Annotated in this window: 49 protein-coding genes (2 of these 49 running past the window's edge); 25 read left to right on the forward strand and 24 right to left on the reverse strand. The window is 67.2% G+C overall.

Going from position 1 to position 57,364, the window contains the following annotated elements; genetic code table 11:
- From BMX93_RS04295 to BMX93_RS04335, 9 genes are all read right to left on the reverse strand, one after another.
- Window positions 1-509, reverse strand: the 5' portion of a protein-coding gene (locus BMX93_RS04295; protein ID WP_024463540.1) for a hypothetical protein. It extends 169 nt beyond the left edge of the window; only the first 509 of its 678 coding nucleotides appear in the window; its start codon is at window positions 507-509; the stop codon falls past the left edge of the window.
- 33 nt (window positions 510-542) lie between these two features.
- Entirely contained in the window at window positions 543-1,523 is a 981-nt protein-coding gene (locus BMX93_RS04300) for a ParB N-terminal domain-containing protein (protein WP_024463541.1), read from the reverse strand.
- Window positions 1,523-2,377, reverse strand: coding sequence for a hypothetical protein (locus BMX93_RS04305; protein ID WP_024463542.1), 855 nt, complete (start codon window positions 2,375-2,377; stop codon window positions 1,523-1,525). Before BMX93_RS04305 ends, BMX93_RS04300 begins: the two co-directional genes overlap by 1 nt.
- Before the next feature lie 84 nt (window positions 2,378-2,461).
- Window positions 2,462-2,923, reverse strand: coding sequence for a hypothetical protein (locus tag BMX93_RS04310; RefSeq protein WP_143052808.1), 462 nt, complete (start codon window positions 2,921-2,923; stop codon window positions 2,462-2,464).
- Between the two features lie 17 nt (window positions 2,924-2,940).
- Window positions 2,941-3,744, reverse strand: coding sequence for a DUF2637 domain-containing protein (locus tag BMX93_RS04315; protein WP_024463544.1), 804 nt, complete (start codon window positions 3,742-3,744; stop codon window positions 2,941-2,943).
- Entirely contained in the window at window positions 3,741-4,649 is a 909-nt protein-coding gene (locus BMX93_RS04320; RefSeq protein WP_024463545.1) for a bifunctional DNA primase/polymerase, read from the reverse strand. The genes BMX93_RS04315 and BMX93_RS04320 overlap by 4 nt, the downstream gene beginning before the upstream one ends.
- Window positions 4,649-5,740, reverse strand: a complete 1,092-nt coding sequence (locus tag BMX93_RS13060; RefSeq protein WP_218139215.1) for an ArdC-like ssDNA-binding domain-containing protein — start codon at window positions 5,738-5,740, stop codon at window positions 4,649-4,651. The genes BMX93_RS04320 and BMX93_RS13060 overlap by 1 nt, the downstream gene beginning before the upstream one ends.
- Before the next feature lie 242 nt (window positions 5,741-5,982).
- Window positions 5,983-6,906, reverse strand: a complete 924-nt coding sequence (locus BMX93_RS04330; protein WP_081672699.1) for a helix-turn-helix transcriptional regulator — start codon at window positions 6,904-6,906, stop codon at window positions 5,983-5,985.
- A 115-nt stretch (window positions 6,907-7,021) separates the two neighbouring features.
- Window positions 7,022-9,067, reverse strand: coding sequence for a heavy metal translocating P-type ATPase (locus BMX93_RS04335; protein ID WP_024463548.1), 2,046 nt, complete (start codon window positions 9,065-9,067; stop codon window positions 7,022-7,024).
- Window positions 9,068-9,141: 74 nt separating this feature from the next.
- Between BMX93_RS04335 and BMX93_RS04340 the strand changes: the two genes are divergently transcribed.
- A complete protein-coding gene (locus BMX93_RS04340) occupies window positions 9,142-9,480 on the forward strand; it encodes an ArsR/SmtB family transcription factor (protein ID WP_226839147.1) in 339 nt (112 codons plus the stop codon).
- A 64-nt stretch (window positions 9,481-9,544) separates the two neighbouring features.
- On the opposite strand, the gene BMX93_RS12845 is transcribed toward BMX93_RS04340, so the two are convergent.
- Complete coding sequence (locus BMX93_RS12845) at window positions 9,545-9,838, reverse strand: hypothetical protein (protein WP_024463550.1); 294 nt, start codon at window positions 9,836-9,838, stop codon at window positions 9,545-9,547.
- A gap of 165 nt (window positions 9,839-10,003) precedes the next feature.
- Here BMX93_RS12845 and BMX93_RS12850 point away from each other — a divergent pair, with 165 nt between their 5' ends.
- Entirely contained in the window at window positions 10,004-10,168 is a 165-nt protein-coding gene (locus BMX93_RS12850; RefSeq protein ID WP_156100208.1) for a hypothetical protein, read from the forward strand.
- Between the two features lie 68 nt (window positions 10,169-10,236).
- Here BMX93_RS12850 and BMX93_RS04350 read toward each other — a convergent pair whose 3' ends face one another.
- From BMX93_RS04350 to BMX93_RS04365, 4 genes are all read right to left on the reverse strand, one after another.
- The gene (locus BMX93_RS04350; protein ID WP_024463551.1) at window positions 10,237-11,229 is read right to left on the reverse strand and encodes a tyrosine-type recombinase/integrase; all 993 of its coding nucleotides are present in this window, start codon (window positions 11,227-11,229) and stop codon (window positions 10,237-10,239) included.
- Entirely contained in the window at window positions 11,222-12,151 is a 930-nt protein-coding gene (locus tag BMX93_RS04355; RefSeq protein ID WP_024463552.1) for a tyrosine-type recombinase/integrase, read from the reverse strand. The genes BMX93_RS04350 and BMX93_RS04355 overlap by 8 nt, the downstream gene beginning before the upstream one ends.
- Window positions 12,148-13,086 carry a tyrosine-type recombinase/integrase gene (locus tag BMX93_RS04360; RefSeq protein ID WP_024463553.1) on the reverse strand — a complete coding sequence of 313 codons (939 nt, stop codon included), beginning with the start codon at window positions 13,084-13,086 and terminating at the stop codon, window positions 12,148-12,150. Before BMX93_RS04360 ends, BMX93_RS04355 begins: the two co-directional genes overlap by 4 nt.
- A 138-nt stretch (window positions 13,087-13,224) precedes the next feature.
- Window positions 13,225-13,785 carry a DNA cytosine methyltransferase gene (locus tag BMX93_RS04365; RefSeq protein ID WP_024463554.1) on the reverse strand — a complete coding sequence of 187 codons (561 nt, stop codon included), beginning with the start codon at window positions 13,783-13,785 and terminating at the stop codon, window positions 13,225-13,227.
- A 309-nt stretch (window positions 13,786-14,094) separates the two neighbouring features.
- On the opposite strand from BMX93_RS04365, the gene mobF reads away from it, so the two are divergent.
- Entirely contained in the window at window positions 14,095-17,661 is a 3,567-nt protein-coding gene (mobF, locus tag BMX93_RS04370; protein ID WP_024463555.1) for a MobF family relaxase, read from the forward strand.
- Window positions 17,662-18,226: 565 nt separating this feature from the next.
- Here mobF and BMX93_RS13230 read toward each other — a convergent pair.
- The 3 genes from BMX93_RS13230 to BMX93_RS04385 are packed head-to-tail and all read right to left on the reverse strand — an operon-like array spanning window position 18,227 to window position 19,897.
- Window positions 18,227-18,853, reverse strand: coding sequence for an ArsR/SmtB family transcription factor (locus BMX93_RS13230; protein ID WP_233419515.1), 627 nt, complete (start codon window positions 18,851-18,853; stop codon window positions 18,227-18,229).
- On the reverse strand, window positions 18,762-19,037 hold the full coding sequence (locus BMX93_RS13400; protein ID WP_081672702.1) for a TFIIB-type zinc ribbon-containing protein: 276 nt from the start codon (window positions 19,035-19,037) through the stop codon (window positions 18,762-18,764). Before BMX93_RS13400 ends, BMX93_RS13230 begins: the two co-directional genes overlap by 92 nt.
- A complete protein-coding gene (locus BMX93_RS04385; protein ID WP_024463557.1) occupies window positions 19,034-19,897 on the reverse strand; it encodes a DNA-processing protein DprA in 864 nt (287 codons plus the stop codon). Before BMX93_RS04385 ends, BMX93_RS13400 begins: the two co-directional genes overlap by 4 nt.
- A gap of 203 nt (window positions 19,898-20,100) precedes the next feature.
- On the opposite strand from BMX93_RS04385, the gene BMX93_RS04390 reads away from it, so the two are divergent.
- Together BMX93_RS04390 and BMX93_RS13525 are read left to right on the forward strand one after the other, a co-directional pair.
- The gene (locus BMX93_RS04390) at window positions 20,101-20,436 is read left to right on the forward strand and encodes a hypothetical protein (protein WP_024463558.1); all 336 of its coding nucleotides are present in this window, start codon (window positions 20,101-20,103) and stop codon (window positions 20,434-20,436) included.
- Between the two features lie 36 nt (window positions 20,437-20,472).
- A complete protein-coding gene (locus BMX93_RS13525; protein ID WP_033502967.1) occupies window positions 20,473-20,862 on the forward strand; it encodes a recombinase family protein in 390 nt (129 codons plus the stop codon).
- A 189-nt stretch (window positions 20,863-21,051) separates the two neighbouring features.
- On the opposite strand, the gene BMX93_RS13530 is transcribed toward BMX93_RS13525, so the two are convergent.
- Window positions 21,052-21,591 (reverse strand): helix-turn-helix domain-containing protein, encoded by a 540-nt coding sequence (locus BMX93_RS13530; RefSeq protein WP_091968411.1) that lies wholly within the window; start codon window positions 21,589-21,591, stop codon window positions 21,052-21,054.
- A 1,057-nt stretch (window positions 21,592-22,648) separates the two neighbouring features.
- Between BMX93_RS13530 and BMX93_RS04405 the strand changes: the two genes are divergently transcribed.
- The 10 genes from BMX93_RS04405 to secA all read left to right on the forward strand — a co-directional run bounded on the left by BMX93_RS04405 (window position 22,649) and on the right by secA (window position 35,226).
- On the forward strand, window positions 22,649-22,987 hold the full coding sequence (locus tag BMX93_RS04405; RefSeq protein ID WP_091968413.1) for a hypothetical protein: 339 nt from the start codon (window positions 22,649-22,651) through the stop codon (window positions 22,985-22,987).
- An 88-nt stretch (window positions 22,988-23,075) separates the two neighbouring features.
- The gene (locus BMX93_RS04410; protein WP_091968415.1) at window positions 23,076-23,642 is read left to right on the forward strand and encodes a YqgE/AlgH family protein; all 567 of its coding nucleotides are present in this window, start codon (window positions 23,076-23,078) and stop codon (window positions 23,640-23,642) included.
- 129 nt (window positions 23,643-23,771) lie between these two features.
- Complete coding sequence (mtrA, locus tag BMX93_RS04415; RefSeq protein WP_091968417.1) at window positions 23,772-24,491, forward strand: MtrAB system response regulator MtrA; 720 nt, start codon at window positions 23,772-23,774, stop codon at window positions 24,489-24,491.
- A 1-nt stretch (window position 24,492) separates the two neighbouring features.
- Window positions 24,493-26,070, forward strand: a complete 1,578-nt coding sequence (mtrB, locus tag BMX93_RS04420; RefSeq protein WP_091968475.1) for an MtrAB system histidine kinase MtrB — start codon at window positions 24,493-24,495, stop codon at window positions 26,068-26,070.
- A complete protein-coding gene (locus BMX93_RS04425) occupies window positions 26,067-27,812 on the forward strand; it encodes an LpqB family beta-propeller domain-containing protein (protein ID WP_091968418.1) in 1,746 nt (581 codons plus the stop codon). Before mtrB ends, BMX93_RS04425 begins: the two co-directional genes overlap by 4 nt.
- 33 nt (window positions 27,813-27,845) lie before the next feature.
- Window positions 27,846-28,616, forward strand: a complete 771-nt coding sequence (locus BMX93_RS04430) for a ComF family protein (protein WP_091968420.1) — start codon at window positions 27,846-27,848, stop codon at window positions 28,614-28,616.
- A gap of 189 nt (window positions 28,617-28,805) precedes the next feature.
- Window positions 28,806-29,408, forward strand: a complete 603-nt coding sequence (gene hpf, locus BMX93_RS04435) for a ribosome hibernation-promoting factor, HPF/YfiA family (RefSeq protein WP_091968421.1) — start codon at window positions 28,806-28,808, stop codon at window positions 29,406-29,408.
- A gap of 61 nt (window positions 29,409-29,469) precedes the next feature.
- Window positions 29,470-30,699, forward strand: coding sequence for a winged helix-turn-helix domain-containing protein (locus BMX93_RS04440; RefSeq protein ID WP_091968423.1), 1,230 nt, complete (start codon window positions 29,470-29,472; stop codon window positions 30,697-30,699).
- Window positions 30,700-31,174: 475 nt separating this feature from the next.
- Window positions 31,175-32,047, forward strand: a complete 873-nt coding sequence (locus tag BMX93_RS04445; protein ID WP_091968425.1) for an SDR family oxidoreductase — start codon at window positions 31,175-31,177, stop codon at window positions 32,045-32,047.
- 293 nt (window positions 32,048-32,340) lie between these two features.
- Window positions 32,341-35,226, forward strand: a complete 2,886-nt coding sequence (gene secA / locus BMX93_RS04450; RefSeq protein WP_483878447.1) for a preprotein translocase subunit SecA — start codon at window positions 32,341-32,343, stop codon at window positions 35,224-35,226.
- 35 nt (window positions 35,227-35,261) lie between these two features.
- On the opposite strand, the gene BMX93_RS04455 is transcribed toward secA, so the two are convergent.
- Entirely contained in the window at window positions 35,262-35,786 is a 525-nt protein-coding gene (locus tag BMX93_RS04455; RefSeq protein ID WP_091968427.1) for an Rv3235 family protein, read from the reverse strand.
- Window positions 35,787-35,946: 160 nt separating this feature from the next.
- Here BMX93_RS04455 and BMX93_RS04460 point away from each other — a divergent pair, with 160 nt between their 5' ends.
- Window positions 35,947-36,441 (forward strand): DUF6912 family protein, encoded by a 495-nt coding sequence (locus tag BMX93_RS04460; protein ID WP_091968429.1) that lies wholly within the window; start codon window positions 35,947-35,949, stop codon window positions 36,439-36,441.
- A gap of 1 nt (window position 36,442) precedes the next feature.
- On the forward strand, window positions 36,443-36,622 hold the full coding sequence (locus BMX93_RS04465; RefSeq protein WP_091968431.1) for a hypothetical protein: 180 nt from the start codon (window positions 36,443-36,445) through the stop codon (window positions 36,620-36,622).
- A gap of 25 nt (window positions 36,623-36,647) precedes the next feature.
- On the opposite strand, the gene BMX93_RS12860 is transcribed toward BMX93_RS04465, so the two are convergent.
- Window positions 36,648-37,121, reverse strand: coding sequence for a DUF2505 domain-containing protein (locus BMX93_RS12860; RefSeq protein ID WP_177170066.1), 474 nt, complete (start codon window positions 37,119-37,121; stop codon window positions 36,648-36,650).
- Window positions 37,122-37,283: 162 nt separating this feature from the next.
- On the opposite strand from BMX93_RS12860, the gene BMX93_RS04475 reads away from it, so the two are divergent.
- From BMX93_RS04475 to trpS, 4 genes are all read left to right on the forward strand, one after another.
- Window positions 37,284-42,221, forward strand: a complete 4,938-nt coding sequence (locus BMX93_RS04475) for an NAD-glutamate dehydrogenase (protein ID WP_091968433.1) — start codon at window positions 37,284-37,286, stop codon at window positions 42,219-42,221.
- A 30-nt stretch (window positions 42,222-42,251) separates the two neighbouring features.
- Window positions 42,252-43,133, forward strand: coding sequence for a PHP domain-containing protein (locus BMX93_RS04480; RefSeq protein ID WP_091968435.1), 882 nt, complete (start codon window positions 42,252-42,254; stop codon window positions 43,131-43,133).
- A gap of 194 nt (window positions 43,134-43,327) precedes the next feature.
- Window positions 43,328-44,065 carry a metal-dependent hydrolase gene (locus BMX93_RS04485; protein WP_091968437.1) on the forward strand — a complete coding sequence of 246 codons (738 nt, stop codon included), beginning with the start codon at window positions 43,328-43,330 and terminating at the stop codon, window positions 44,063-44,065.
- Between the two features lie 87 nt (window positions 44,066-44,152).
- Window positions 44,153-45,283, forward strand: coding sequence for a tryptophan--tRNA ligase (gene trpS / locus BMX93_RS04490; protein WP_425438753.1), 1,131 nt, complete (start codon window positions 44,153-44,155; stop codon window positions 45,281-45,283).
- 145 nt (window positions 45,284-45,428) lie between these two features.
- Here trpS and BMX93_RS04495 read toward each other — a convergent pair whose 3' ends face one another.
- Window positions 45,429-46,955: a DEAD/DEAH box helicase gene (locus BMX93_RS04495; protein WP_091968439.1), complete on the reverse strand. Its 1,527-nt coding sequence runs from the start codon at window positions 46,953-46,955 to the stop codon at window positions 45,429-45,431.
- A gap of 343 nt (window positions 46,956-47,298) precedes the next feature.
- On the opposite strand from BMX93_RS04495, the gene BMX93_RS04500 reads away from it, so the two are divergent.
- Entirely contained in the window at window positions 47,299-48,051 is a 753-nt protein-coding gene (locus BMX93_RS04500; RefSeq protein WP_143052810.1) for a ferritin-like fold-containing protein, read from the forward strand.
- A 93-nt stretch (window positions 48,052-48,144) separates the two neighbouring features.
- Here BMX93_RS04500 and BMX93_RS04505 read toward each other — a convergent pair whose 3' ends face one another.
- The 3 genes from BMX93_RS04505 to BMX93_RS04515 all read right to left on the reverse strand — a co-directional run bounded on the left by BMX93_RS04505 (window position 48,145) and on the right by BMX93_RS04515 (window position 49,910).
- The gene (locus BMX93_RS04505) at window positions 48,145-48,372 is read right to left on the reverse strand and encodes a DUF3107 domain-containing protein (protein WP_091968443.1); all 228 of its coding nucleotides are present in this window, start codon (window positions 48,370-48,372) and stop codon (window positions 48,145-48,147) included.
- A 97-nt stretch (window positions 48,373-48,469) separates the two neighbouring features.
- Entirely contained in the window at window positions 48,470-49,399 is a 930-nt protein-coding gene (locus BMX93_RS04510; RefSeq protein WP_091968445.1) for a PP2C family protein-serine/threonine phosphatase, read from the reverse strand.
- Between the two features lie 307 nt (window positions 49,400-49,706).
- Complete coding sequence (locus BMX93_RS04515) at window positions 49,707-49,910, reverse strand: cold-shock protein (protein ID WP_091968447.1); 204 nt, start codon at window positions 49,908-49,910, stop codon at window positions 49,707-49,709.
- A 308-nt stretch (window positions 49,911-50,218) separates the two neighbouring features.
- Between BMX93_RS04515 and BMX93_RS04520 the strand changes: the two genes are divergently transcribed.
- The 3 genes in view from BMX93_RS04520 to nudC are tightly spaced (at most 22 nt apart) and all read left to right on the forward strand, a layout consistent with a single transcriptional unit that may run on beyond the window.
- On the forward strand, window positions 50,219-53,440 hold the full coding sequence (locus BMX93_RS04520) for an ATP-dependent DNA helicase (RefSeq protein ID WP_177170067.1): 3,222 nt from the start codon (window positions 50,219-50,221) through the stop codon (window positions 53,438-53,440).
- Window positions 53,437-56,820, forward strand: coding sequence for an ATP-dependent helicase (locus tag BMX93_RS04525; RefSeq protein ID WP_091968450.1), 3,384 nt, complete (start codon window positions 53,437-53,439; stop codon window positions 56,818-56,820). Before BMX93_RS04520 ends, BMX93_RS04525 begins: the two co-directional genes overlap by 4 nt.
- A 22-nt stretch (window positions 56,821-56,842) precedes the next feature.
- A protein-coding gene (nudC, locus tag BMX93_RS04530) for an NAD(+) diphosphatase (RefSeq protein ID WP_143052811.1) crosses the window boundary here: on the forward strand, window positions 56,843-57,364 show its 5' portion. Its footprint extends 381 nt past the window's final position; 522 of the gene's 903 nt are visible here — the first part of the coding sequence; it begins with the start codon at window positions 56,843-56,845; its stop codon lies beyond the right edge, outside the window.

The raw sequence follows: 57,364 nt of genomic DNA on the forward strand, positions 1-57,364 counted from the left end.
GACGGTATCTGGCCCGGCTGGGCCTGGCGCACTGCCTCATGCCATGCTTCGGGCACATACGAGCGCGTGATCGTGAGGGATTGGCGGGTGGCGTGCTTGCGCAGTTCGACCCACTGCTCGCGCGACGGCAGATACGCCGCCACATCCGAGGCAAGTCCGGCCTGCTCCATGCCGGTGGGATCGCCGACCGCGAGAATCGAAGCGCTGTAGTCCAACGGGAACAGGCCGCTGGCGGTATCCCACGTGAACAAGGAGGTGGCGAGGTTGCGGGCGAACACGTCCGGGTCCCGCGACCCCTTCACGGCCGGCGGCCTCGCCACCGTTGGCGATGGACTCGCTGATGCAGATGGCCCAGGAGCAGGCGAGGCGGACGGCGGGGACGAGGGTTGGCGCGTGGGCCCGGCGAGCAGGCCGTAGACGCCCACCCCGGCCAGCAGCGCGAGGACGAGGGCGGCGGCGATGAGCGCGTACAGGCGGACATGGGAACGGGAATCAGGTGAAGTCTTCATGCCCGGCAGGTACGCAGCGCGCCCCGCGAACGGTCAGAGCGCGTGGAGGCGGGGCTGCCCATCGCGCTGGTCGCGCAGTGCTCGGAGCTTGTGGGCTGCTGTGGCGGTGCCTTCGGCGGTGGCGTAGAACGCCTCGGCCTGCTCCTCGGTGAGTTCGCGGGCCAGCAGGTCGAAGTCGTAGCGCTCCCACCACTCGTACAGCTCGCCCCAGGTCAGGTTGAACGCCCGCACCGGATAACGCGCAGGCACAGCTTGCCGCCGCGCCGGGGCCTGCCGTTGTTTCTTCGGGTCGTCTTTGACCCGCGCCAGCGCCTCGTCGGCCAGCCGGTGCAATTGGGCGTCGCGATCCTGCCTGGCGGCATCCACCGCCGACCGGATGGCTTGGTAGATGGGGTGCACCGGCGCGTCGGCCTCGATCTGGGCCAGGCCGTCGGCAGCCTGCTGCCTGATCTCGTCGGAGAGTGTGGGGTTGGCGGCGATCTCGCGTAGGTAGCCGACCTTCTCCAAGGTCTTGTAGGACGCTCCGCCGGGGATGGTCGCCGCGGCTTGTTCGCGGGCGTCGCCGTGTGCTTCCGACGGTGCCGGAAATTTTCCGGGACCGTCACTTCCCGGCTGATTGTCCGCGCTGAACCGGCTGGCGGTCTGCCGTCGGGAGGCGTCCTCGGCGAGCAATTGCTTGATCTCCCTGTACAGGGCTTCGGCTTCCAGCGGGGTGAGTTCCTTGTGCAGCATGTTGTCGTCCTGCTCGGCCAATAAATGCGCGAGGCGGTCGCTGATGGCGGAGCGCACCCACACGTTCACCGTCTTCCACCCAAGAGCCCGCACTGCGGCGAGCCTGCGCGCCCCGCACACGAGGAGGCCGTCGGGGGTGATGGTGATGGGCTGCAACAGGCCCTCGCGCTGGATCGAGGCGACGAGGGCGTTGAGGTCGCCCAGGTCGCGGCGGTGCCGCTGGCCCACGCGGATGGAGGCGACCGCCCGGTCCAGCTCGATATGCCCGCTCGCCGTGTTCATCACGCACCCCGCACGCCCGGACTGCCGGGTGCCGACAAGACGATGAGGGCGACGAGTTCGTCGTCGGCCAGCAGGTCGACCAGCCGCTCGCCCAACAGCAGACGCAGCAGGATGCCCTGGCCGCGCCCGGTGGCCGAATAGGCGGCGTCGGGGCTGCCGAGCAGGACGCGCAGCAGGCCCGTCCACGACACCGCCGGCACATCCAGCAATGCCCGTGCGTGCCGGTCGCGGCGCAGCGCCTCGTACGTGCTGGCGCGGGAGCCGAGGCGGGCCAGGGCGTCGCACACGTGCCCGATCGCCGTGGCCGCGGTGCCTTCGGGCCAGCTCAGCAGCGCGAACAGCGCCACCGCATCCTCGACCACCGCCACGACCAGCCCGGTGTCCTCATGGTCTGGCTGTTCGTCGGCGTGCTGGTCGTGGACGTGGAAGGCGGGATGGTAGTCCGTCAGCAGGTTCTCGCGTTCGGAGAACCGCTCGGGATCATGGAACCGGGAGACCTGGGGGCGGCGGGCCTGGTGGGTGGAGCACAGGAGGCCTTGGGCGCGCTGCTCGGCGATGCAGGTGATGCGCACGGCGTGCGTGACCACCGCCCACGGATCATCGGCGGTGCGGGCGGCGCGGGTGCGCATCACGTCGAACGCGGCCCCGGCCGCCTCCCACGCATCCAGCCCATGCTTATGGGCCAGGGCAGAGTATTTCTCGGCGGTGAACGTCATCAGCTCCGCGGCCACCGGGTCGCGCCGCCACGCGCCCGGGCCGGCCTGGTGCAGGCGGGTCAGGAGGGCGCGCAGGCCCTCGCCGGTACGGAAATCATCCTCGCCACTGGTGGCGGTGTGCTGGGGTGTGGGTCTCATGGTGTATGTGCCTCCTGGGAGGCTGGTGCGCACCGGCTCCCTGGATGGGCGGGGCCAGACCGGTCGAAGCGTGTTCATGGGTCATCACCGCATCCCCACCCCGGAACGGGTCGCGGCCGAAACCGAAGCCGCGCGGCGTCCGAACGCCGAGACCGGCGGCAGCTCACGCACCCGCCTCGACACCGCCTTCGCGCTGGCCGCGAGGCCGCGTCGGGTGCGGGTTCCGGCGGCCTGGTGCAAGCGGATGCCCGTCCATGCGATGCGGCCGGTGCCGCGCGAGAGCAGATCGGAGGCCCGCACCCACTCGACCCCACGCGCCCGCGCCGAATCCACCTTCTCCTTGACAGTCTGGCGGGACGCATCCGTCTTGACCGCATCCGGCACCACGACGCTCTCAGCCGTCTCTTCTGCCGCGGCTACAGCGTTGCGAGTTTCGGCCTCTTGGACGGCCGTCGGCTCTGAGGCCAGCACAGTCGCGTGCGCGTCGAGACGGGTCTGCTCGTTTTCGACTCCATCGGGCGTCTCTCGCGTCTTGATGGGGTTCATCGCTGGTGTGTGCTTGTTCATGGTTCATCTCCTGCCGTATCCGATTCGATTCCAGTAATGGGGTGCGCGAGCGCGAACCAGCGGCCCACCGTCGAGGCATGCACGCCCAGATGCCGGGCGATCCGCTTGTTCGACCAACCAGACTCACGCAGCTCCTGCGCCCGCTCGCGCCGATCCGACGGCGACTCTCCGGCCAGTGAATCGCCGCCGGTGGACTCTTCAATAGGGGGCGCGTCGGTAGTCGGCTTCCTCTCGACGTTCTCCGTAAGCGACTCGATCTCGCTGAATGTCTGGCCGAGTTCCGGGATGTGCTCGACACTCGGGAGTTCTGGCGTTGTCTCGGCTGGTGCGGGACGCGGAGCCTCGTCCGGTGCCGAGACTTGATGGACGGCGATTCGCGGCGTCTCGGCGGGTTCGTCGGGTGTGCGGGTGAGGATGACCGTCAGATGGGTGATGGCCAGGAGCACGATGGGCGGGACGGCGGCGACCGCCGCGGCCAGAATGCTAGGCACGCTGGTGTCGGCGGAGACGATGGCGTGCACGGCGTTGGCGGTCACCGAGATCAAGGCCCCGCCGGCCAGGAGCATCCACGGATACCACGCGCGCTTCTGCCCGGCCAGGGCGACGACGGAGACGGTGGCGACCACGATGATCCCGTCCACGATCAGCGGCCACGCCCACGCCTGGCCTGACGCGATCCCGGAGCGGGCGGCGAGGTCGGCCAGTGCGGTGAAGGACAGCCAGAACGCGCCCAACGCGATCACACACGTCCCCGCCACAGCGGTCCTTGCCGCCCACCGGCGGCTTCTCATCCCAGTCATGGCAGCCTCCTTGCCGGTGAGGCGTGCTGAGGGTCACGACGTGCAAAGGAGTCGGGCGATGAAGTGCTGCTGACGGGCGTGGGCTGGGTGGTGCGGTAGGCCGAGCGCACCGTCACCGCGACCTCCCGCTCCGAGAGCCCGACCGTCTGCGCGGGGTCACGCAAAGCGTCGAACGCTTCAACAGGCGGCAGCCCGTGTTCGGCGAGGCGGCAGGCGGCCCAGAACAGGCCCCGGTTCCGCTCGCCCTCCACCAGCGTGCCCACCCACGACACAATCCGATCCACCGCATCCGCCGAAGACAACACAGGCTGTCGGATGTGTGTCTGCTCGGCTGGCTTGGGGCCGAGGAAATTCCGCAGCCTTGTCGCGTCCACCGGCTGACTGTCGGCGTGCAGCTCGACCACCTCATACGCGCGCAGCACGCCGTTCACTGGGACCGTCGAGGGTGGGGTGACGATATAGCCGCCGTCGCCACGGAAATCGATCCCGACCCGCGCCGCCTGCCACGACCGCTGCTCGACGACCTCGCTGGCCGGGTAGTAGAGGTGCATGCCGCCCGACGGGGTGCGCACCACCGCCAACGGCACCGGCAGCAGACCAGCCTCACGAGCACGACGCAGCGCCTCGAAGCCGTTGACGCCGTGCACGTCGACATCCACCACCACGACACCGGATGTCTGTCCGGTGGGGATGGCGAGATTCGCTGTTGGCACCCGCCGCCACCATGACTCGATCGGTGCAGGGTTGGTGGTGGCGTCGAGGAAGCCGCGGCTACCCGGAAGCGGCCGCTTGCCGCCGGGCACGCACGCGAACACCGGCACACCAGCCCCGGCCAGCTGACGCGCGGCAGTAGCGGGATCGGACGAGAGGCTCCTGAATGCGAAGATGAGAAGGTGCGTGGCCATCACAGCCTCCGTCCCGCAGCAGCCGGCTCACCGGCTCCAACCCGCTCGCGCTCGACGGGAGGAGCTGGCGGCTTGCGTGACGCCGTTCGGCGTGGGCCATCCACTGTGGCGGCCTTGTCGAGTCCGGGTGGGGTGCCGTCGCCCACCTTCATGGTGTCGAGCCGGTCGAGGATGCCGAGCGCCGTCTTGCGCACGCGCTCGCCCGTCGCCTTGACGACCTCCACCGGGCTCGTGTCCTTGACGGAGGCGGCCCACCCGGACACGTAGGGCACGGTGTAGCCGCTGGTATCCATGCCGTGCGCCGCGCCCACCATCAAGGCCACCGACTCGGCCTCCACTTCCGCCACGCCACGATGCCGCACGGCGTCGGGATTATTGGGGCCGTACAGGAGCACATGCGCCAGCTCGTGCGCCAGCGTCTTGACCCGCGCCGCCTCAGGCATATCCGACCGCACCGAGACGGTCTTCGCCATGTAGTCGGTCAGCCCATTCGTCCCACCAATCGACGCCGCGTCGGGAACTTGCGTCAGCTCGAAGCCCGCCGCCTTCACTTGTGTGGCCAACCCGTCCCACAGCCCTTCCGGGGCCTGGCCTTCCAGCAGTGTCGGGGCGGGTGGTTCGGGGATCGGCGTGCCGTCGGTCTGGCTCACGTCCCACACGTAGGCGGGCTTGACGCCCACCATGCGCGAACGCTCCACCTCGCCCGCCTTGCGCTTCTCGCGCGGTGCCAGACGCCGCCACGACATCGGGTCGGACGGGTTCGCGGAGGCGAAGCGGGCGGTGACCGGCGCATAGATCATGTAGCCCGCCTGGCCCCGGGCGACCTGGCGGCCCAGAGCCTGCCACTGCCGGTAGCCCGCCACCAAGGTCGGGTAGGGGTCGGGCACGCGGCCCTGCTCGAACGCCTGCTCGTGCTGGGCCCAGATCAGCAGCGTGTTGTTGAAACTGCGCGAACGGAACCTAGCCGCAAACGAGAGCGCCCGCGCCCAGTCATCGCCGGTCACCAGTCCTTCGACCGCGCCCGTCAGCTGCCCGTGCAGTTCCTCCAGCCGCGCCTCGCGCGCGGCCCGTGTCTCCTCTTTCGTCGCCATGTGGGGACCTCCCTCCGGTCGGGGACCACCCCAGACAAGAGGGCGGTCATGCGACTGTGAGGTACGCCAGGCAATCCGAGAAGCAGAAGAAGGAGCAGACCAAGAAACAAGCGGCCGCACCCGCCACGGCAACCCGAACAACCCAGCGAGAACTAACAGACATACCCGAAAACCAAGCGACACAGGAGACCAGACCGGGGAATGCCCCAGCACTGAGGAGATTGACTAGAGTTTCGGGTAAGTCACGCCAAGGCGTTGTGCGTGCGCCGGTACGTGCCGGGCGTCATGCCGACGTAGGCATGGAACGCGCGGATTGCGTAGCCCATGCTGTGCCAGCCGACCTTCTCGATGGCGTTCTCGACCAGCAGGTTGGTCTCCCGCAACAGGCGGGCCAGCTCTTCGATCCTGAGCATCGTCAAGTAGGCTATCGGCGTCTTGCCGTAGGCGTCAGCGAACACATGCGAAAGCCAGGACTCTGACAGGTGGACACGGTCAGCCAGCTCTTTGACCGTCCAATGATGAGCGAGGTCGTTTCGCTCCAGCTCGGCGACCTGCATGGCCTCGGGTCGCAGCGGCGCGAACCGGCGATGCCGGGGCATGGTGGGCCGCAGCCGCTCTCGCTGAGACGGCGACAAGCGCACCGGAGAGACCTTGACGAACGGCGTAATCACATCAGCGATAAGGAACCACATCGCCTGGACGCGGTTGAACCGCTTGATGCTATGGCCGGTGCCTGTCAGGCAGACCAGCTCGTCCAACCACGGCGCGATCCGGTCAAGCTGCTCAATGCCGATGCGGAGCAGTTGGACGGGTTCGAGATAGAGCTTTCCGGCCAGCTCCCGCGCGTCAAGCCGGTCAGACAGGAGACCGACATGCTCCCAGAACACCTGGCCGATCAGGTAGTCCGTGTCGATGCGAACGAGCGTGACAGTGCAGCGGTCCTCAGGCTCGACAGCGCACAGCGTGTTGGCACACAGCAGCAACGCATCCCCGACGGTGGCCGGCCGCTGGCCGAACTGAGAGCACACAATCGCCGAGCCATCGCGAACCACGGCAAGCTGCACGCAATCAAAGGCCACCGGGCCGACCAGCGATTCCAGAATCGCCGTCGCTGCTTGCAACGGGCGGCTTGCCAGGCTTTCGCTGCTGTCCCATCGACTGGTCATCTCATCGCCACCTGTTCACGAAGTGCTTCTTCAGTGCCAGGTCAGACCGTTGCCCCGCACTCACTCGTCCAAGCTGGGGCTCGACGTATGGACGTCCTCGCCCAGGATCGCCAATTCAAAGAGTTTCGGCCTTGGCTTGGCTTCCGGATTGAAGTTGGAGAGGGCTCTCTTCGTGATCGATGCCATAGTGTTCCTTGCCGGGTTGGAAGTTAAGCAGGCGCAGTGCATTGGCTACGACGAGCAGGGTGGAGCCTTCGTGTATCAGGACGACCAGGCCGATATTGAGCCCGCTGAAGGTCATTATGATTAGGAAAACAACAACCAGCATGCTGGCGGCGAGGTTCTGTGCAATGATCCGGCTGGTGGCCCGGCTCAGTCTGACACCGAACGGTACCCGGCCCAGGTCGTCGCTCATCAGCGCGATGTCGCAGGTTTCCAGTGCCACCGCCGAGCCTGCGGCTCCCATGGCTATAGCCACGTCGGCTTTGGCCATGGCTGGGGCGTCATTCACGCCGTCGCCGACCATGGCGATGGGCTGGTGCTGTTCACGCAGTGTGCTGATCTGGGTGACCTTGTCTTCGGGCAGCAGGCCTCCCAGCGCGACATCGACTCCGACCTCGCGTCCTACGGCGTCGACGACAGGCTGGTTGTCGCCGGAGATCATGACCATCTGATCGACGCCGGATTCGCGCAGCGCCTTCATGACCTGGATCGATTCACGGCGCGCCTGATCCATCACACCGACCAGGCCTAGGAAATTCCCGTCGTAGCGTACGATCATGGTGGTCTGACCACTGTTCTGGGTTTGGCAATAGCTCTCTTGGAGCCCGGTCGGCAGGTCCAGCCCTTGTTCGCTGAACATGCGCAGGTTGCCCACTTGCACGGGCTTGCCGTCAACAGTGGCGGTCAGGCCGCGTCCCGTCACGGCGTGCAGGTCGGCGGCTTTGAGTGTCTGGTCAACTGGAATCCGGCTGGTCAAATCACGGACGATGGCTGTAGCCAGCGGGTGGTCGCTCAGGGACTCGACGGCGACGAGAACCGGGACGAGCGCTTCGCCAGCAGGCCCTGGAACCGGTTTGAGGGCCGTCACGCTGGGCGTGCCCCAGGTCAGAGTCCCGGTCTTGTCGAAGGCGATGGCTTTGACGCGTCCGAGGGTCTCCAGCGGAGCGCCGCCCTTGACCAGCACCCCGGCGCGTGCCGCCCTAGCAATGCCGGCGAGCACCGCCGCTGGCGTGGCTATGGCCAAGGCGCAAGGGCTGGCGGCGACGAGTACGGTCATAGCGAGATAGAACGCGTCTTTGAAACCGTTGCTGAGAACTAGCCACGAGACGAGTAGTGTGGCGATGACGCCGAGGATGACTGCGGGAACGTACCAGCGTTGGAACCGGTCGATGAACAACTGGGTCGGCGAGGCGGTCTGGTCGGTGCTGGTCACCAGTTCGACAACGCGGCTGAGGGTCGAGTCGGCTGCGGTCGCGCTCACCTGGATTTCCAGCGCTCCGCTGCCGTTGACGGTGCCCGCAAAGACCTTGTTTGCGGCGGGAATGGCGTCGGCGTTCCGCATGTCTCGCTGCGGATCGGCCACAGGCTCCTTCTCTACAGGAATGGATTCGCCCGTGACTGCCGACTGATCCACAGCTGACATTCCCGAGATCACGAATCCATCGGCGGAAATCCGTGAGTTCGGGCGCACAACGACCACATCGCCGACGCGCAGGTCTTCGACCGGCACTTCGACCGCCTCTGCGCCGTCCCGCCGCACGAGCGCCGTGCGCGGCGCAAGCTGGGCGAGCGACTCGATCGACCTGCTCGCTCGACCCATGGCGTAAGCTTCCAGCGCGTGTCCCAAGGAGAACAGGAACAGCAGCACCGCCCCCTCGCCCCATTTGCCGATAGCGCCCGCCCCTATGGCGGCGACCAACATCAGGAAGTCGACCTCGAACTTGCCACGCAAGGTCGAGGCGATCGCCTCCTTGAAGGTGAAGAACCCGCCGAAGAAGTACGTAGCGAGGAAGAAGGCCAAGGGCAGCCCCACCAGGGGTACACGCAGAATGTATTCGGAGACCATCCCGGCCGCGTATGTTGCTCCTGCGAGGATAGCGAACCACAGCTCGATGTTGGACGTGCCGTGTTCTTGCTTGACATCTGAAGTAGTGTTCATACACACAACAGTACATCATAATATTTGGATATGTAAATATCATGTTGTGGGGTGTCGCCTGTAGAATGATTCTCATGAAGAAGACCCAGACGACCCCGAGCATGCCCACTCTCAGCGAGGAGGACGCGCAGTATCTCGCCGAGGTCATGCGGGCCTTGGCCTCGCCGCTGCGGCTGCGGATTCTTAGCTGTTTGCTTGAAGGTCCCGCCACAGTCAGCGAGCTGTGCGAGAGGCTGAGATCGGCACAGGCAGCGGTATCGAATCACCTGCGGCTGCTGCGCCACCTGAATCTCGTGACCGGCGACCGTCAAGGACGGAACATCTACTACCGGCTCTTCGATGAGCATGTCAACGACCTACTCAATCAGGCCATCGGCCACGCATCCCACCTGTCCGACCGAATTGCAAAGTAATCCTTCGCAACTTGGAGCCCACAAGCCCCAGCATCATAAAGTGAAGAGGCAGCACGAAAGCCGACTAGCGCGGGAGCAGTCGCAGTGAATCGATCGCCGTGGCGGCTTGCAGTGGGAGGACGCCGTTGCCGAGGACGGTGATCTGCTGGCTGTTGGTCAGTTCGCTGTGCTGGGGGTCGGTGACCCATCCTTGGGGCAGTCCCATGAGCCATTCGACGAAGGCCGGCGCTGGGCGTGGGCCTTCGGTCTGGTTCAGGAGCGCGGGTGCTGGGGCTTGTCGTCCGGTGATGCGCTGCCAGCGGGCGATGGCTGAACCGTAGCGTCCCCATTGTCGAAGAGTTGCTCGATCAGGGGCCACAGGGTCTCCGATTCGCCGCTCCTGTTCGCTGAGCCATGCGGCCCGTTCAGGGCGAGGTCGATGATCTGGTGCGAGAGCGCGATCGTGCCTCGACGCGCTCGTACGTGCTCCAGGCTCTCTCCGCCCCATTGCGAGTCCGAGGCCAGGGGCGTGCGGAATCTGACGATGGGCGAGGATGAAGACGCGAAACCGGTGGTGGGGAGCGCCGACAAGGGCAGCGGGTATGCCGACCCATCGCGCAGACATCCGCAGGTCGGCCAGATCGCCGAGTACATCACTTATGCGGAATTCCGCATAAGCGCCGGTATGTCGCCCTCGTGGTTATGTTGACCGGTGTCGCCGGGCCGCGTGGCTGCTGGGCTCGGGGGCTTTGCCGGTCAACATAACCATCGGCCGTGTCATTGGTTCTTGAGGAACGCGAGTAGCGCGTCGGAGGCTTGATAGCGGGCTGGCGGCTGTTCGTCGATGGTGGGGAGCCGGTCGAGGGTTCGGCGTTTGAGTTCCAGATCGGCGTGGAGGTAGATCTGCGTGGTCTGGATGTTCGCGTGCCCGAGCCAGAGCGCGATGCTCGCGGTGTCGATCCCGGCGTGGAGGAAGCTCATCGCGCAGGTGTGCCGCAGCGTGTGCGGGGTGACGTTCTTCGCGGCGATTGAAGGACATCGTCCTGCCGCGGTCGCCGCGTGCCGGGCGACGAGTTTGCCGACCGCGACCCTGGTCAGGGGCGTCCCTACGTGGGAAGGGAACAAGGGCGTGTCGGGTGCGGCGGGGAGCTCGCGGAACCAGGCGGTCAAGAGCGTGGTGGTGTTTTTCTGGAGCGGGATGACACGCTGTTTGCGTCCCTTGCCGACGCATTCGAGCTGACTGCGCAGCCCGATCTGGATGTCGCTGATGCGGAGGCTGACCAGTTCGCTGACGCGGAGCCCGGTCTGGATGCCCAGGTGCAGCAGGAGCCTGTCGCGCCTGCCGAGCCATGTATCCGTGTCCGGCGCGCCGATCAGAGCCTCGGCCTCGGGGACGGTGAGGAACGAGACGAGGGTGGTCTTTGTTCGTTTCGCGGGGATCGCGAGGACCTGGCTGATCGTGGCGATCGAGTCCGGGGCGCGGTAGCTGGCGTAGGTGAAGAACGACCGCAGTGCCGCCCGGCGGGCGTTGCGGGTCGCCGCGGAGTTCCCTCGGACGGTCTCCAGATGTTGCAGGAATCCGCCGACCAGGTCCGCGTTCAAGTCGGCCAACGTCAGCCCGGACGGGGCGACGCCGGTCGCGTCCTGGGCATAGAGCAACAGCAGCCGGAACGTGTCGGCGTAAGCGGCTTTCGTATGAACACTGGCGTTCAGGTGCCGGTCGAGCTTGTCGGTGAAGAAGCTCTGCAGCAGCGGTGCGAGGTCACTCATGGCCGGCTCCTGCGTTCTGGATGCGTTCGGCGAGAGCGGCGGCGAGTTCGGGCGTGTTCGAGAGATACCAGTAGGTGGATTCCGGGCTGACATGGCCGAGCCAGGTCGAGAGCACTGGCATCATCTGATCGACGTCTCCGCCTGCGCGGATGTGTTCGATGAGCGTGTTCGTCGCGAACGAGTGCCGCAGATCATGCAGCCTCACTGCGGGCTGGGTCGGCCCGCCAGACAGGCCCGCCATCGTGCGGATCTCTTGGAACGTCTGGCCCGCGGTCGATCTCGCGATCCGGGTGCCGCGACGCGCGACGAACACGGCCGTGGTCTTCGGTTCTGGGAACGTGCGATCCCGAAGCCGCTGGAACCTCCGGGTCGCGGCCAGTGTCGAGGCATGGATCGGAACGAGCCGGGACTTGCCGAACTTCGTGTCTGTGACCCGCAGCCAGCCGCCGTCGCTGTCCTCATCGGCGGTGATATCGGTGTCGTTGAGATTCCGGGCCTCGCTGATCCGTAGCCCGGTCACGGTCAGCAGCCCGAGAAGTGTCTGCCAGGACGCCGCGCGGACCGTCGGGCTCAGCCGGCCCGCCGCCGACAGCAGCGCGTCGACCTGCGGCGGGGTGAGAATCATCGGGTGAGCACGGTGACTGCCGTAGGGGTTGCCGTCGACCAGCGGAATCTCCGTAGCGGGGTCGAACCAGGCGGCGTGCTGGGCGAACTGGCGGATGTGGTTGAGGCGTTCCGAGACCGTGCGGCGGGAGAACTGCAAGACCCACTCGGTGGCCAGGTCGCGGCGGATCGTCGGCTCGCCGTGTTCGTCCATCCAGGTCACGAACGCGTCGAGCGTCTTGCCCGGTGCGGTCAGCTTGAACCCCAGCGCCCGCCGGGTCGCGAGGTAGCTGTCCGCGAGGGCGCGCAGATCGCTCATCGCGTCCACCTGCCCGATGCCGCACTCGGCCATTCCGAGACGAGCTGCGTGAGCCGGTTCGTGTCGACTTTCGCGTAGATCGCGGTCGTGCGCAGATGCGCGTGCCGCAGCAGCCCCTGGACTTCCTGCAGCGTCGCGCCCGAGGCGAGTGCCCCGGTCGCGAACGTCTGCCGCAGCCGGTGCGGGCCGAACTTCGTGACACCCGCGTTCACGCAGAGCTGTCGAACAGCGCCGCAGACCCCGTTCGCTGTCAACGGCTGGACCGGCGCGATCACGGTCCAGAACACCTCGTCACCTTCAACAAGGCCGCCGCGACCGTTCAGGACATAGTCTTCCAGCGCTTTCCCGACCTCGTCGGGCAGCGGGAGCTCGTCGACCCGGTCGCCCTTCCCGTGGATGCGGAGGCTGCCGGTCTGCCAGCCGATATCGCCCAGCCGCAGGCCGGCGATCTCGCAGGCCCGCAGTCCGAGTCCGGTCAGCAGCAGCAAGATCGCCCGGTCCCGCAACCCCTTCGGGGAGCGCGGATCGAGACTGTCGAACAGCATCTCGATCGTCCCGGCAGGGACCGGGTCAGGGATCGATGAGAGCCGCCATGCGGCGGCATGCGGAACCACGCCGGCGAAGTCCTGGCCGGTTCGGCCCGTGCGGTGGCAGAACTGCAGAAACGAGCGCAGCATCACCATCTGCTTACCCAGCGTCGACGCCTTCAACCCGCGGGCGGCTTCGAGGTTCACCCACTCGATCACGGTCGCGGCCGTCAGCGCCCGCAGCGTGTCATCGACCGGTGCGGGCAGCCACTCCACGAAGCCCGCGACACGGGCCGTGTAAGCGGCGGCGGTGCGATCCTGCGTCGATCGCTCCCGCAGCAGCCACCCTTCGAACTCGTCCAGCACGACACGCGTGTCCGCGCGGCGTTGATCACGATGAATCACCATCTCGGTCCTCCTTGACCTGACGCCAGACGATCACCGTGACCGCCCAGTCAGATCAAGCGAACCCCGCCAACAGCGCCGATGGTTATGTTGACCGGCAAAGCCCCCGAGCCCAGCAGCCACGCGGCCCGGCGACACCGGTCAACATAACCACGAGGGCGACATGCCGGCTCCCATAGCCCGCAGAGGTCGAGCTGCGCCGTCTGCCAGATGCCACGGGTCGGGTCCCAGGTCGCGAAGGGTTGCATCCGCAGGGGTTGCGAGGTCGGGGTTGCATTGCTCATTGTTGTCTCCTTGCGTTGGGAGTCGGATGGCGGTCGCGGAGAGCAGTCCGCGCACGTTCTCGATGACGACCCACTCCGGTTGCAGCGCGTCGATGGCTTCGGCCATATGCGACCACAGACCAGAACGAGTGCCGGGCTTCAAACCCGCCTTCTTGCCGGCCGTGCTCACGTCCTGGCAGGGAAACCCGCCGATGAGGATGTCCACCGGCTCGACCTGATTCCAGTCGATGGCGGTGATGTCGCCCAGGTTCGGCGCGTCCGGCCAGTGATGGGCGAACAGCTCGGCGACGGGCTGGTTGATCTCGGAAGACCAGATGGTCTGGGCGTTGAAGGCGTGCTCGACGGCCAGGTCGAGGCCACCGTAGCCGCTGAACAGCGACCCGACCCGAAGCCGGGGCGAGTGAGTGGTGTCGTGCATGAGGGCTCCCCGTGACGGGCGACCCCGACAGCGACTTCTCCTGAGCTGCTGCCGGGCTGGTCACCTGTCAGGTGCACGACCCTCCACGCCCGCCACTGCCGTCTGCCCGACGATGAGCGCCCGTCGGCCCACCGCGAAGCCTCCGGGATTCGCGGCCTTCTCGGCTGCCCGTCTCGCCGCCGCCCGACCGTCGTCGTTCCGGCTCTCAGCGCCGTCTTCTGGCCTGCCACACTTCTTTCAACGCGTTAGCGGGCGGCCGTGGCGGGTGCCTGGCTGGTGGCCGGGGCGGCGGGGGTTCACCTGCCTGGCATGACGGTTTCGATGCGAGTGATGAGCGCCGGCGACGGGTACGAGTACCTGCTGCGCACGGTCGCGGCCGGCGACGGCGACCGGTCGCTCTCGACCCCGCTGACCCGGTACTACGCCGAGGAGGGCACCCCGCCCGGCTTCTGGCTGGGCGCCGGCCTCTCGCGCCTGGGCCACGGGGAGCTCGAATCCGGCGGCCGGGTGTCCGAGGCCCAGCTCCAGCTGCTGATCGGCATGGGCCACGACCCCATCACCGGCCAGGCCCTGGGCTCGCCGTACCGGAAGTACACGAGCGTGCAGGAGCGCATCGACCGGCGTATCGATGCGCTCGATGATGGTCTTGGCCCGGCGGGCCGTGCCGAGCGAATCGCGCTGATCGAGGCTGAGGAGCACGACAAGGGCACCCGGCGCGCGGTCGCCGGCTACGACCTGACGTTTTCGGTGCCGAAATCGCTCTCGGTGCTGTGGGGGGTTGCAGACGCCGGCACGCAGGCCCTGATCGCGGACGCGCACCACACGGCGGTTGCGCAGGTGATTGCGTTCTTCGAGCGCGAGGTTGCGACCACCCGCGTGGGCGCGGCCGGCCCGGAGGGATCGGTCGCCCACGTGGATGTCGCCGGCGTGGTGGCGACCGCGTTCGACCACTACGACTCCCGGGCGGGCGACCCCCAGCTGCACACGCACGTCGTGGTGAGCAACAAGGTCTTCACCGTGCAGGACCAGAAGTGGCGCACCCTGGCCGGCCGGCCGGTGCACGCGTCGATCGTCGCCCTGTCCGAGCTGTACAACGCGACCCTGGCCGACCGGATCACCGGCATGCTCGGTCTGGCATGGGAGGCGCGCGAGCGGGGCCGCGACCGCAGCCCGGCGTGGGAGCTGGCCCCGGTGCCCGACGCGCTGATCGACGAGTTCTCCTCACGCTCCCGCGACATCGAGGACGAAACCCAGAGGCTCATCGCCCGCCACGTCGAGCGGCACGGCCGCCGGCCCTCGACCAGGACGATCATCAGACTGCGCGCGCAGGCCACGCTGGCCACCAGACCCGAGAAGCACGTGCATTCCCTGGCGGACCTGACCCGCGACTGGCGCGCCCGCGCCGACCTGCTCCTGGGCGAGGACGCGACCGGCTGGGCGCACACCCTCACCACCAGCAGCACTGAGCATGGCGGGCTGCTGCGCGCCGACGACATACCGCTGGACGCGATCAGCGAACTGGGCCGAGAGGTGGTGGCGGTGGTGGGCGAGAAGCGCTCGACGTGGCGGCGCTGGAACCTGCACGCCGAAGCCAGCAGACAGCTCATGGGCCTGCGCTTCGCCACCGCCGGGGACCGGGAGGCGGTCACCGGGATGGTCACCGACGCCGCCGAACAGGTATCGCTTCGCCTGACCCCGCCCGAACTCGCGTCAAGCCCGGCGCTCTTCCAGCGGCCCGACGGGTCCAGCCGGTTCCGCGACCGGGCTGCGGTGCTCTACTCGACCGAGGACCTGCTCGCCGCCGAAGACCGACTCCTCGCCCGCGCCAACCATCAGACCGGCCCCACCATCGCATTGCAGACCATCGAGACCGTCACGAGCAGGCCGGACAGGGAAGGCCGCATCCTCGGCCCCGATCAGGTCGAGGCGCTCACCCGGATCGCCCTGTCCGGCCGCATGGTCGATGTGCTGGTGGGCCCCGCCGGGGCCGGGAAGACCACGGCCATGAACGCGCTGCGCCGGATGTGGGAGAGCGAGCACGGCGACGGCAGCGTGCTCGGCCTGGCCCCGTCCGAGGCGGCGGCGCAGGTGCTCGGAGAAGAACTCGGCATCGAGACGGCGAACACGGCCCGCTGGTGGCAGCTGCACCTGCACCGGGGCGCGACCTTCCACCCGGGCCAGCTCGTCATCCTCGACGAGGCCTCCCTGGCCGGCACCGGCTCCCTCGACCGCATCACCGCCGTCGCCCAGCAGACGGGCGCGAAGGTGCTGCTGGTGGGCGACTGGTCGCAGTTGCAATCGGTCGACGCCGGCGGCGCGTTCGCCATGCTCGTCAACGAGCGTCATGACGCCCCCGAACTCACCGACGTCCACCGGTTCACACAACCGTGGGAGAAGACCAGCTCGCTCGATTTGCGCCACGGCCGCACCCGCGCCATCGACACCCTCATCGACCACGGGCGCGTCCACGGCGGCGAGCAGGAGCAGATGGTCGACGCCGCCTACACGGCCTGGCAGCGAGACATCGGGCAGGGTTTGGCGTCGATCCTGGTGGCGGAGACCCGCGAGACGGTCACCCAGCTCAACCAGCGCGCCCGCGCCGACCTGATCCTGGACGGCACGATCACGCCCGGCCGGGAGGCCGAACTACACGATGGCACGAGACTGGCGAGGGGCGACCGGATCATCACCCGCCGCAACGACCGCCGGCTGCGCTCGAAGAACGGGAGGGCCTATGTGCGCAACGGCGACCGGTGGAGCGTGGCCCATGTCGGCCGGGACGGCTCGATCACGATCCGGCCCGAAGGCCGCCGCTTCGGCGGCGCCATGGTGCTGCCCGCCGCCTACGTGGCCGAGCATGTAGATCTGGGCTACGCGATCACCGCGCACCGCGCCCAGGGCGTCACCACCGACACCTCGCACGTCGTAGCCACCGCTACGACGACACGGGAGAACTTCTACGTCTCCATGACGCGCGGCCGCCACGAGAACCACGCCTATGTCGCCATCGATCCGGTGGACGACGCGCACGTGGCCCCGCACCCCTCCGACAACCCCGACGCGACCGCCCGCAGCGTGCTCTATGGTGTGCTCCAGCATGTCGGTGCCGAACTCTCGGCGCACGAGACCATCGCCGCCGAGCAGGAACGCTGGGGGTCCATCCGGCAGCTCGCGGCCGAGTACGAGACCATCGCCGACACCGCGCAGCACGACCGGTGGGCGAGCCTGCTCACCGCATCCGGCCTCACCGACGACCAGGTGGACGCCGCGCTGGGCTCGCCCGCGTTCGGGGCCCTGATCACCGAGATGCGCCGGGCCGAGGCCAACCGCCACGACCTCGACCAGCTCATGCCCCGGCTGGTCCACGTCCGGGGCTTCGAGGACGCCGAGGACATCGCCAGCGTGCTGCACTGGCGCGTGGCCCGCGCCGCCAGCCGGCCCGCCGGCTCGGGCCGCACCCGCAAGCCCCCGCGCCTGATCGCCGGCCTCATCCCCGAAGCCCAGAACATCACCGACCCCGACATGCGCCAAGCCCTGACAGAACGACAAGACCTCATTGAGCAGCGCGCCGCCACCCTCCTCGACGCCGCCATCACAGCAGGTGAACCATGGACGGCACGGCTCGGCCCCAAACCCGACGAGCCCAGGAAGCAGACGGCATGGCTCACCGCCGCTCGCACCGTCGCCGCGTACCGCGACCGCTACCAGATCACCGACAGCCAGCACCCCCTCGGCCCGCAACCGGAGAACGTGAAGCAGAAAGTCGACGCGATTCGTGCCAGAACGTCACTCGCGCGGGCTGAGCGCCTGACAAGTGATCCTCCTGCGGATGCACGTCGAATCGACACCGTCGGGCATATTGGACGAATTCTGTGAATCTAGTTCGACGACGAGTACTGGCCATGGGCTGAGGATAACTTTTGCTGGCTGCATAGCCGACATCTCTGAGTTCGAAGTCCGGGATACCTCGTAACAGCTTTCTTACTGTATTGGTGTTGCCTCATCCTTGAAGTGCTGGTCGAGGCAATTGAAGATAACGAGGTGAACGAATTCGAAGTTGGTGATTTGCCAGTGTGCGTTGTCTTCCTCGTGACAGAAGTGCCGGACGGTGACATCGTACTCGTCGCTAGCACGCATGACCCCGGACAACTCGTCGGTTCTGCGGCACCGCCGTCACCAACGAGAAGCAGGCCTGGGACTTCCAGAATCCGGTGTCAATGGCTGCGCTTCTCTGGGTGTCGCAGCCCCTCTGCCGTGAGTTCCGAACCGCTAAGTATATCTCTTTACGCTCACGTCGAAGACCATATTGGGCACGCCTGAGGGAGGTACGTAGCGACGTTGATGAGTCTGGCGATGAGTCGCGACGGTCTGTGATGCCGCCGGTCGGTCTCTCTGTGAACGAGTGCTTTCGTCCACGACATCCATGAACGAAAGCACTCGTTCAAGAATCGGATGTGTGATCGTGATTGCTGTCTGCGTGTAGCGTCAGTGGGGAATGATTCACATGGTCTATAGCGAGTTCAAGGAGCGCACGTACGTGGGAATCGGCGAGGGCATAGTGCGCCTCCCGGCCTCTTCGAATCACGTCGACGACGCGATGAGCACGAAGGATGCGCAGCGCGTGTGACACGGAGGATTCGCTGGCGCCGACGACCTTGACGAGGTCGCACACGCGAAGCCTCCTGACGCTCAGAGCGATGAGAATGCGCAGCCGAGCAGGATCGCCGAGCAGCGAAAAAATGTCGGCGACATTCACAATTTGTCTCTCTTCGGGGATGGATTCCCTCAGCTCTTGGATTCCGAGATCGACCGTGCCGACAGTGCAATCGTGTAGTTCGCGGTGTATGGCCCTGTGCGTCGGCGAAGTCGCACTAGAACCGCCGACAGATGATGCTTGGTCGTGATCATGCCCTTCGATCAATGAGATACTCACCAACCTGCGGTGATCTGCACCGTTGTGGAGATGAGTGTCCATGTCAATCGAACAAGTCACCGAGCCAACCTCCCCGGCGACGTTGACCATATCCGTCGCGGGTAGAACCGTGGTGGTCATTTCGACTAGAGCCATGGCGGTCTCTTTGATCGCCGTAGCCCGTCGAGGGCGATGAGCCGAAACCATCTCCCGCACGTTCAATAATCTTGTCCAGTTCGCCTCGGTCGAGCCAGACCCCCCTGCACTCGGGGCAGTAGTCGATTTCAATGCCGCTGCGTTCAGAGAGCGCCAGCGGTGTTCCGTCGGTAGGACACTTCATGATCTTTCACATCCATTCGTCATATTGGTTCTCATCTTGTTGTCATCCACTTTGCAGTGATGACAACGGACCACCATTGTGGCCATGAAAACTATGGTACATGTGAACATATATTCATACAACAGGGCGGCGTGTCCAGTTGGTTTGACCGCAAGACTTGCCGCCATGAGTCGGTGGCGGGCGAGGAACATCTGCCGCGTCGGCGCGGACTGCGGGGGCCGTTCGGACACCAGCAGGCCCACATCCCCGATCCTGTCCAGCAGCTCCGCGTTGCCCGCCGGATAGCGCCGGTCGATGCCGCCGGCCAGCACGGCCACCGTCTGGCCGCCAGCCGTCAGCGCACCACGGTGGGCGGCCGCCTCAATCCCATACGCGCCGCCGCCGATGATGACCCGCTCCGCGTTCGCCAGGCATGTGGCCAGCTCGCCGGCCACATGCTCCCCATAATGAGTGGCGGCCCTGGACCCGGTGATCGTGACCCGATCCGACAGCGACCCGGACAGCAGGGAGGCCGCGCCTTTGGCCCACAGCACGTACGGGGCCCGGTCGCCCAGGTCAGCCAGCGCGGTCGGCCAGTGTTGGTCGCCGGGGATGAGCGCGGCCATGCCGCCCTGCCGGTAGCCATCCACCCGAGCCAGCACGTCGGGCGTGAGTTTGGGGGCGAGGCGTTCGCGCCACACCCTGGTCCTCATGGCGTCCATGTCGGGAATCGGACTATCGGACTGCGCCAGCCGCAGGGTCTCGATGCCGCCATGCTCGCGCAGGGTGCCGCCGGTGGCGGGGTCGGCGGGCTCGGCGATCATCGACAGGATGATCCTCGCGGCGCGTTCGTCTCGTACCTGGTCTGCCACGGCGTCCATGGGGGGCTCCTCTCCGGTTGACAGTAACCGGACAGGTACACGGCAGAACACCCGCGAAGGGTTCCGCAGATCGCAGGCCTCACGTAGAATCGAAAGTGAGGTGTCTTTCTCCTTCACATTGGGCCGTTCGCGGCAGACCCTCCGGGTCACTCTCTAGCGCACCACCTCGATGGATACCCGTGCGTGAAGAGAGGAGCACTGCCATGATCCGCCTTCTATTTGCCGCCAGCATCGCCATCCACGACTTCCTGCGCCGCTGGATGCCCACCAACGTCATCCGCGACCTGATCCGCACCCGCCAAGGCCTCAAGTGGGGCGTGCCCGCCATGCTGCTGGCCGCACCCTACTTCGCCGCCGCCTACTGGCTGACCACCCTGCTCGCCAATGGGGCGCCGGGCTGGCTGAACCTGCTGGTGCTGCTGTGCGTGTGGTCGGGGTTCAAGATGCTGTGGCTGGGGCCCATCAGCATCGTTCTGCTTTTTGCGGGCCCGCGCCCGCGAGTTCGCCGCCCGACGCCGGGCACGGCGACAGGAGGATAGCGCTCAGCGTCATCGTGTAGAAGCGAGCGCCATCTGATGTATGCCGCGATTTATACGCGCAATGCGCGACCGAACGCTGGACTGTTTCAGGCGCAGTGCGCAGACTGCAAGCGCTTGGCTGCCGAGTCCGGATTCGAGGTCGTGGGCGAGTTCCACGACGACGGTCATCCCGGGTCTGGCCTCGACCAGCTCCTTGCCTTGGCCCGTGGCGGCAACGTCTCGGCGGTCGTCGTCAGAGACGTTAACCGTTTCGGCCGTGCCTTCGATGCCTTTGGACGAGTCATGACGACCCTCGACGAGGTCGGCGTGCTGCTGTACATCGTTGGCGAAGGCCGTCTGACTGACACTCAGCGGTCGGTCCTCGGCCTCATGCGCGTGCTCACGGACTGTGGAACAGAGCAACCGCGACGGGGACTTCGCCCCTGAATTCGATGACGAGCAGATGGCGTAGCGGGAACGCAAGGTTGACGCGGTGATCGTGAAGCCGCTCGCCACGTACTATCCAGACATTGAATGGGCGCCACCTGAAGACGAGTGATGCCATAGCGACCACAGCGGAAGGGCCACCGAGACGGACATCCCGGTGGCCCTTCCGCATGAGTGACGGTGCTGCCGCTAATGCTGCGGGTGACGCACTATTCCCGCAGGCCTCATTGTTCCTCCGGCATCGCGAATGATGGCGCGCGCTCCCGCAGAGCTGATGCCAAGTTCCTTGGCGACCTCGGCAAGGCTCATACCACCTTCGTAGAGCGGCAGGGCCTGCGCTTTGGCCTCCGACGAGATTCGCGGCCTCCTCACTGGGGCTCCTTCGCTGTTGACGATCGTCGTGACCGTGTTCCGGTGGATGCCGAACTCTCTCGCGATCTGCCTGACAGGCGTCCCAGCAGCGTAGGCCGTGAGGAGTTCTTGACGTCTCGGGTAGCTCAAACGAGTTTGAGTCTGGAGTGTTTTCTCGGCCATCGGGCCCCGAACATCGTTCCGTGGAGACTTCGACGAACGAGTCGCGATGGCCCGTTTGCCGCGCAAAGTCCGGGAGATCAACGACTTCAACGCCACCGACTGGTTTGAGAAGCTCCTACAGAGGACCACCAACAGCAAGACCCGCCCCTCGACAGGGGCGGGTCTTTTTGTGCTCATCCGCCCGCGTGTCCCCATCGGATGGGCACCGCGGTGGCGGCGTGTTCACCGCACGCGCGATTCCCGTTGTCATAGCGAAGGACAGCGGCGATACCCCGGGTCTCCACACGAACTCAAGATCGTGCGCATGAGGGTGGGGCTGCGAACGCCAGGGCTCGCGTATGTGCTGAATCTGACCCGATTTGCCCTTTTCTGTTGCCTGGGGCCTGCATTGGCGGACTTGCGTCAGAAAAGGCTCGGCACGGGGTTTTCTCGGGCGCGGCCCTGGGGACCGCGAGGCCCCTAGGGGGCTGATCGGGCGCCCCGAGGCTTGCCCTGCCACCGCAGTGCGACGACTAGATTGAGCAGTGGTGACTCGAGCAAGGAGGGCCCGTCCAGCATGAGTGAGGACAATCGCCAGTTCCACTTCCGTCCGGCTAACTACCCTTATCGCCCCACGACAGAGGATCTGGACCCCGAGCAAGCGGCTGCTCTGCGGCTTTCCAGCGCGTCTCCGCTGGCTCCTGAACCCTCGGGGCCGCAGCCCGCCTCACAGGGCCACGCCTCACAGGGCCACGCCACACAGGAGGACGGTGCTCGCGAAGCGGGTGGGATGGCACAACCCGATCGCCCCGAACCGGCGGACGTCGAATCCGACCTGCTCTTGCCGGCCAAGGTGGCCGCCAAGCCGGCGCACAGTGTTCCGCACGGTTCCCTGTCGGCGCCAGCACCCGCGGTGCCCACGACCCACCCAGCACCCGCGGTGCCCACGACCCACCCAGCACCATCCGGTGGTGCGCAGCCTCCCTCACCAGATGCCGCCGTCGCGCCTACGAGCGGCTCGACTGAGCAGCCGGTATCAACAACCGGGCCCCGGGATGCTCGCGGGGCTGCGCCGCAAGACCACCGCGAGGCGTCGCGGGATGCGCGGGGGGCTGCGCCGCAAGACCACCGGGAGGCGTCGGGGGACGCGGGGAGCGCCGGGCAGGACGATCATCGCCAGGAATCAGGAGAGGCCGGCTCAGGAGGACCGGCCGTCCTCCCACCCGAGGTCGTCGGGTCCCGATCATCGCGCGGTGGACGTCTGCTGTCGCGCTTGCTCCTCGGGCTGCTCGTCCTGTTGGCCCTGGTGGTCGGCCTCGCCGTTGGCTCCTTTGCGCTGGGCAATCCCACGGTGGTCACCACACCTGGCCCCACCAGCACCATGACAGTCACACCGCCGGCGCAGACTGTGACCGCCCCGCCGGTGACAGTCACAGTCACCGCGACGCCTACCGCCACCGACAGTTCGAGCAGCGCCACCACTACAGGCGTTGCGGTCGTGGGGCAGAGTTGCGAGACCTTCGGGGAAACGGCGTACTCGGCGAGTGGGGCACGGCTTACGTGCACGCGCCCCACGGTTCAGGACTATCTTCGCTGGATGCAGCTGTCCTGAGCCCGTTCGGCGTCCCGGGCGAGATGCTCCGAGCAACCGCTCCGGGTCATCCGAGCATGGTGCGTCTGGAGCGTGCCAAACTGGCACAGTGGCACTCTCCGATGATCCCCAGGCCGGTGAGCTCTTGGTGAGCGCAGCCGGGCGGGATGCCGGCTTCTTCGACCAGGCCGTCATCCTGCTGCTCGACAACGACGAGAACGGTGCCATCGGGGTCGCTCTCAACAAGCCGTCGACCACACCGGTCTCGAACGTCCTGCCGGCCTGGGCCGGTCAGCTCAATCCGCCTCCGGTCTTGTTCGCAGGTGGCCCGGTCACCCCCAATGGCGCCATTTGCCTGGCGAAAGTGCTCGACCGCAGCGAGGAACCGCCGGGCTGGCGTCCCGTGGTGGGCGACGTGGGCCTGCTCCATCTGGACACCCCCGTCGAGATCGTCCACGGCGCATACTCGGACGTGCGAGTATTCGCTGGCTACGCGGGATGGCAGCCTGGCCAGCTCGAGGCGGAGCTGCGTCAGCATGTGTGGATCCGCTCGACGCCTCGCGAGGAGGATATCTTCGGCACGAATGCGCAGGGACTGTGGCGGCGTGTGCTGCGCCGCCAGGGAGGCGAGGCGGCACTGCTCAGCGCCTACACCGACGATCCTTCGCGCAACTGAGCCCACCCGCTTCGGCCCTGCCCTGCGGCGGAAGCGCCGCTCAGGAGTTTCACCTCCTGGTGTCTGGCTTGCTCATATAGTGGGTGGATGGCGACAATGACCGGTCGCCCATCCCACATGGTGAGGCCCATGAGCGAAAGTGGACGAAGCAGCAGCTGTCGGATCCTGGTCGTCGACGACGATCCGTCGCTGGCCGAGATGTTGCAGATCATGCTGCGCACGGAGAACCTCGACACCATCTGGTGCGGGCATGGCGACCGTGCCATCGCGCTGTTTCATCAGACCCGGCCCGATCTGGTGCTCCTCGATCTCATGCTGCCCGGACGCAATGGATTCGATGTCTGCCGCGACATCCGGGCGGAGTCCGGGGTCCCCATCATCATGCTCACCGCACGCTCCGATACCAATGACATCGTGCGCGGCCTGGAAGTGGGCGCCGACGATTACATTTCCAAACCCTTCAATCGCAAGGAGCTCGTCGCGAGGATCCGGGCCCGGCTCAGACGCCAAGGCCCCGAGGGGGAAGCCAGCTCCGTGCAGATCGCCGATCTCGACATTGATGTGACGAGCCACTCCGTCCGCCGCGGCGCCGAGGAGATCGTGCTCACCCCCCTCGAATTCGATCTGCTCGCGACACTGGCCCGCCACCCTGGCGTCGTGTTCACCCGCGAACGCCTGCTTGCCGACGTGTGGGGCTATCGCCAAGCCGGTGATACCCGGCTGGTGAACGTGCACGTGCAGCGATTACGGGCCAAGATCGAGCGCGACCCCGAACGCCCCAGCATCATCGTCACCGTCCGGGGAGTGGGCTACCGTGCGGGACGCGCTCAGCCCGCGGCGAGCAGCTGAGATGGCAACTCGGCGCAGACGGCTGGCGGCCGGACTCGCCCGGCCGGTTCGGCTGTGGCATTCCTCCCTGGCGCTGCGCCTTGTCGTGGGCCTTGTCGCCGTTTCGGGCCTGTTGCTCGTGCTGGGCGGCATGCTCATCATGCGCCAGGCGTCCAATGAGCTGCTGGAGAGCAAACGCCGCAGTGCCGTCGCCGAGGCGGGAAGCACGCTGGGCCGGATGCAGTCGCAGCTGAGCGCCACCGACCTCCAGCAGGCCACCTTGTACGAGCGACTGAGCCAGATCACCGAGCAGGCCGGCAGCGAGCCCGAGCTGTTCTGGGTGGTCGTCGAGGGGCCTGTCTCGGTCTACGCGAGCGGCGGCGTCGGTCTGGACAGCGTGCCCGTCGCGTTGCGCACGCTTGCCAGCTCTGCGTCAGGAATGTGGGTGACGCCCACCTCGATTCACCACATCGACGGACACGAGGATGCGCCGGGTCTGGTCGTGGCCTCCAGCGTCGTCAGCCCCACCGGTCTACGCGTGCCGGTGTACTTCGTCTTCCCCCAGAGCTACGAGGCCCAGACCCTCGAGGTGCTGCGCCGTGCCCTGATGTCCGCGGGTGCGGTGCTGCTTGTCTTCTTCGCCCTGTTCGCCTGGTTCACGGCCAGGCGAGTCACGATCCCCATGCGCGCCATGAGCCGAACCGCCGAGCGGATTGCGGGGGGCCTGCTGTCCGAAAGGGTCACGATCAGCGGAACCGATGAGCTGGCCCGGCTCGGCCGCTCGATGAACCACATGGCCGGTCAGCTCGACAAGCAGATCACCGAACTGGAGAAGCTCTCGCGCCTCCAGCAGCGCTTCGTCTCCGACGTCAGCCATGAACTGCGTACCCCGCTCACCACGATGAAGATGGCCAGCGAGGTGCTCTACGAGGTGCGCGAGGGTTTCGATCCGGCGAGCACCCGCACCGTCGAGCTGCTGAATCACGAGGTGGAACGCTTCGAGAAACTGCTTGCCGATCTGCTGGAGATCTCACGTTTCGACGCCGGCGCAGCACAGCTCGTCCTCGAGGAAACCGACGTGGCCGAACTGGTCGATCGCGAGGTACGTGCACAGGAACAGTTGGCCCAGCGTCTGCACAGCGAGATCCACATCCACAGCGATGGGCCCGAGCGAGCCGAGATCGACTCGCGCCGGGTGGCCAGGATCGTGCGGAATCTGTTGACCAACGCCCTGGAGTACGGCGAGGGAGAACCCATCGACGTCACTGTGGCCGGTGACCAGCATGCGGTGGCCGTACGGGTGCATGACCACGGCGTGGGCCTCCTGCCCAAACAGACCCAGAAGGTGTTCAACCGGTTCTGGCGAGCCGATCCGAGCCGCCAGCGATCGGTGGGGGGCACCGGGCTCGGATTGTCGATCTCGCTGGAGGATGCGCGCCTCCATCACGGCTGGCTGCAGGCCTGGGGACGCCCCGGACGCGGTTCGGTCTTCCGCCTCACTCTGCCGCGCCGCCCCGACGATCCCCTGCGCAGCTCCCCGCTGCCGCTCGGCCCTGGGCACCGTGCAACCGACGACCTGGGGGAGGCACGGGCATCATGAAGCTGACCCGCCGCACCGTGCTTGGTTTCGTGCCGATCGGCCTGATGAGCGGCTGTGCGCAGGTGCCCAGCTCTGGCCCTGTGCTCGAGGTGAGCAATCCGGCCGCCAGCCCCGCCCCCGGCGGTGTGGTGGTGGCTCCCGACCCACCTGCGGCCGACGCCACCCCAGAGCTCATCCTGGCAGGCTTCCTGACGGCCTGCCTCGTGCCCACCGACAACTATGCAGTGGCCCGCCAGTTTCTCACCCCGAGGGCGTCGACCGCATGGGTGCCCAGCGCCGCCGTGAACGTCTACGACTCGGACAGCCATCCCCCGGTCGTCACGGACAGCTCCGCGCTGCTGCGCGCCCCGCTGCTCGGCACGATCGATGTACGGGGTTATTACACGGCCGACTACAAGCCGGACTTCCAGCACGACTTCAGCCTCGTCAAGGTGGGGGACCAGTGGCGCATCAATTCCCCTGGTCAGGGCATCTTCGTGAGCCGCTACGAGTTGCACCGGGCCTACTCGATCCTGCGGGTTCACTGCCTCAACCGGTGGGGTACCGGGCTGGTGCCTCAGCAGGTCTTCATGCCCAATCGCCGTCTCAGTCCCACGACGGCAGCCCAGGCGCTCCTGCGGGGGACCTCGCCCTGGTTGCGCCCGGCCGTCACGACGGCTGTCATCGACGGCACGACGCTTGCGGCACCGGCTGTCACCATCGATTCTCAAGGCGTCGCGGAGGTCTCTCTCAGCGCTCAGATCGGCGCTCTCCATGACGACCAGCGCCGAGCTCTCGCAGCCCAATTCCTCTGGACGCTCGGCGACCAGACCAGGCTCGGCGGGTTACGCCTGGAGCAGCAGGGCCGGCCCTTCGCGGTGCCCGGCGCCGGCGCAGATGGTGTGATCCGCGCCAGCGCCCTCGCGAGCTTCGCTCCGGTGGTCGAGGCGACGCGCAGCGATGCCTATGTCGTCGCGGCAGGCAAGCTGAGTCGTCTGCTGCCCAGCGGGGTCGTGACAGCCGGAGGTGTCCTGTCGGCCGGCTGGGACCATGAGGTGCAGTCCATCTCGCTATCCACTGATGGCACGACCGTGGCGTTGGTCACCGACGGGTCCTCCCGGCTGTTCACCGCCCGGACCGACACAAACGCTGCGCCGACGCGCCTCGCCGACGGCACGGAATTCCTGCGTCCCCAGCTCGACCCCTCGGGGCGCATCTGGGTGGTGGACCGAGCCGGTGAGGCCGGCGCGTCTCTCGTTGTCGTGACGGCGGACCGGGTGGAGCGCGCGATTCTCGCGGGACTGCCTGCCGCGCCCCTCGCGGCGCGGCTGTCACCGGCCGGGGAGAGGCTTGCGGTCATCGCGGGCACTCCGGGGAGCAGCAAACTCGGCTTCTTCCGGGTGGGCGGCAATCCCGAACTGGTCGTCGACGGCTGGCGCACCCTTACTGTGGTGAGCAGTCAGGGCGTCCTCGGCGCTGTGCAGGATGTGGGCTGGATTTCGGCCACCCGGATGGTTGTGCTCGCGGCTCTGGACGCGTCGTCCCCGGCGGAGGTCTTCCTGGTGGACGTGGACGGATCCGAGGTGGAGTCCCTCGGGCCAGGTATCGACATGTCGCTGCGCGGAATCGCTGCGCTTCCATCGACCAATGGGGTCGCCATCTGCGCGCTGACCAGCGGTGGGACCGTGCTGGTCTACCAAGAGGGAGCACGCTGGCTGCGTCATGACGTCAACGAGGTGAGCGCCATCAGCTACCAGGGGTGAATGGAGACTTGTCCACAGCCTCTGGTGCGGCGAATGACGCAGGCGGTGCCCGAGCACACTGCGGACGTGGAGATCTCCGACTGGACGGCAGCCGCATTCGACCTGCTTCTCGGCTCGGCCTGCGCATCCTGTGCTGCGCCCGGCCCCCTCCTGTGCCGTCGGTGTTCACTCGAGCTGCGGGGACCGGTCGTCCGTGGGCGCCGAGGCGCCGACAGCAGTGGGGCGCGTTCACAGTCCATCCACGTATGGGCCGGCGCCACGTACCGTCCGGTGGCGGGCCGGCTGGTCATTGCCTTCAAGGACCGGGGAGCATGGAGCCTGGCTCGTCCGCTGGCCGAACTGACGACCCGTGCGGTTCGCGCCTGCATCCAGGAGACATCAAGAAACGGGGCAGGCGCACCCTTCCTCGTGCCGGTGCCCTGCGATCCATCCAGGGCTCGCGAACGCGGCATCGATCACACCCGGATGCTGGCCCGTGCCACGGCGCGCCGGTGCGGGTTGGCGTGGAGTGCCGCGTTGAGGCGGATGAGCGCTGCGCCCGATCAGGTAGGGCTCGACGCAACGGCGCGGCGCGAGGCGCAACACGGCACGATGATCTGCGATCCGGGGGGTATCCCCCTGGCATGGCGCCGTCGTGACCGCACTGACGAGGCTTCGGTGATCGTGCTCGACGACGTGGTCACCACCGGAGCCACCGCGGTCGAGGCGGTACGAGCGCTGAGACTGTCGGGCCGCGAGGTCAGGGGCGTCGTGTGCGCTGCGTTGACTCCTCTGGATGCCGGCCCCATGGCACGCCAGCAGTGAAACAGATGCTTGCCGGGGCCAAACCCGGTAACGTTCTGACATGGCACGACACGCAGGACCCCAGCACCGTGGTGCTGGAGCGCCCGCTGTGCGTGCCATTGCTGTCTCAGCGTCGAGACTGGGCTCGTGAGATACCGTTCGAGGCTCTGAGCAGTATTGCTAGCACTCATCCATGGAGAGGGGATCGAGATGGACGTCATCGTCACAGGACGCCGTTGCACCATCACCGACAGCACGCGTGAGTACGTCACGGAGCGCCTGAACGAGTCGATCGTCAAGCTGAAGGACCGAGTGATCCGCACTGAAGTGGAATTCACGTCGAACGACCCCAAGGGCGACCCCTCCTCGGCGATTCGGTGCGAGATCACGCTGCGCGGCAAGGGCCCCGTCATTCGTGCCAGCGGAAGCGCCGACGAGAAGATCGCGGCCTTCGAACTTGCGCTCGACAAGCTGCGCGCCCAGCTGCGACGCGCAGCCGACCGGCGCAAGAAGCGCCATGGGCTGCGGGTCAAGGAGCTCCCGGTGATGGCTGAGGAGAGTGCGCCTGAGACGCAGGACGAAGCCAACGACACCCACGAGATTGCCGGCTTGACGGTCCAGGGCGACGGTCCCCTCGTCGTGCGCGAGAAGACTTTCGAGACCACACCGCTGACGCTGGCCCAGGCGCTCGACGAGATGGAACTGGTCGGGCACGACTTCTTCCTCTTCCAGGACGCCGCATCCGGCAAGCCGAGCGTCGTCTATCGCCGCAAGGCCTACAACTACGGCGTCATCCGCCTCGAAGTCCAGTGATCGCGATGTCACCGAGTTCCCGGTTGCCCGAGCTGCCGGGACCTCAGCCGCCAGCGCAACTGTGCTGACATCCCTGAGCCGCGGCGCCGCTCGCCGCATCGGGCTGGCTGCCCAGCAGTTGCCCGGCAGGCGAAGCGGCCCGGTCACCCGCACCCAGGTGGTGCGGGTGACCACTCGGCTGGCACAGATCCAACTCGATTCCGTATCCGTCCTCACGAGAGCCCAGCGCATGCCGCTGTTCAGCAGGCTCGGAGACTACGAGATCGAGCTTCTGCGGGGGCTGGCCAGCGGTAGACGGCGAATTCTGTTCGAATACTGGGGGCACGCGGCATGTCTCATCGACGTCGATCTCCAGCCCGTCCTGCGCTTCCGGATGGCGGCCGCGGAACGCGAAGCATGGGGCTCGATGCGCACCATACAGAGGGAGCACCCCGAGGTGGTGGCGCAAGCCCTGCGCGTCGTCGAGGAGAACGGCCCCAGCACGGCCCGGGAAGTCTCCGCCCTCGTGGCCGGCCGGAAGGCCGACCACGAGCACTGGGGCTGGAACTGGTCACAGACCAAGACGGCACTCGAGTGGCTGTTCTGGTCGGGAGCGTTGGCCGTCGCCGGGCGCAACGGCCAGTTTGAGCGACGCTACGACTTGCCCGAACGCGTGCTTCCGACCCGGGTCCTGGCTGCGCCCACTCCGAGCCTGCTCGATTCCCACATCATCCTTGTCCGAAGGGCAGCACAGGCGCTGGGCATTGCCACCAGACGCGGGCTGCGCGACTACTTCCGCACCGCTGCCGTCCCGACCGACGAGGCGGTCGATGCGCTGGTGGAGTCCGGGGAACTCCTGCCTGTCGCGGTGGAGGGCTGGAGAAACCGGGCGTACCTGTGGCATCGGGCCCGGGTTCCGTCGAAGGTCGATGCGGCATGTCTCGTCAGTCCCTTCGACTCCTTGATCTTCGAACGCCAGCGTGCCCTCGAACTGTTCGAGTTGGACTACCGCATCGAGATCTACGTACCTGCCGCGCGGCGTCGCCATGGCTACTACGTGTATCCGTTCCTCTTCGGTGACCGGTTCGCCGCGAGAGTCGATTTGCGAGCCGACCGGACGCATGGGGTCTTGCAGGTGCTCGCGAGCTGGCAGGAGCCCGGGCATCCCAGCCCTACCGGTCAGATTGCCGAGGCCCTTGGTGCCGAGCTGACGCGCTTGGCGGCCTGGCTCGGATTGGATGGGACGGAAGTGCTCGACAGAGGCGATTTCTCCTCGCCGCTGCGGGCTGCCCTTGGCTGGCACGGCGCCTGACCCGCACGGCAGGAATGCCATGCTCCGGCATCCCGATCGCTTATCACGGGATTGAGCCATTTTCCAGAGATTTCTCTGACAGAGAGCTCATTATTGTCCGGGAGCCATGGTCATGCTACTTTTAATAGTCGTTGCGTCCTGCTCTGGAGTGCGGAGTAGCACGATGACACCGGCTCGGACCAAGTGAGGTTCTTGTGCATCGATATCGATTGTTGGCAAGCGAATTCCTGTGTCCGATCGGCCATTCCCCATGTGTGCTGCACCGTTGACCCCCAGCCAGCCTCGTTTCCCACGCCCTCATCGGACGAGACGACTGCCGAAGCCCGACGGGGCGGCCTGTTGCAGCAGCATCGGAATGGAACGGCGCGTCCCGCTGGACCGGTTACGGCGCATTCTCGCTGGTGGCGAGTGATCTCGTTGCCTCATCATCTCATTCGTTATCTGGTACGCATGTCCCCAAGAGAAAGTAGTGAAAATGTCCATTGTGGTATTCGGTGCCACCGGAAATCTTGGCCGTCTGGTTGTTCGGGATCTGTTGTCCCGCGGAGTTGCTGCTCACGACATCCGAGCGAGTGGCCGCAGCGTGGGAAGGCTCACCGAGTTCGCCGACCAGGGTGTCGAGATCCTCGCGGTGGACTACGAGGATCCAGCCACCATCGACTCGGCACTGGACGGTGCGGAGAAGGTCCTGCTGATTTCTGGCAGCGACCTCTCAAAGCGTGCCGAGCAGCACCGTAGGGTCATTGACTCAGTGAAGCGGCACGGTGTCGGGCAACTCGTGTACACCTCCGTATTGCGGGCAACCGAGACAACACTCGCCATCGGCCCCGACCATGTCGCCACCGAGAAGCACATTCTCGAATCCGGGCTGCCCTACACCCTTCTGAGGAACGGCTGGTACACGGAGAACTATGCGGGCAGCGTGCTGGGTGCCGCGCAGTCCGGGGTCATCCTCGGAAGCGCCGGTCAGGGGAAGATCTCGTCCGCAGCGCGCGCCGATTTCGCGGAGGCCGCGGCTGTCGTCCTCACGACGCCGGGGCACGAGGGCAAGACCTATGAGCTGGGCGGGCACCCGGACTGGACCCTTCCTGAACTGGCCGAAGTCACCTCCGAACTGCTCGGTCGCAGCGTTGTGTACCGCGACCTGACGAGCGAGGAGCATCGCAAGGCGCTGGAGGAGGCCGGCATGGCCGATGCGGCGGACTTCGCGGTCGGACTGGATGCGGACACCAAGGCCGGTCAGCTCTTCACGGAGTCGCAGGATCTCCAGCGGCTGCTCGGTCATCCGAGCACCCCACTCATCGACGCTCTGCGCCCCATCGCCGAACAGGCTGCTTCCCAGCACTGAGGGCGGGTCCGAGAGGTCCGGGCGGTAGGGGTCGTCCGAGCAATGAGGTCTGCCGGTGGTCCTGGGTGGATCGCTGGTCCGGGTGCACCGTTGGTCCGAGTGCACCCTTGGTTCGGGTGCACCCCTGGTCCGGTGCACGGCGTGCGCCGGGCCGCACCCAGGACCACCGATGGCAACTGCCCCTCGTCGGTCGAGAGCCTAGGATGGAAAGGTCTGATCGGCCCGGTCGCGCGCAACGCGGCCGCCGACCGATCGGCATCAGGGCAGACACGACGACGCAAGGACACCAACTCGTGAGTTTCATGGATCGCCTGCTGCACGCGGGCGAGGGCCGGACCCTCAAGCGTCTGGCACAGATCACCGAGCAGGTCAACAGCATCGAAGACGACTATGTCGCGATGGACGACGGGGAACTACGAGGTCAGACGGCCGACTTCCGCCGTCGCCTCGACAACGGTGAGAGCCTCGACTCGTTGCTGCCAGAGGCCTTTGCCACCGTGCGCGAGGCCACCAATCGAGTGCTCGGCAAGCGTCCGTTCGATGTGCAGATCATGGGCGGGGCCGCTCTGCACCGCGGCAATATCGCCGAGATGAAGACTGGTGAGGGCAAGACAATCGTTGCCCTGGCGCCCAGCTATCTCAATGCCCTGGAGGGCAAGGGCGTCCACGTCGTGACGGTCAACGATTACCTGGCTCGCTCCCAGTCGGAGCAGATGGGACGCGTGCACCATTTCCTCGGGCTGCGCACCGGCGTCATCCTGGCACAGATGAGCCCGGCCGAACGCCGGGAGGCCTATGCGGCGGACATCACCTACGGAACGAACAACGAGTTCGGCTTCGACTATCTGCGCGACAACATGGCACTCAGCCTCGACGACTGCGTCCAGCGCGGACACAACTTCGCCATCGTCGACGAGGTCGACTCCATCCTCATCGACGAGGCGCGTACCCCCCTCATCATTTCGGGCCCGGCCGAGGAGAACAAGCGCTGGTATCCCGAATTCGCCACCCTGGCCACCCGTCTGGTGCGCGACGTCGACTACGAGGTCGATGAGAAAAAGCGCACTGTGTCCGTGCTTGCCCACGGCATCGAGGTCACCGAGGACGATCTGGGCATCGACAACCTCTACGAGAGCGCCAACACCCCGCTCATCGGCTATCTCAACAATGCGATCCGCGCGAAAGAACTGTTCAAGCGAGACCGCGACTATGTCGTCATGGACGGCGAAGTGCTCATCGTCGACGAGCACACCGGTCGCGTGCTGGTGGGGCGCCGCTACAACGAAGGCCTGCACCAAGCGCTGGAGGCCAAGGAGCACGTGCAGATCAAGGACGAGTTCCAGACTCTCGCGACCATCACCTTGCAGAACTACTTCCGGATGTACGACAAGCTCTCCGGCATGACCGGTACGGCCAAGACCGAGGAGGACGAGTTCCAGAAGATCTACGGTCTGGGTGTCATCGTCATCCCCACGAACAAGCCGATGATCCGCAAGGACCAGTCGGACTTCATCTACCGCACCGAGGATGCCAAGTTCGCGGCGATCATCGACGACATCAAGGAACGCCACGAGGCCGGTCAGCCGGTGCTCATCGGCACTGCCTCGGTGGTCAAGAGCGAGGAGATCTCCAAACGGCTTCGCAGCGCCGGGATCCCCCATCAGATGCTCAATGCCAAGCAGCACGCGCGCGAGGCTGCGGTGGTGGCCCAGGCGGGGCGCAAGGGCGCGGTGACCGTGGCCACGAACATGGCCGGGCGAGGCACGGACATCATGCTCGGCGGCAACCCCGAGTTCCTGACCGATCAGCTGCTGCGCGAGCGGGGCATCGACCCGGTCGCAAACCCTGAGGAGTACGAGGCGCAGTGGGCCGAGACGCTCAAGGACCTGCAGACCCAGGTGGCCGGTGAGCACGACGAGGTGGTGGAAGCCGGTGGTCTCTATGTCATCGGTTCCGAACGGCATGAGTCGCGCCGTATCGACAATCAGCTGCGAGGCCGTTCCGGACGCCAGGGCGATCCGGGGGAGAGCCGCTTCTATTTGTCCCTCGAGGACGACCTGCTGAGGTTGTTCAAGGCGGACACCGTGGAGCGAGTCATGACCACGATGCAGCTGCCCGACGACCAGCCCATCGAGATGCGACTGTTGTCCAAGTCGATCGAGAGCGCGCAGAAGCAACTCGAGGGCCAGAACTTCGAGATGCGCAAGAACGTCCTGAAATACGACGATGTGATGAATCGCCAGCGCCATGTCATCTACGGGGATCGCCGCAAGGTGCTCGAGGGTGCCGATGTGGAATCGATGTTGCGCGCCACCGTCGATCGTGTCGTGGAAGCGGCTGTGCGGCTGCACACCCAGGGATTCGCGGACGAATGGGACCTCGAGACACTGTGGACGGATCTGCGCTCGATCTATCCGGTGAGCCTCGACATCTCCGAGTTCGAGGGCGCCGAGGACGCCCAGGAGCTCGTGGACGCCTTCCTGGCCGATGCCCAGGCGGCCTACGATGCCAGGGAGCAGATGCTCGGCGAGCAGACAATGCGCGAGCTGGAACGCCAGGTCTGGCTCACCGTGCTCGACCGCAAGTGGCGCGACCACCTCTACGAGATGGACTACCTGCGCGAGGGCATCGGCCTGCGGGCGATGGCCCAGCGGGACCCCCTGGTGGAGTACAAGCGTGAGGGCGCCGACATGTTCGACGCGATGCGCGATGCCTTCCAGGAGGAGGTGGTCGGCTATCTCTTCCACATCCAGGTGCAGACCCAGGATCTCCCGTCGGTGGGCGCCCGCCCCGACGGGAGCGGCAACCCCGCCACCGCACAGTCCCTGCTCGGTTCGACCGCTGAGCGGACTGACGCTGATCGCCAGCCAGAGCAGAGCACGCCCCGCCGGCGCAATGGGCGCCCGGTCCGCCGCAAGGCGAGCGCTGCGCAGGCAGCCCCTGCGAACCGCACCCCCACCAGCCCCGCCGTTGCCCAGGCGACGCGCACCCTGGCGGGAGTACACCAGCCCTCCCAGGTCACCTACACGGCGCCGAACGAGACCGGCGAGGCGGAACAGGTGGGTGCGGCCGATCGCCACGAGGACCCCTATGCGGGTATCGGACGCAATGAGCCATGCCCCTGCGGTTCGGGCAAGAAGTTCAAGAACTGCCATGGCCGCAATCCGAATATCCGCTGAGTGGTCCGTGCTCCTGCGGGAGCGCGGCTTGTCTGCTACTGCGGCACTCCGGCCGGTTCCATGACCGACAACTCGATGCATCGCCATCCCCGGGCAGACCTGCGCAGCCGGAAGAGCACAACGAAAGCGCGTGCCGAGCGGCCCTCGCGGATGGGCCATCGATAACAGGCGAGGGCATCGACGAGATCGGGCTGTGGCCCGCTCATCGGTGGAGTCGTGACGTGCACCCGCCGGCACCGTACATCGCGCGGACCCCAGCGCTTCTGGCTCGCCAGCAGAGCTATGAGGCAGCTCTGTGCGGCGATGGTGCGCAGCTGGCCGATGGGACGCGTGCCCCGCAGGGACTCGGCGACCAGATGAGCGAATCGCCCGGCGACGACGCTGTGCATCCGAGCCGGAGCCGCGCCCTCGGGTGAGCCGGCCGCCGTGGGTGAGCCGGCCGCCGTGCTGGCCAGATCTATCGGCCCCAGGCCGGTCTGCCAGCAGGCGTTGGGGCCGAGCCCGGGAGGCGGGAGCGCGATGGGCGTGGGCGCGAGGCAGGAGATCAATTCATCCGTCATGGCACGAGCATGACTCTTCGATGCAGCGCTGTGGGCCCCTCGCCCCCTTTGTGTGGAAAACTCGGCGTTGACGACGGAGCGTGGAAAACTCGGCGTGGACGACATGGCCAGCGAGTGTCGGTGTGAAAAGCGCGGCGTACGTCGAGACGAGGAGGCAGACATGACCGGGACACCACGACCGGTGGTATTCCTGCCGGTCACCGGCGGGCAGGCCAGCCGGCTCGTGGCCGAGGGACTGCTGGGCGGCCCATTGCCCGGCTACTCGGCCACCGCCGATCTATGCGCTACCTTCGATCTCGCCCCCGGTGGCGAGGACGCCGAATTCGCTGCCTTCCAGGTCGCCAGTGTCGCGGCCCTGCTCGCCGGGTCGAGCAGGCTGGTGCTGGTCGCCCGGCCACGGACGGCACTGTTGAACCAAGCGGGCGAGCAGGGCAATGGCGGTGTCGAGATCGGTGCCCTGGAACTCCACGAGGTCGAGGCCTTCTTCACCGACACAGAACCCTCGGTTTGCCGATCTGCATCCCGTGGCGCCGCAGGTCACACGATCGATGAGGCCTGGGAGCTTCCCGAGGTGCAGGCCGTTCTCGCCGAGCACCCGCTGTCGTGGCACGATGTCAGCGAACTCGCTGCCCATCTGGAACTGCAGGAAGGCTGACATGCCAACGCGCATTGTCCTCGACGATCACGACGAAGCGGTGGCGCTCGCGAAAGCCATCGAGCTGGCCGGTCACGAGGTCGTCGTCATCACCGAACGCGAGGGCAGCGAGGGTGAGCCCGAGAGTTATCTCGTCGCCACGCCCGCGTCCCGCAGCGAGCTGGGCGATCTGCTCGGCTGACGAGCGCTCATCGGATGGGCGGTGCTCAGTCCGGCCGGGTGGCCAGCCATTCGTTGCCGACTTCCTGCTGCAGGTCGATGATCGTCATCACTCTCGGTTCGGCAAGCTGCTCGAGTTTCTTGCCCAACAGCGGGACCGATACATTGAATTGCCCGGAGTACTCCACGATGGTCCCCGCACCGCCGGGACGAATCGTTGCGGTACCGGCCAGCTTGGCTGGGAGCTTCGCCGGAGTGGCCTCGACGGTTCCGTCCCATCCGTCGGGAACCTCGTTCCATACGAAGGTCTGCTCAATGGCCAAGGTGGCACCGGTGAAGCGCTGCACCTGGCTGGGGGCCGAGATCTCTGCGTGGATGTGCGAGGTGTTGGCCTCGACCCGTACATCACTGCGGGCGGCTCCGGCCCGGTCGAGCACGGCGGATAGCCACTCGGGGTTGGTCAACATGGTGTGGACGGCCGCGGGTTCGGCGCCGTACTCGTGGTGCGCAGAGATCTCCATGCCCCCATTCTTGCGCGAGCTGCGAGCGTCTGGGCCACTCCACCGGCCGTCCCAGCTCGGGGCGGTGCATGTCGCACCGCTGTAACAACAGGCCGCTAGTGTGAACGCGTCCCCGCTGGGAGCCCGGGTCAGGAAACCCAGCGGGGTGATGAGGGGGCTTGGATGGCAGGAATCGGCCGGGACGGCACGGATGGGGACGCCAGGATTCGTTCCCGGTCCTGCGAGGAGGAACGCAGGCATCGTCTCATCGCTGCGAGCCTGCCCGCGCCCGGCGCGCTGGACGCGCGCGTGTCCGCTGAGCTCGCGGCCGCCTATCTCGATCAGGTCCATCTCGGCGAGCTGGGGGGCCTGCACATGGATCCGAATCGAGGGCTCGATGAGGACCTGCTCGCCCAGCGGCTTCGCAGCCATCTGGAGTTCGGTGCCATCCGTCGCGCAGGCGCGACACTGCTGCGGGTCCGGCCGCCCACTCGGCCGGGGGGCTCGACGGTGGTCCAGCTCGTCGCCGAGGACCGCCCGTGGATCGTCGACACCCTCACTCTCGGCGCCACCCGGCGCGGGTGGTCGATCCGTGAGCTCGTGCATCCACAGCTCACGGTGAGCCGCGACTCCCAGGGCAGGCTGCTCGGCGTGGATCCTGCCGGGGGGATTGCCGAGTCATGGGTCGATCTGGAGCTCTATCCCGCCTGGGGCAGCGCCGCCGCCGACGAGGCGCCGGTTCTGGAGACGGATCTTCGCGAGGCGATGGTGCGCCTCGCGGCGGCCACCGGCGACACCGGGGCGATGCGCGAACTGGCAGTCCGCAATGCCGACGCGGTGCTGGGCGCCCAGGGCCCGGCGCAGCCACGGGAACGCGCTGTGACCAGCGCCATGCTGCGATGGCTTCTGGAGGACAATTTCGTCTTCTTGGGCTACCGCGAGCACACCGTGAGCGCCGACGGCCGGACCTTCACTCCACGGGCCGGCACCGGCCTGGGCGTGCTGCGCGACACGCTGCGCGATCCTTCCGAATTCGCGGCCACCCCGCTGCCCAGTTCGCCCGAGCTCATGGTCTGTACGAAGGACTCGGTCCGCTCCGACCTGGTGCGTGGCGCCTACCGGGACTATCTGGGGATCCGGATCTACGACGAGGGTGGTCGGCTCGTCGGCGAACACCGCTTCATCGGGCTGTTCACCTCCAGTGCCTACGCCGACTCGGTGCTTCGGGTGCCGTTGCTGCGTGGCAAGGCCAGCGCCATCATGGCGGCCATCGGCTATGCCCCCGATTCCTACGGGGGCCAGGCGGTGCGTGCAGCGCTGGACGGCTACCCCCGCGATGAGCTCCTGCAGGCCTCGGTCGCTGAGCTCACGCCGGTGATCGCAGCCATCTCCAGGCTCGCGGAGCGCCATCGGCTGAGGCTCTTTCTGCGTTCCGGGCGGTGGGGCCGCTTCCTCAGCGTCCTCGTCTATCTGCCCAGGGAGCGCTATAACACCGCCGTCCGCGAACGGATCGAGCGCACGATCCTCGACTTCGTCGGCGGGATCGGTATCGACCACCGGGTCGCGATCTCCGAATCGGTGCTTGCCCGACTCTACTTCACCGTCGAACTCGACCCCGGGCGGAGCAATGGGTCCCAGCCCGATGCCGTCGAACTCGAGCGGCGCCTGGGTGCCGATCTTCGCGACTGGGATGACGAGTTCATCGCTATCGCCGACAGCCTGGATTCCGAGCGGCGCGGCATCGATTTCCCCGACGCCTACAAGGAGGACTATCCAGCGTCGGTCGGCGTGGACGACCTCCTGGCCTTCGACTCCCTCAAGAGCGACGAGGATCTGGCACTGCGCCTCCTTCCCGCCACCACGCGCGACAGCGACCGGGTGGATGCCCGTCTCAAGGTCTTCACGATGGGCGGGCCGCTCAATCTGTCGACGGTGATGCCGCACCTGACCTGTCTGGGGGTCGACGTGCGCGAGGAGCGCCCCTATCACGTCCGGCTCCGCGGCAGGGACGCGGTGCTCTACGACTTCGGATTGGGAATGGGGCATGCCAGCGAGGCGCTGCGCGCCGGCGAACCGAAGGCCCAGGCTCGTTTCGTCGAGGCCTTCAGGGCCAGCATCACAGGCAGCAGCGATCACGATGCCCTCAACCAGCTCGTCTCGGCCACTGGCCTCGACTGGCATGAGGTCGAGGTGCTGAGGGCCATCTCCCGTTACCTGCAACAGGTGCGCTCTCCCTTCTCGCAGCCCTATATCGCGGCAGCGCTGGTGGCCAATCCGGTGGTCGCCGCCGACCTGGTCTCGATCTTCCGGACTCGCTTCGACCCGGACTCGGGTCTCCACGCAGACCAGCGCCAGCAGGTCGTCGACCAGCTGGTCGAGAAGGTGCACGCCGAACTTGACGAGGTGGGCTCGCTCGACCACGACCGGATCCTGCGCCAGTTCCTGGTGGTGGTGCTCGCCGCGGTGCGCACCAATTTCTGGGTACCCGGGTCTCGAGCATTGGCGATCAAGCTGCGGACCGCCGACATCGACTTCCTGCCCGCACCGGTGCCGCTGTTCGAGATCTTCGTCCACAGTCCTCGCGTCGAAGGGGTGCACCTGCGCTTCGGGAAGGTGGCACGCGGCGGGATCCGGTGGAGTGACCGGGTGGAGGACTATCGCACCGAGATCCTCGGTCTGGTCAAGGCACAGATGGTGAAGAACTCCGTCATCGTCCCGGTCGGCGCCAAGGGCGGCTTCTACCCGCGTGGCATCACCGGATCGATGACCCGCGCACAACGTCTCGCCGAGGGGACCGAGAGCTACCGGATCTTCGTGTCCAGCCTGCTCGAGGTGACGGACAACACCGTGGATCGCCGCACGGTCCACCCAGAGCGCGTGATTGCCTGGGACGGGGAGGATCGCTATCTCGTGGTGGCGGCCGACAAGGGCACCGCAACCTTCAGCGACATCGCGAACAGTCTGGCCGATGCCAAGGGCTACTGGCTCGGCGATGCCTTCGCATCGGGCGGATCGGTGGGCTATGACCACAAGGCAATGGGCATCACTGCGCGCGGCGCCTGGGAGTCGGTCACCCGTCACTTCCGCGAGCTGGGGCTGGATCCAGGCACGACCGACTTCAGCTGCGTCGGGATCGGCGACATGTCCGGTGACGTCTTCGGCAACGGCATGCTGCTGAGCCACCACATCCAGCTCATCGCCGCCTTCAACCATCTGCACATCTTCCTCGACCCCCACCCCGATACCGAAGCCAGCTGGCACGAACGAGCCCGGCTGTTCGCGCTGCCGCGCTCCACCTGGGCCGACTACGATTCCCGACTGATATCCGAGGGCGGCGGTGTGTATCCGCGCAGCGCGAAGTCCATCCCACTGAGCGCCCAGGTTCGCGAGGTCTTGGGCCTGCCTGCCGGGACCGATGCGATGACACCGGCCGAGCTCATCCACGCCATCTTGATGGCACCGGTCGATCTGCTGTGGAACGGCGGGATAGGCACCTATGTGAGGGCGGCCACCGAAACCAACGCGCAGGTGGGCGACAAGGCCAATGATGCGGTGCGGGTCACTGGCGCCGAGGTCCGAGCCCGGGTTGCGGGCGAGGGCGGCAATCTCGGCTGGACGCAGGCCGGACGGGTCGAATATGCCCGGAACGGCGGACGGATCAACACCGATTTCATCGACAACTCGGCCGGTGTCGACACCTCCGACCACGAGGTGAACATCAAGATCCTTCTCGATGCACAGGTGCGCGCGGGCTCCCTGAGTCGCGCCGAGCGCGATGGGCTGCTGCCCGCCATGGCCGACGACGTCGCGAGGCATGTCCTCGCGCACAATGCCGCACAGAACCTCGCGCTCGCCAACTCGCTGGCAGGCGCTGTCGAACACGCCGCCGTGCACGAGGAACTGATGCGCCAGCTCGAGAACGCCGGTCACCTGGACCGGGAGCTGGAGTCGCTGCCCTCCAGCGCACAGATGGCCCAGCGAATCGCCCGGGGTCAAGGCCTGGTCAATCCCGAGCTGTGCACCCTGCTGGCCTGGACGAAGATCGCCCTCGAGGACGAGATCCTGGCGTCCGAGCTGCCGGAGGATCCCTACCTCGCCCAACGACTGTTCGACTACTTCCCGGCGATACTGAGTGAGCGACTCGGCGACGCGATGCGCATCCATCCGCTGGCTCGCGAGATCATCACGACAGTCGTGGTGAACCGCTTCGTGGATTCCCAGGGCATCAGCGCGGCCTCGCGTCTGGCCGAGGAATCCGGGGCCTCCAGCGCCGACGTCATCCGGGCTCAGCTGACGGCTCGCAGTGTGCTCGCCATCGCCCGTGCGGAGGGGGCTGTGCGTGAGGTCCCGATGAGCGAACAGGCTCGGCTTGTAGTGCGGCTGCGGCTGCGGCGGGTGGTGGAGCTGGACACTCGATGGATCCTGCACAACCATCTCGCGGCACTCGATCCTGCCCGTGACGGCATCGCGGGTCTCGTCCGGGAGTACCGAGACGACGTGGCGGTTGTGCTCGAGGCAATACCCGAGCTGCTCACCGAGGAGGGGCGCCGAGAGTATGCCGCTGACTCGTCCCAGCTGCGCAGCGAGGGCGTGCCGGCCGATCTTGCGGCGAACACGGCCCGCTGGAGCCGGGCCCATCAGGTCCTGCCGATCGTGGGGATTGCCCATATCTGCAGGTGCAGCCCGACACTGACCGCCCGGGTCTTCTTCGGTCTGTCCGAGCGGATCGGTATGGACGCATTGATCGGCAGGGTCGAGGCGCTGCCGCGAAGCAACCGCTGGGACATCCTGGCTAGAGCGGCGATCCGCGACGAGCTGCAATCGGCTCGCGAGACGATCTGCCAGGTGGTGCTCTCCGGCGCCGAGATGACGCGAAGTGTGCCGAGCGAGTCCTCACCAGCTTCGTCCCCACCCGGTATCGTCTCTTCCGACGGCCACCAGGTGGGGGAGTGCACGGTTGACGACGAGTCCGCAGTTGCCGCGGCGATCGTCGAGCAGTGGTGGCGGGGCAACCCACGTGCTGCACGGTGCGCAGACCGGCTTGCCCAGCTCAATGTCGGCGAGATGGACCTGGCGCGGGCTTCGGTGGGCCTGCGGGCCTTGCGGACCCTCATCCACTGAGCGGGGACCTGTAGGCGGGAGAATGGTTTCATGCGAATCGATCTGCACACCCACTCCAATGTCTCCGATGGCACCGACAGTCCCACCGCACTGGTGCGGCGGGCCCAGGAGCTGGGTGTGAATGTGGTGGCACTGTGCGACCACGACACCTTCGATGGCATCGGCGAGGCCGAGGAGGCGGGGCGTCGCTTCGGAGTGGCGGTTCTGCCCGGCATCGAGATCAGTACCCATGTCGGCCAGCGGGAGGTGCACCTCCTCGGGTACGGCGCGGATCCCTGGTCGCGGCCGCTGCGCAGTGCGCTGACCGCTCTGCGGGCGAGCCGGACCGAGCGCGTGCCCCAGATGCTGGCCAAGCTGGCCCAGCTCGGAGTGGGGGTGAGCCTGGCCGATGTCGAGAAGCAGGCGGTCCACGCCTCGTCGGTGGGCCGCCCTCACATCGCCGATGCGCTGGTCGCTGCCGGGTTCGTGACGAACCGCGACGAGGCCTTTGCCCGATATCTCGATGAGAGCGCGCCGGCATTCGTGCCGCGACGCAGTCTGGACCTGGGGGAGGCCATCGACCTGGTGCACGCGGCCCACGGCGCCTGCATCATCGCCCACCCCTGGATCCGCGCGAGCCGTGAAGTGCTCAGCCCGCAGTTGTTCGCCGAGCTGGCGTCCGAACACGGCCTGGAAGGTATTGAGGTGGACCATCCAGACCAGGACCAGGAGACCCGGGCCATGCTCTTCGACCTGGGCGGGCGGCTCGGTTTCGTGCGCACCGGCTCGTCGGACTACCACGGCACGGGAAAAACCGACCATGACATCGGCTGCGAGACGAGTCGGCCGTCTGCGCTGCGTGAACTGGCCCGCCGCATCCGCGATCGGGGCGGCTCGCTGGGGGGTGTGGAACAGATCATGCCACGCCTGTAGGGCGTTGCGAGCTGGCGTCTGTCGGGCGTTGGGAGCTGCGCGCCCGTCTGTGTCGAGGGCTCGGTACCCGGCGAGCTTCTCGCCCTCGACGATTGTGTCGGTCGACGCTGCCATGATGGTCCACCGGGCGGCAGTCGCCGCGCACGGGCAGAGCTCGGGGGACGCATGGACGACGAGGGCGCGAGGAGCCAGCAATGATGGGGCGCACGCATGCCATGAGCGGCGTGCTGCTCGCGCTGGTCGCAGTGCCGCTGCTGCCGCGGGTGGGTTGCGATCCGGACGATCCCCTCACCGTGTGCGCCTTTGCGATTGCCTGCGCGGGGGCAGCGATGCTCCCTGACGCCGACCATCCCTCGGGCTCGGTTGCCTGGACCCTTCCCCCGGTCACCAAGCCCCTCACGCGCATGGTCGCGGCGCTGTCCGGCGGGCATCGCCACGGCACCCACTCGCTCATCGGGGTTGTGGGATTCACGGCCTTCGCGCTGCTCGTCGGTTGCCTGCCGCCGTTGCTCCACCAACTCGGTGTCGCACCCGCCCAGCCTCTCGGCCAGGCCCTGCTCGGGGTATGGATCGGCTTTCTGCTCGCCATCGGGCTCAATGCCCTGCCGGCCAATCCCCAGCGCCACAGCAGGGCGTGGACGCTCGTGGGGGTGGTCGGTGGTGCGACGCTCGCCCTCACTACGACCCTCGTCAACCTCGCGGCGGGATTCGTCCCCCTGGCCGTGGCCCTCGGATGCCTGGCACATTTGGCCGGCGACCTCCTCACGAAGGAGGGTTGCCCGCTGCTGTGGCCACTGTCGAACATCCGCTTCCGGGTGGCCGCCATGACCACCGGCCATCTCGCTGAGCGATGTCTCCTCGCCCCACTCATCGGCGCGGCAGCGGTGCTGCTCCTCCTTGTTCGATTGGGCGCGACGGGTCCTGGCCGCTAGCTGTCCTCGCTCGTGCCATCGTGATGACCCGCACCCCCGCTGGGCGGTGGGCCGATGCCGGTGGCCCATATGGGTAAACTGCCCGCTATGCGCACGGCCCCCAACCTCGAGTCACTGTCCGTCACCGACGAAGCCGAGGACGGGGCCCCCGAGTTGGACCGCTCCCTGGCAGCCAGCCAGCAGCGAAGCGATGCCATCGAAGCCGATCTGGCGGTGCATCCGCACAATTACCGGCTGCTCACCGGCGATCGCCCGACTGGGAGACTGCACATCGGACACTACTTCGGATCTATCGCCAATCGGGTGCGGCTGCAGGATCTTGGCGTCACGTCCATGCTCGTCATCGCCGACTACCAGGTGATCTACGATCGCGACGGCGTGGGTGCCCTTCAGGAGAACGTGCTGAGCGCTGTCGCCGACTATCTGGCCTGCGGGATCGACCCGGCGCGCACCACGATCTTCACGCACTCGTCCGTGCCGGCACTCAATCAGCTTCTGCTGCCCTTCCTCAGCCTTGTGAGCGAGTCCGAGCTGCATCGCAATCCCACTGTCAAAGAGGAGCTGGAGCACACCCAGGGTCGCGCGATGAGCGGACTCATGCTCACCTTCCCGGTGCACCAGGCCGCCGACATCCTGTTCGGCAAGGCCAATCTCGTGCCGGTGGGCAAGGATCAGTTGCCGCACATCGAGGTGACTCGGCTCATCGCCCGCCGCTTCGACGAACGATATGGCCGCGCCGACCCTGCCAGGCCCGTCTTCGGGGCGCCGGACGCGCTGCTCTCCGCGGCCCCGGTCATCCTAGGGCTGGACGGCACGAAGATGAGCAAGTCGCGGCACAACACCATCGAGATCGGCATGGGTGCGGACGAGACGGCCAAGCTCATCAAGAAGGCCAAGACGGACTCCGAGCGGCACATCAGCTATGACCCCCAGAACCGTCCCGAGGTGTCGAATCTGGTCCTGCTCACGGCGCTGGCACGAGGCGAGGAGCCCGCAGCGGTCGCCGATGAGATCGGCGACGGTGGCGGCGGTGGTCTCAAGAAGGCCTGCACAGAGGCGGTGAACGAGATGCTTGCCCCTATTCGGCAACGACGTGCCGAACTCGTCGCCGACGAGGGGCTGCTGCGCCAGGTGCTGCGCGAGGGCAATGAGCGCGCCAATGAGGTGGCGGACCAGACCCTGCTCGAGGTGCGCACCGCCATGCAGATGATCTACTGAACCCTGTCGGCCGCAAGCAATCTACTGAACCCTGCCGGCCGCAAGCAGCGGGGCACGCAGATCCCTTGGCGGGGAGCTGGCCCCCGGCGCCGAGATCATCGTGGCGCCGAGGTCACCCCACCCCCGAGGATCCTCCCCGTCGCGCTCAGCCCTTCTCGGCCTCCTGATGATCGGCCTTGCGCTCCACCGGCTTACCGTTGTGAGTGCGGCGACGCTTGCGATGGCGCTTCTCGGCGTGCTCCGCCGACTTCGGTGATTCCTGAATCCGATCCTGCTGGCCAGCATCCTGTGTGCCCGAATCGTGCAGCTCGGATCCGTGCAGCTCGGACCCGTGCCGTGCGGGGCCGCGCCGGCCCCTGCCTCGACCGTGCTCGCGGGCATCCTCCCGATCCTGGTGCTTGGCGCTGTGCTCGGCGGGCTTGGAGAGATAGCCCTTGGTTCCTTCGGGGATGTCGAGATCGGAGAACAGGTGCGGGCTGGTCGAATAGGTCTCCACCAGCTCGTGGAAGGGCAGGTCGAGTGCCTTGTTGATGACCTTCCAGCGGGTCACGTCCTGCCAGTCGACCAGTGTCACGGCGATCCCGTCGTGGCCGGCCCGTCCGGTGCGCCCGATCCGGTGTACGTACTGCTCGGGATCGTCGGGCACCTCGTAGTTGATGACGTGGGTGACGTCGTCGACATCGATGCCACGGGCGGCGACGTCGGTGCACACCAGCACATGGACCTTGCCGTTGCGGAAGCGCTTCATCGTCTTCTCCCGCTGTACCTGATTGAGATCGCCGTGCAGCGGGGCGACGTCGAAGCCGCGCTCGGACAGCTCGTCGGTGAGGCGCTGCGCTGAACGCTTCGTGCGGGTGAAGATCATCATGCGGTGCATGCTGGGCGACTGGAGGATCTTGCCGAGGATCTCCGGCTTGTCCATGGAATGCGCCTGGTAGACAAATTGGGTCGTCTGCGGCACGGTGGACTGGGCATCGTGGCCCTCGGCGCGGATGTTGACCGGCTGGTTGAGCCGGCTGCGCGCCAGCGACATGATGACGGCCGGCATCGTGGCGCTGAACAAGAGGGTCTGGCGGCTGGTGGGAGTGCGGTCGAGCAAGGCCTCCACATCGGGCAGGAAGCCCAGATCGAGCATCTCGTCGGCCTCGTCGAGCACGGCAATCCGCACATGGGACAGGTCGAGTTCACGACGGTGCAGCAGGTCGAGCAGACGCCCGGGGGTGCCGACCACGACATCGACGCCGCTGGCAAGCGCGTCGAGCTGGCTGTCATAGCCCACTCCGCCGTAGATGGTGAGCACCCGGGCACCGCGGATCCGGGCCGCGGTGGCGATGTCGTTTCCCACCTGCTGGGCCAGCTCGCGGGTGGGCGTCATCACCAGGGCCTGGGGTTTTCCGGGTGCGGGCAGTTCGCCGAATCCCTCGTCGCCCTCAAGGACGATGTGTTCGAGGATCGGGATGCCGAAGGCGAGGGTCTTGCCGGTACCCGTGCGTGCCTGGCCGATCAGATCGGAGCCGGCCAGCGCGATGGGGATTGCCATCTCCTGGATCGGGAAGGGGTTCTCGATGCCTTCGGCCTTGAGGGCTTGGACGATCGCAGGGTTTACGCCGAGGTCGGCGAAGGTCGTCTTCTCCGTCTGCGTGGCCTCGGAATCAGTGCTGGGAAGCGTCATGAATTCAGTTCTCCACCTCCCGCGTGTGCGCGGGGGACAAGATTCGATAGCGTCGTCCGTGCGGCGCCGAACAGAATCAGGACGCGCACCCTTGAGGGGCGAATTCGAGAACCATCGGCGCTGGTCCGCTGCCACCGTGGGGGCGGCGCGGGCGCATGCGCTGGGGCAACGACTCGGGCGCACGGTTGTGCGCCCGTGCCATTCTAGCGGTCCGAGGCGTGCGCGTCAGATCACGACGGCCATCCGGTCTGCCCCGGATACCGGCAGTGAACCGATGCCCGGTGCGGCTCGAGGCGGCCCTGTGCGCCCCCTCCGGGCAGGCTCTTGCGACTAGCCTTGCTTCGTGACCGAGCATCGCCCTGACAGCAGCCCTTCCCCCGCCCCCCGCCCCGCCTCGCCCGGGCGCACGCGAGTGCCTATCGAGATGCCCGGTGGCGGGCGCGATCTGCTGGGATTCACGGCGCAGGCCGATCTCGTCGATTTCGAGATGCTCGCCGCGTCGGGCGGGCTGGCACCGAGCCTGGACGACCGTCTCACCGTGGCAGGCCTGGCGGCTGCCCAGTTCGACCGCTTCGAGCGGATCAGTGAGGAACTGCGCGTCGAGGGTGCCGCTGTCGACGCCACCCTCGAGCCCTTCCGGGAGGCCTTTGACAGTTTCGCGCAGGCGACGCGCCCATCCAGCTGGGTCGTCTCGCAATTGCGCGCCCTGCTGGTCACCGGGCTGCGCACCGACTTCTCGGCCCGCCTCGCTCCGAAACTGTCCGAGCCGCTCGCTCAGCTCCTCGCCCCCGGACCGGCGGCATGGCGAACCACGGATTTTGCCAGCAGGGCGGTGCAGAAGGCGATCTCCGCCAGACCGGAGATCGGCGGTTCCCTGGCCCTGTTCGGACGCCGTCTGGCGGCGGAGGCCGTGGGCCAGTGCCAGCGGATCGCCGCGAAGCAGGCGGATCTCACTGCTCTGGTGGCAGACGTCCTCAAGCCCGCCGGGGCGAAGGGCTCGCGGGAGCTGGACGACCTGGGTGTGATCAGCGGGCTGCTGGAAGAGCTGATGGACGGGCACGCCCGCCGGATGGCGCGCCTCGGCCTCGGCGTCTGAGCGCGCCACAGACGGCTCGACCGGCCCGGATCAGCCAGGCGGGTGGCTCGGTCGCCACTGCGCCGAGGAGCCCCTGTGGCGCAGTACCGGGACTCAGACGGTGCCGAATCCTACCTGGCGGGCGTGTTCCTGCCCCAGCTGTATGTAGGCGATCTTCGCCACCGGGATGATCACCTGGCCGCCCTTGGTGTCGGTGAGTGTCAACAGGCCTGACTTCTCGGCCAGGGCCTCGTCAAGGGAGCTCTTGATCTGGTCGCGGTCCTGGTCGGTCTCGACAGTCAGCTCACGGGGGATGTTCTCGATGCCAATCTTGATGTCCACGCGCCAAACCTACCCAACGGCCCCACGTCGACGAAGGGCCCTGCTCACGCTCTCAGCGCGATGGCATCGCCAGTGGAGTAACTGTGTGGCGCGAGATTCACTCCGGGGAAGGCGCACCCGACGCCGCGCCGTCGTCCCGCGCGACGTCGCCTGATGGCTCGTCAGAGGGTGGCGGGGTCCCCTCGGTGGCCTGTTCGACCCGTACCAGCCCTACGGTGATGTTGTCGTGGCCGCCACGGGCATTCGCCCAGTCGACGAGCTGACCGGCCAGTTCCTCGGCGGTCGCACCCTCGGGTCGTGACAGGCTGTCCCACACACCGCGCAGGTCCTTGGCCGATGAGGCGTAGTTCCACAGGCCGTCGCTGCACACGAGCAACCAGCCCGAACCCGCCACCCGGAAACCTCCCAGCTGCGGTTCTGGATCGGGTGCATTGGGGCCGAGCCATTTGGTGATGGCATGGGCCTGACGTCCGGCCTCGGCGACATCGCGGGTGACGCCGAGCTCGATGCTCAACTGGGCCATCGAGTCGTCGGTGGTCAAGATGAGGTCTGTGTGGTCGTCGCCGAACCAGTAGGCGCGCGAATCGCCCACATTGGCGACGATGACGAAGCCCCGGTGCAGCAGCGCCAGCACGAGGGTGCAGGCGTATCCGTCGGAATTGTCTCCCGCTGCCTCGGCGATGCTCTGATTCGCGCTGTGCACGGCCTCGCGCAGGGCCTGGGCAAGGCCGCCCGGATCGTCACTGTGCTCCCGGTCGGTGAGAACACCGATGAGCGCATCGGTGGCGCGGTCGACGGCGATCTGGCTCGCCACATCGGAGTGTGGCGAGGTGGAGACGCCGTCGGAGACCGCCACGATCGCGCTGCGATTGCTGGTCGAGGACGTGGCGGCGAGTGCGAGGGCGTCCTGATTCGGAGATGCCTTGGAACCGACATGGGTTGCGCCGCCAGCCCACGGTGTGGGTCCGCGCCGGACGTTGTCCCGGTCGACGCCTGCGGTGGGATTGCCGGGCTCTTGGCTGCTCATGTGCCTTCCTCGTTGGCCTTCCTTATTGGCCTTCTTCGTTGGCCTCGTGCGCCTCCTGCCGCCGGTCACCGGCTGAGGAGCGGACCTCGAGGGTCAGGTGGAAGGACCCGGCGGTCTGCAGTTCGGTGTGCGACAGACCCGCTGTGCCGGCTTGCGTGCTTCCTGCCCCTGGGACAGGCCCTGCCCCTGCCAGGGACCCTGTATGCGAAGGACCTTGTATGTGAGAGACCTTGTATGCGAGAGACCTTGTACAAGACGTGAGGGGCCCCACCCGCGGGTGGCGCCCCTCACTACCGATGGATGGAAATCAGATCAGTCTGACGTGCTCAGCCTGCTGACCCTTCGGGCCCTGTGCGACGTCGAACTCAACCTTCTGCCCCTCGTCCAGGGAACGGAAACCCGTGGCGTCGATCGCGGAGTAATGAACGAAGACGTCATCGCTCGAACCGTCGACGGCGATGAAGCCGTAACCCTTTTCCGCGTTGAACCACTTAACGGTTCCGGTGGCCATGTGAACTCCCTAACCTTCTCACTGCCGGACCGCACCTCACGGTCCGCTGTCCGTATCAGTGCGCCCTCAGGCTCAACCGTGCCACGACCCGCCCCAGACTCTTGCTACTGAATACGTGCCCTGCATGAACAGTGCCTTCAGCTTTCCATAACGCGAGGTGGTTTGAAAGCATCGGTGAAGATTCTCACGGTACAGATCTCGCGCCATGGGCACAATCCCCGCGTGGCTGCCCGCCGAGCCGGGGGAGCGGCGCTCGCGCGGATCGCGGCCGGCCGGAACTGTCAGTGGGCAGTGGTTGCATGGTGCCCATGACGACACAGCTGGTCGACGAGCAGCGCGCCTTCCTGAACGCCGCCGAGGTGGCGGGCAGCGCAGTGCTGGCAGTGGGAGGGCCGGGCACCGGCAAGACCACGGCGCTGGTCGAAGCAGTCGTGCGCAGCGTCGAGGCCGGGGCACAGCTCGGGCACGTCGTCATTCTCACCTGGTCGCGTCCCGATGCGCAGCGGTTACGGCGAACCGTGGTGGGCAGGCTGGGTGCCAGTCAGCTTGCACCGGTGATTACGACGGTCCCCGGCTGGTGCCTGGCGCTGCAGTCTCGCTACGGGGCCCGCGACGCCTCCGGCGAACTGCCTCGCCTGCTCACCGGCCCCGAGCAGGATCTGCAGGTGCGCGAACTGCTGTCAGCTGCCGGACCGCAGCTGTGGCCACGCTCATTGCGCAAGGCGGTGGGTACCGCCGCCTTCGCCCAGCAGGTGCGCACCGGGCTGGCCAGGGCTCGCCAGCACGGCATGGATCCGGCGGACCTTGAGCAGGCCGCGGCGCGCGCCGGCCGTCCCGAATGGCTCGGGCTGGCGCGCTTCTTCGAACAGTATCTCGACGTGCTCGATGCCGAGCATGCCTGGGACTACGCCGAACTCGTGCATCGCAGCAGACTGCTGATGCTCGATGAGGAGGTCTCCGCGTCCCTCACCGAGCAGCTGGCGGGAGTCTTCTGCGACGAGTTCGCCGAGTACGACCCCGCCCAGATCGGCCTCATCGCCCAGCTGCACTCCCTGGGCGTCAGGGTGGCTGCCACCGCCGATCCGCAGACCTCGGTCTTCGCCTTCCGCGGAGCCGATCCGCGGGCCGCCCTTGACTTCACCTCGCGCTTCGCCGTGCTCGGCGCCCCCGATCCAGTACGTGTGGAATTCCAGTCCGTGCATCGCGGATCACCTGCGGTGCGCGCCGGGGTGGCCCGGTTGCTTGCCCGGGTCCCCCTGGCTGGCTCCGCCGCTGCGGCGGTGGAGCATGAGACGGCGCCACGGGTCCGCTGCGTACTTCACGAGAGCCTGTCCTCGCAGGCGCAGTCGGTGGCCCAGGAACTGAGGGCCGCCCATCTGGCAGGCCTGGGTTGGGCCCAGCAGGCGGTCATCTGCCGCACCGGCAAGGGCGGCCTGGCGGCATTGGCCGGCTCCTTGGCAAGTCTGGGCATCCCGGTGGAAGTGGCCGGTGACGAGATCGCACTCGGGGAGCAGGCGTGCGTCCTCGTGCTGCTCGATGCCATGGGGACGGTGCTCGACCTCGCCGAGGGGCGGGCGCCCGAGCGGCAACGGCTGGCCCGAGTGCTCGATTCACCCCTGTCCGGTCTCGATCCGTCGTCGATACGGCTCTTGGGGCGCACCCTGTGGTCTGCGCAGGAGCACACCAGCTCCCGAACTGCCGGCGAACTGGTGCTCGACCGCCTTGCGGCGCTGGCTGGCGAGCCGAACCCTGCAGCCAGCGATGGCGCAGGAGCGGGCAACCCCAGCGTGAGGCACCCGGCCAGGAACCACCCGGGCGACCCACGTCTGGAGGCACTCATTCGGCTGGGGCGGCTGCTGGGGGAAGCGGCCGACGACCTGCGGAAGGGCAGGTCTGGCTATGACGTGGTCTGGCGACTGTGGGCAGGAACAGACTGGCCTCAGCGGCTGTACGCCGACGCGCTGTCCACCGGCACAACCGCCACTGCTGCGAACAAGGATCTCGACGCCATCTGCGCCCTGTTCGACCTCGCCTCGCGCCACGTCGAGCTCACCGGGGTGCGGAGCCTGCGGAGCCTCATCGCGCAGATCGGGGGCCAGGAGATTCCCGGCGACATGGCCCGCGAGTCAGATCCCAGAGGTCGCGGGGTCCAGGTGCTCACGGCACACCGCGCGCGAGGCCGGCAGTGGGATCTCGTCATCCTGGTCGATGCCACCGAGGGACAGTGGCCCGGTCCCCGCCGTGGTGAGGGACTCATTGCGGCACGCGAGATCGGGGAACCTGCACAGCCCCAGGCGTCGGCGGCCCCGCGATGGATCCAGCAGGAGCGAAGGCTGTTCACCCTGGCCGCCAGCCGGGCCGACCGGGAACTGCGCATTCACGCGGTCTGCGGCGCGGGCGACGAGCGCACCAGTGTGTCGCGCTTCGTGGGCGAGTTCGGAGCCGAGATCGTCGAGTCGGGCAGGCACACCGTGCGCCAGCAGACACTCGACGCCCTGGCCGGCGAACTGCGCCGTTGCGCCGTCGATCCGCAATCGTCACGGGCCTTGAGAGCGGCCGCCCTGCTCCAGCTACGCTCCCTCGCCCAGCTGCACGACGACCGTGGAGTCGCGCTGGTGGCCTCGGCCCGGCCGGACTGGTGGTGGGGTGTCGACTACCGCCGGACGGTGCCCCCCGGGACCGGCGTGGACTCCCACACCGAGCCGGTACGCATCTCAGTGACCGGCCTGGAACGGATGGCCAGGTGCCCGCGCTGCTGGTTCCTCGACTCCCAGGCCGGGGGCGCCGAGCCAGCTGGTGCTGGCGCAAGTATCGGCTCACTGGTGCACCTGCTCGCCGAACAAGCCGTCACCGCCGGGCTGGGGGAGCAGGCCCAGCACGCCGCGGTGGACGAATTCTGGCCCCGGATCGATTTCGATGTGGCCTGGCGCAGCGAACAGGAGCGTGCCAGCACCCACGAGATGGTTGGGCGGCTGGCGCGCTGGACAGCCGCCCCTCGCGGCCGTGAGGTCGTCGGCGTCGAAATCCCCATCACCTACCAACTCGATCTCGGCGAGGATGCCCTCGTGCTCACCGGGACCATCGATCGTCTTGAACGTGAGACCGGCAGCGGGCGGCTGTGGATCGTCGACTTCAAGACCGGCAGAAGAGCACCCACCAAGAATGAGGCTGCTGCGAACGTGCAGCTCGCGTGCTACCAGCTTGTCGTGGGCCTTGGTGCCTGCGCTCCGCTCACCAGTTCCGCACCGCAGGTCGGGGGCGCCGAACTCGTGCAGCTCAGGGTGGCCGAGGCAGCGGCTCGCCCCGAAATGCCCAAAGTGGTCGCCCAGCCGAGCCTCGTCGAGCATCCCTATCCTCCGGGCGGCCATGAGGCTGCGTCCGCGGGACCCACCTGGATCCACGATCTGGCGCGCACCGCGCTCGGCTGGATTCGCGCGGGACAGTTCCCGGCCATGAAGAACCCGATGTGCGGACACTGCCCTCATCGCTCGGACTGCCCGGTGTGGGCCGAATCAGGAGGACGACGATGAGCACCCCGATCACCACTCCCGGCCAGCTGTGCGAGCTCCTGGACATCCCGTTCTCCGAGGAGCAACTCGCGGCCATCACCGCACCGATGGCACCGGCTGTCATCGTCGCCGGGGCGGGAACCGGCAAGACCACGGTCATGGCTGCCCGGGTGGTGTGGCTCGTCGCCACGGGCCAGGTGGCACCCGGGCAGGTGCTCGGCCTCACCTTCACCCGCAAGGCCGCCGGTGAGTTGTCACAGCGCGTCGATCGAGCCCTGGCCGAACTGCCCGGCCCGGCCACGGGCAACGATGACGACGATGAGGGCCAGCTCGTCATGACCTACGACGCCTTCGCAGGGCGCCTGGTGGCTGATCATGCGCCGCGGATCGGTATTGACCCGCCCGAGCGGATGCTCAACGACGCCTCCCGCTTCCGGCTGGCAGCCCAGGTGGTGGCCCAGGCCAACGGACAATGGCAGTCCCTGTCGGATCTGTCGGTGCCCGGACTCATCAACCGGGTCCTCGGCCTGGACTCGGCGCTGGCACAGCATCTTGTCGAGCCGGAGCAGGTGGAGCACTTCACGGCAGGCTTCCTCGACCAGCTCGATGCCGCACCCCGCTACCGCGGAAAACCCTACAAGAGGGTCGCCGAGGCTGGTGAGACCGCCCGCATGCGCCGGGAACTGCTCGAGCTCGTGCGGGCCTACCGCGTGGAGAAGCGCCGCATCGGAGCAGCGGAATTCGCCGACCAGATGGCCTGGGCGGCGCAGATCGCCGGGCAGTTGCCGGAAGTCTGCGAACTCATGCGTTCCCAGTACCGGGTAGTGCTTCTCGACGAGTACCAGGACACCTCCGCGGCACAGACCCTCATGCTGGCAGGACTGTTCTCCGGGCCCGATGCCCAGCACGGACGAGGTCATCCAGTCACCGCCGTGGGCGACCCCTACCAGGGGATCTACGGCTGGCGCGGCGCGGCCGCGAGCACGATGGCCGACTTCGCCCGCACCTTCGCCGATCGAGACGGACAGCCCGCCCGGACGTACTCCCTGACCCTCAATCGACGAAGTGGACAAGAGATTCTCGAAGCCGCCAATGCCGTGGCTGCTCATCTGGTGGACGACCCGGCCATGCCACGCACCTCATCGGGGCGTGGCCCATTGCGGGCAGCCATCGGCGCACCGGCGAGCAGGATCGAGGTGGCCGGTTTCGACACGGACGAGCAAGAGCTCGACTGGATGGCCGATGACATCGCAGCGCGCGGGGCCGAGGGACGCTGGGCCGAGATCGCGGTTCTGGCCAGGCGCAATGCGACACTTCCGGGGCTGTACCAACGCCTGGTCGACCGCGAGGTGCCTGTCGAGATCATCGGCCTTGGTGGGCTCCTGAGGCTCGAGCCGATCCGCGAGATCATCTGCGTGCTGCGTCTGCTCGCCGACGACACCGACAATGCCGCACTCGTCCAGCTGCTCTCCTCCCGTCGATGGTGCGTGACCCCCGAGGATCTGTCATGCCTGGGGCGGGCTGCCCGAGCACTCGCCTCGCAACAGCAGCGCCAGGGCACGCACGTCGATGAGGTGGACATCCTCGCGCACGATGCTGCAGGCGCAGGCGCAGGCGCAGGCGCAGACGTGGGCGTGGGTATGGGTGTTGAGCCCGGCAGGGAGCGGCTCACGGACATGGGCGAACGGATCTCCCGACCGCCGGTATGCCTCATGGACGTCCTCGACAATCGGGCACCGGGCGCCGCAGCGCGGATCCCGGGCATCTCCCCCGAGGGGGCGCGTCGAGTGAGGCTTTTCGCCGATCAGCTGCGCGCGCTCCGTCAGCTGACCGGTCGGCCATTGCGCGAACTGGTGGGTGCGGTCGTCGCCTCGCTCGCCATCGATGCCGAGCTCGAGGCCGATGCCCAGCTGCGCGCCCAGGACAGGCGCACCCAGCTGTCCCGTTTCCTCGATGTCGTCGGGGCCTTCACCGACCTGGATGGCACCGCACGCCTCGATGGCTTCTTGGCCTATCTCGGCGCTGAATCCGAGCTCGACGACGACATGGAGCAGGCCCTGGCCAGCTCCGCCGACTCGGTGAAGCTGCTCACCGTGCACAGGGCGAAGGGCCTGGAGTGGTCGACGGTCTACCTGCCCGGCCTCGTGGAGGGCACCTTCCCGGCCACCGCTCGGGGCGAGAACTGGCTCACCGGAGCACAACTGCTCCCCGCCCCGCTGCGCGGCGATGCGGACTCCGTGCCCCAGCTGCGCGAGGTGGACAACAACGGAATCGCTGAATTCGCCGAACGCCTGCGCGACGCATCGCGCTTCGCGGAGGACAGGCTGGCCTATGTGGCCATCACGCGCGCCAAGAGCCTGCTCGTGGTCACCAGCCACGTCTGGCGCGCCGGGCTGAGCAAACCGGTACAGGCAAGTGAGTACTACCGCCAGATCGCCCAGCGGGCCTGTGTGCCCGGTGGGCTTCGTCACGAGCCCGGTCCGCCGGCCGAGACCAACCCGCTCGGCCAGAGCCCATCTGCCCTGCCCTGGCCGGAGCCCGTGGACACAGAACACCAGGAACTCCTCGACCAGGCGGCCTCGGTGCTCTCTGAGGAGATCCACGGCACATCCGATCGCGCAGGGCATGCGGCGCAGGCCGCCACGCTCGCCGAACTCACCGCAGACGAGGCCGAGCTGGTCCGGGAATGGCGCGCCGAGGCCACCCGGTTGGCCGACATGGAGTTGTCGGACAGATCGGCCCACAATCTCGTGATTCCCCCCTCGCTGTCGGCCAGCGCTCTGCTGGACTCCCGACGCGATCCGCGCGCTTTTCTGCAGACGCTGGTACGGCCGATGCCCCGGCGCACCAGCGTCGGCGCTGGAGTGGGTACCCGCTTCCACGAGTGGCTGGAGCGCCGTTTCCAAGAACAGGCCCGCCCGCTGGCAGCCGACTTGCTCGAGGACGACTCGCTGTCGGGGGCCGTCGAGTCGGGTGCCCGGGACGCGGAGGCCGAGGTGAGACTGAACCGACTCATGGACAGGTTCGAGCACGGGCCCTATGCCGAACGTGTTCCGATCGCCGTGGAGGTGCCCTTCGTCCTCGTCCTTGGTGCCCAACAAGTCAGAGGCCGCATCGACGCCGTCTATCGTCTGGACGGCGACGAGGGCTACGACTACCAAGTCGTCGATTGGAAGACCTTCGAAGGGGCCAGCGACCCCTGGCAGCTCGCCCTGTACCGCCAGGCCTGGGCCGACGTCACGGCGACAGCACCCGAGCGCATCGACGCCGTCTTCTGCCATGTGATGAGCGGCACGATCGAACGGCCGGCGGAATTGGCCGGAATCGACGAATTGCTGGCCCTGACAACGGGGCTGGCGGCACTCGTGGGTGACGGTGGACGTGCGCGCGGGCGCGACTGACCGGGCGGCTACCGTTGGCGCCATGAGCCTGCCACCCGAAAGCCTGCCATGGACGCTGCGCGGCTGGGAGGAACCAGCACTGCTGGACCATGCCGGGACACTGCGCGAGGATCCCGGCACTCTCAACGAGCTGTGGCACCGTCCTTCGAGCCGGCTGCTGCTCCTCGACGACGGCGGTCGCTACGAACTCGATCCATTCGGCGAGCCCACCGGCGCGACCCTCGGCGACCCGCCACCGGAATCGGTGGCCTTCCTGGGCATGCTCGACCAGGTGGCCTGGTTCGCGCGCCGAGACGACCAGCCACACCACCACACCGTGCGCGAGACCCGGCTCGACCCCGGGCAGCGCCAGATCGTCGTCGCGGCCGTGGCCGTGCTCAATTGGTACCGCAACAACCAGTACTGCGCTGTGTGCGGAGGCCCGCTGCGTCGCACCAAGGGCGGCTACGCGGCGCAGTGCGCCCAGTGCGGGCGCGAGGCCTTTCCGCGCACCGATCCGGCGATCATCTGTGGCGTCCGCGATACCGATGACCGGCTCTACCTG

The organism is Propionibacterium cyclohexanicum (assembly GCF_900111365.1).
Taxonomy (GTDB): Bacteria; Actinomycetota; Actinomycetes; order Propionibacteriales; family Propionibacteriaceae; genus Propionibacterium; species Propionibacterium cyclohexanicum.

Excerpts from the sequence above, each read along its gene's own strand:
- BMX93_RS04300 (WP_024463541.1), bottom strand. The coding sequence starts at position 1,523 with ATGAACACGGCGAGCGGGCATATCGAGCTGGACCGGGCGGTCGCCTCC.
- BMX93_RS04305 (WP_024463542.1), bottom strand. The coding sequence starts at position 2,377 with ATGAGACCCACACCCCAGCACACCGCCACCAGTGGCGAGGATGATTTC.
- BMX93_RS04310 (WP_143052808.1), bottom strand. The coding sequence starts at position 2,923 with ATGAACCCCATCAAGACGCGAGAGACGCCCGATGGAGTCGAAAACGAG.
- BMX93_RS04315 (WP_024463544.1), bottom strand. The coding sequence starts at position 3,744 with ATGACTGGGATGAGAAGCCGCCGGTGGGCGGCAAGGACCGCTGTGGCG.
- BMX93_RS04320 (WP_024463545.1), bottom strand. The coding sequence starts at position 4,649 with ATGGCCACGCACCTTCTCATCTTCGCATTCAGGAGCCTCTCGTCCGAT.
- BMX93_RS13060 (WP_218139215.1), bottom strand. The coding sequence starts at position 5,740 with ATGGCGACGAAAGAGGAGACACGGGCCGCGCGCGAGGCGCGGCTGGAG.
- BMX93_RS04330 (WP_081672699.1), bottom strand. The coding sequence starts at position 6,906 with ATGACCAGTCGATGGGACAGCAGCGAAAGCCTGGCAAGCCGCCCGTTG.
- BMX93_RS04335 (WP_024463548.1), bottom strand. The coding sequence starts at position 9,067 with ATGAACACTACTTCAGATGTCAAGCAAGAACACGGCACGTCCAACATC.
- BMX93_RS04340 (WP_226839147.1), top strand. The coding sequence starts at position 9,142 with ATGAAGAAGACCCAGACGACCCCGAGCATGCCCACTCTCAGCGAGGAG.
- BMX93_RS12850 (WP_156100208.1), top strand. The coding sequence starts at position 10,004 with ATGGGCGAGGATGAAGACGCGAAACCGGTGGTGGGGAGCGCCGACAAG.
- BMX93_RS04350 (WP_024463551.1), bottom strand. The coding sequence starts at position 11,229 with ATGAGTGACCTCGCACCGCTGCTGCAGAGCTTCTTCACCGACAAGCTC.
- BMX93_RS04355 (WP_024463552.1), bottom strand. The coding sequence starts at position 12,151 with ATGAGCGATCTGCGCGCCCTCGCGGACAGCTACCTCGCGACCCGGCGG.
- BMX93_RS04360 (WP_024463553.1), bottom strand. The coding sequence starts at position 13,086 with ATGGTGATTCATCGTGATCAACGCCGCGCGGACACGCGTGTCGTGCTG.
- BMX93_RS04365 (WP_024463554.1), bottom strand. The coding sequence starts at position 13,785 with ATGCACGACACCACTCACTCGCCCCGGCTTCGGGTCGGGTCGCTGTTC.
- mobF (WP_024463555.1), top strand. The coding sequence starts at position 14,095 with ATGACGGTTTCGATGCGAGTGATGAGCGCCGGCGACGGGTACGAGTAC.
- BMX93_RS13230 (WP_233419515.1), bottom strand. The coding sequence starts at position 18,853 with ATGGCTCTAGTCGAAATGACCACCACGGTTCTACCCGCGACGGATATG.
- BMX93_RS13400 (WP_081672702.1), bottom strand. The coding sequence starts at position 19,037 with ATGAAGTGTCCTACCGACGGAACACCGCTGGCGCTCTCTGAACGCAGC.
- BMX93_RS04385 (WP_024463557.1), bottom strand. The coding sequence starts at position 19,897 with ATGGACGCCGTGGCAGACCAGGTACGAGACGAACGCGCCGCGAGGATC.
- BMX93_RS04390 (WP_024463558.1), top strand. The coding sequence starts at position 20,101 with ATGATCCGCCTTCTATTTGCCGCCAGCATCGCCATCCACGACTTCCTG.
- BMX93_RS13525 (WP_033502967.1), top strand. The coding sequence starts at position 20,473 with ATGTATGCCGCGATTTATACGCGCAATGCGCGACCGAACGCTGGACTG.
- BMX93_RS13530 (WP_091968411.1), bottom strand. The coding sequence starts at position 21,591 with ATGGGGACACGCGGGCGGATGAGCACAAAAAGACCCGCCCCTGTCGAG.
- mtrA (WP_091968417.1), top strand. The coding sequence starts at position 23,772 with ATGAGCGAAAGTGGACGAAGCAGCAGCTGTCGGATCCTGGTCGTCGAC.
- mtrB (WP_091968475.1), top strand. The coding sequence starts at position 24,493 with ATGGCAACTCGGCGCAGACGGCTGGCGGCCGGACTCGCCCGGCCGGTT.
- BMX93_RS04425 (WP_091968418.1), top strand. The coding sequence starts at position 26,067 with ATGAAGCTGACCCGCCGCACCGTGCTTGGTTTCGTGCCGATCGGCCTG.
- BMX93_RS04430 (WP_091968420.1), top strand. The coding sequence starts at position 27,846 with ATGACGCAGGCGGTGCCCGAGCACACTGCGGACGTGGAGATCTCCGAC.
- hpf (WP_091968421.1), top strand. The coding sequence starts at position 28,806 with ATGGACGTCATCGTCACAGGACGCCGTTGCACCATCACCGACAGCACG.
- BMX93_RS04445 (WP_091968425.1), top strand. The coding sequence starts at position 31,175 with ATGTCCATTGTGGTATTCGGTGCCACCGGAAATCTTGGCCGTCTGGTT.
- BMX93_RS04455 (WP_091968427.1), bottom strand. The coding sequence starts at position 35,786 with ATGACGGATGAATTGATCTCCTGCCTCGCGCCCACGCCCATCGCGCTC.
- BMX93_RS04460 (WP_091968429.1), top strand. The coding sequence starts at position 35,947 with ATGACCGGGACACCACGACCGGTGGTATTCCTGCCGGTCACCGGCGGG.
- BMX93_RS04465 (WP_091968431.1), top strand. The coding sequence starts at position 36,443 with ATGCCAACGCGCATTGTCCTCGACGATCACGACGAAGCGGTGGCGCTC.
- BMX93_RS12860 (WP_177170066.1), bottom strand. The coding sequence starts at position 37,121 with ATGGAGATCTCTGCGCACCACGAGTACGGCGCCGAACCCGCGGCCGTC.
- BMX93_RS04475 (WP_091968433.1), top strand. The coding sequence starts at position 37,284 with ATGGCAGGAATCGGCCGGGACGGCACGGATGGGGACGCCAGGATTCGT.
- BMX93_RS04480 (WP_091968435.1), top strand. The coding sequence starts at position 42,252 with ATGCGAATCGATCTGCACACCCACTCCAATGTCTCCGATGGCACCGAC.
- BMX93_RS04485 (WP_091968437.1), top strand. The coding sequence starts at position 43,328 with ATGATGGGGCGCACGCATGCCATGAGCGGCGTGCTGCTCGCGCTGGTC.
- trpS (WP_425438753.1), top strand. The coding sequence starts at position 44,153 with ATGCGCACGGCCCCCAACCTCGAGTCACTGTCCGTCACCGACGAAGCC.
- BMX93_RS04495 (WP_091968439.1), bottom strand. The coding sequence starts at position 46,955 with ATGACGCTTCCCAGCACTGATTCCGAGGCCACGCAGACGGAGAAGACG.
- BMX93_RS04510 (WP_091968445.1), bottom strand. The coding sequence starts at position 49,399 with ATGAGCAGCCAAGAGCCCGGCAATCCCACCGCAGGCGTCGACCGGGAC.
- BMX93_RS04515 (WP_091968447.1), bottom strand. The coding sequence starts at position 49,910 with ATGGCCACCGGAACCGTTAAGTGGTTCAACGCGGAAAAGGGTTACGGC.
- BMX93_RS04520 (WP_177170067.1), top strand. The coding sequence starts at position 50,219 with ATGACGACACAGCTGGTCGACGAGCAGCGCGCCTTCCTGAACGCCGCC.
- BMX93_RS04525 (WP_091968450.1), top strand. The coding sequence starts at position 53,437 with ATGAGCACCCCGATCACCACTCCCGGCCAGCTGTGCGAGCTCCTGGAC.